The sequence below is a fragment of the Cellulomonas sp. plas2 genome (genome assembly GCF_057221735.1).
Window position 1 is genome coordinate 2,509,808 of record NZ_CM170155.1, and the last position, 57,671, is coordinate 2,567,478.

Annotated in this window: 46 protein-coding genes and 2 pseudogenes (1 of these 48 cut by a window edge); 17 read left to right on the forward strand and 31 right to left on the reverse strand. The window is 74.8% G+C overall.

The annotated features are described in order from the left end of the window. Positions 1-66 precede the first annotated feature (66 nt). The 3 genes and pseudogenes from AC2TDM_RS11250 to AC2TDM_RS11260 all read right to left on the reverse strand — a co-directional run. Positions 67-2,418, reverse strand: a complete 2,352-nt coding sequence (locus AC2TDM_RS11250; RefSeq protein ID WP_484634657.1) for a carbohydrate-binding module family 20 domain-containing protein — start codon at positions 2,416-2,418, stop codon at positions 67-69. A gap of 106 nt (positions 2,419-2,524) precedes the next feature. Continuing rightward, the gene (locus tag AC2TDM_RS11255) at positions 2,525-3,487 is read right to left on the reverse strand and encodes an alpha-amylase family glycosyl hydrolase (protein ID WP_484634658.1); all 963 of its coding nucleotides are present in this window, start codon (positions 3,485-3,487) and stop codon (positions 2,525-2,527) included. Between the two features lie 93 nt (positions 3,488-3,580). Continuing rightward, positions 3,581-3,898 (reverse strand): annotated as a pseudogene (locus tag AC2TDM_RS11260) (integrase core domain-containing protein); the annotation flags it as partial. A gap of 46 nt (positions 3,899-3,944) precedes the next feature. Between AC2TDM_RS11260 and AC2TDM_RS11265 the strand changes: the two are divergent. Beyond that, positions 3,945-4,148 (forward strand): annotated as a pseudogene (locus tag AC2TDM_RS11265) (IS30 family transposase); the annotation flags it as partial. Between the two features lie 68 nt (positions 4,149-4,216). Here the strand turns inward: AC2TDM_RS11265 and AC2TDM_RS11270 are convergent. Then, complete coding sequence (locus tag AC2TDM_RS11270; RefSeq protein WP_484634659.1) at positions 4,217-5,458, reverse strand: IS256 family transposase; 1,242 nt, start codon at positions 5,456-5,458, stop codon at positions 4,217-4,219. 320 nt (positions 5,459-5,778) lie between these two features. On the opposite strand from AC2TDM_RS11270, the gene AC2TDM_RS11275 reads away from it, so the two are divergent. Continuing rightward, a complete protein-coding gene (locus AC2TDM_RS11275) occupies positions 5,779-8,265 on the forward strand; it encodes a hypothetical protein (protein ID WP_484634660.1) in 2,487 nt (828 codons plus the stop codon). Here AC2TDM_RS11275 and AC2TDM_RS11280 read toward each other — a convergent pair. Further along, a complete protein-coding gene (locus AC2TDM_RS11280; protein ID WP_484634661.1) occupies positions 8,249-9,043 on the reverse strand; it encodes a hypothetical protein in 795 nt (264 codons plus the stop codon). The two genes, AC2TDM_RS11275 and AC2TDM_RS11280, sit on opposite strands and share 17 nt — an antisense overlap. Before the next feature lie 462 nt (positions 9,044-9,505). Between AC2TDM_RS11280 and AC2TDM_RS11285 the strand changes: the two genes are divergently transcribed. Both AC2TDM_RS11285 and AC2TDM_RS11290 read left to right on the forward strand, forming a co-directional pair. Beyond that, a complete protein-coding gene (locus AC2TDM_RS11285) occupies positions 9,506-10,213 on the forward strand; it encodes an HAD hydrolase-like protein (RefSeq protein WP_484634662.1) in 708 nt (235 codons plus the stop codon). Then, positions 10,210-10,986, forward strand: coding sequence for an HAD hydrolase-like protein (locus AC2TDM_RS11290; RefSeq protein WP_484634663.1), 777 nt, complete (start codon positions 10,210-10,212; stop codon positions 10,984-10,986). Before AC2TDM_RS11285 ends, AC2TDM_RS11290 begins: the two co-directional genes overlap by 4 nt. Before the next feature lie 24 nt (positions 10,987-11,010). Here AC2TDM_RS11290 and AC2TDM_RS11295 read toward each other — a convergent pair whose 3' ends face one another. Then, positions 11,011-11,538 (reverse strand): phosphoribosyltransferase, encoded by a 528-nt coding sequence (locus tag AC2TDM_RS11295; protein ID WP_484634664.1) that lies wholly within the window; start codon positions 11,536-11,538, stop codon positions 11,011-11,013. A 50-nt stretch (positions 11,539-11,588) separates the two neighbouring features. After that, a complete protein-coding gene (locus AC2TDM_RS11300; protein WP_484634665.1) occupies positions 11,589-11,795 on the reverse strand; it encodes a hypothetical protein in 207 nt (68 codons plus the stop codon). A 177-nt stretch (positions 11,796-11,972) separates the two neighbouring features. Between AC2TDM_RS11300 and mprF the strand changes: the two genes are divergently transcribed. Both mprF and AC2TDM_RS11310 read left to right on the forward strand, forming a co-directional pair. After that, a complete protein-coding gene (gene mprF / locus AC2TDM_RS11305) occupies positions 11,973-14,714 on the forward strand; it encodes a bifunctional lysylphosphatidylglycerol flippase/synthetase MprF (protein ID WP_484634666.1) in 2,742 nt (913 codons plus the stop codon). A 44-nt stretch (positions 14,715-14,758) separates the two neighbouring features. Continuing rightward, a complete protein-coding gene (locus AC2TDM_RS11310) occupies positions 14,759-15,652 on the forward strand; it encodes a CE1 family esterase (RefSeq protein ID WP_484634667.1) in 894 nt (297 codons plus the stop codon). A gap of 45 nt (positions 15,653-15,697) precedes the next feature. Here the strand turns inward: AC2TDM_RS11310 and AC2TDM_RS11315 are convergent, their stop codons facing one another. The 11 genes from AC2TDM_RS11315 to AC2TDM_RS11365 all read right to left on the reverse strand — a co-directional run bounded on the left by AC2TDM_RS11315 (position 15,698) and on the right by AC2TDM_RS11365 (position 29,145). Beyond that, on the reverse strand, positions 15,698-17,542 hold the full coding sequence (locus AC2TDM_RS11315; RefSeq protein WP_484634668.1) for an ABC transporter ATP-binding protein: 1,845 nt from the start codon (positions 17,540-17,542) through the stop codon (positions 15,698-15,700). After that, positions 17,539-19,347 (reverse strand): ABC transporter ATP-binding protein, encoded by a 1,809-nt coding sequence (locus AC2TDM_RS11320; protein WP_090030459.1) that lies wholly within the window; start codon positions 19,345-19,347, stop codon positions 17,539-17,541. The genes AC2TDM_RS11315 and AC2TDM_RS11320 overlap by 4 nt, the downstream gene beginning before the upstream one ends. Positions 19,348-19,592: 245 nt before the next feature. Beyond that, on the reverse strand, positions 19,593-20,354 hold the full coding sequence (locus tag AC2TDM_RS11325; protein ID WP_484634669.1) for an SDR family oxidoreductase: 762 nt from the start codon (positions 20,352-20,354) through the stop codon (positions 19,593-19,595). Then, positions 20,351-21,790, reverse strand: coding sequence for an aminotransferase class III-fold pyridoxal phosphate-dependent enzyme (locus tag AC2TDM_RS11330; RefSeq protein ID WP_484634670.1), 1,440 nt, complete (start codon positions 21,788-21,790; stop codon positions 20,351-20,353). Before AC2TDM_RS11330 ends, AC2TDM_RS11325 begins: the two co-directional genes overlap by 4 nt. A gap of 111 nt (positions 21,791-21,901) precedes the next feature. After that, the gene (locus AC2TDM_RS11335) at positions 21,902-23,062 is read right to left on the reverse strand and encodes an ABC transporter substrate-binding protein (protein WP_484634671.1); all 1,161 of its coding nucleotides are present in this window, start codon (positions 23,060-23,062) and stop codon (positions 21,902-21,904) included. A gap of 84 nt (positions 23,063-23,146) precedes the next feature. Further along, positions 23,147-23,980, reverse strand: coding sequence for an ABC transporter permease (locus AC2TDM_RS11340; protein WP_484634672.1), 834 nt, complete (start codon positions 23,978-23,980; stop codon positions 23,147-23,149). Then, positions 23,977-24,858, reverse strand: a complete 882-nt coding sequence (locus AC2TDM_RS11345; protein WP_484636448.1) for an ABC transporter ATP-binding protein — start codon at positions 24,856-24,858, stop codon at positions 23,977-23,979. Before AC2TDM_RS11345 ends, AC2TDM_RS11340 begins: the two co-directional genes overlap by 4 nt. A 74-nt stretch (positions 24,859-24,932) precedes the next feature. After that, a complete protein-coding gene (locus tag AC2TDM_RS11350) occupies positions 24,933-25,811 on the reverse strand; it encodes an ABC transporter permease (RefSeq protein ID WP_090030067.1) in 879 nt (292 codons plus the stop codon). After that, entirely contained in the window at positions 25,808-26,839 is a 1,032-nt protein-coding gene (locus AC2TDM_RS11355; protein WP_090030065.1) for a TIGR03842 family LLM class F420-dependent oxidoreductase, read from the reverse strand. The genes AC2TDM_RS11350 and AC2TDM_RS11355 overlap by 4 nt, the downstream gene beginning before the upstream one ends. A 45-nt stretch (positions 26,840-26,884) precedes the next feature. Next, complete coding sequence (hydA, locus tag AC2TDM_RS11360; RefSeq protein ID WP_484634673.1) at positions 26,885-28,300, reverse strand: dihydropyrimidinase; 1,416 nt, start codon at positions 28,298-28,300, stop codon at positions 26,885-26,887. Continuing rightward, positions 28,297-29,145 carry a nitrilase-related carbon-nitrogen hydrolase gene (locus tag AC2TDM_RS11365; protein WP_484634674.1) on the reverse strand — a complete coding sequence of 283 codons (849 nt, stop codon included), beginning with the start codon at positions 29,143-29,145 and terminating at the stop codon, positions 28,297-28,299. The genes hydA and AC2TDM_RS11365 overlap by 4 nt, the downstream gene beginning before the upstream one ends. 188 nt (positions 29,146-29,333) lie before the next feature. On the opposite strand from AC2TDM_RS11365, the gene AC2TDM_RS11370 reads away from it, so the two are divergent. Beyond that, positions 29,334-30,797, forward strand: coding sequence for an aminotransferase class I/II-fold pyridoxal phosphate-dependent enzyme (locus AC2TDM_RS11370; protein WP_484634675.1), 1,464 nt, complete (start codon positions 29,334-29,336; stop codon positions 30,795-30,797). Between the two features lie 16 nt (positions 30,798-30,813). Here the strand turns inward: AC2TDM_RS11370 and AC2TDM_RS11375 are convergent, their stop codons facing one another. Next, positions 30,814-31,290, reverse strand: coding sequence for a ribose-5-phosphate isomerase (locus tag AC2TDM_RS11375; RefSeq protein ID WP_484634676.1), 477 nt, complete (start codon positions 31,288-31,290; stop codon positions 30,814-30,816). Positions 31,291-31,674: 384 nt separating this feature from the next. Between AC2TDM_RS11375 and AC2TDM_RS11380 the strand changes: the two genes are divergently transcribed. Further along, positions 31,675-32,730, forward strand: coding sequence for a LacI family DNA-binding transcriptional regulator (locus AC2TDM_RS11380; protein WP_484634677.1), 1,056 nt, complete (start codon positions 31,675-31,677; stop codon positions 32,728-32,730). 107 nt (positions 32,731-32,837) lie between these two features. Here the strand turns inward: AC2TDM_RS11380 and AC2TDM_RS11385 are convergent, their stop codons facing one another. Then, on the reverse strand, positions 32,838-33,305 hold the full coding sequence (locus tag AC2TDM_RS11385) for a hypothetical protein (RefSeq protein WP_484634678.1): 468 nt from the start codon (positions 33,303-33,305) through the stop codon (positions 32,838-32,840). A 751-nt stretch (positions 33,306-34,056) separates the two neighbouring features. Then, positions 34,057-36,756 carry an alpha/beta hydrolase gene (locus AC2TDM_RS11390; RefSeq protein ID WP_484634679.1) on the reverse strand — a complete coding sequence of 900 codons (2,700 nt, stop codon included), beginning with the start codon at positions 36,754-36,756 and terminating at the stop codon, positions 34,057-34,059. 254 nt (positions 36,757-37,010) lie between these two features. On the opposite strand from AC2TDM_RS11390, the gene AC2TDM_RS11395 reads away from it, so the two are divergent. The 5 genes from AC2TDM_RS11395 to cofD all read left to right on the forward strand — a co-directional run bounded on the left by AC2TDM_RS11395 (position 37,011) and on the right by cofD (position 42,590). Next, a complete protein-coding gene (locus tag AC2TDM_RS11395; RefSeq protein ID WP_484634680.1) occupies positions 37,011-38,021 on the forward strand; it encodes a LacI family DNA-binding transcriptional regulator in 1,011 nt (336 codons plus the stop codon). A gap of 303 nt (positions 38,022-38,324) precedes the next feature. Next, positions 38,325-39,428, forward strand: coding sequence for a putative F420-0 ABC transporter substrate-binding protein (locus AC2TDM_RS11400; protein WP_090030030.1), 1,104 nt, complete (start codon positions 38,325-38,327; stop codon positions 39,426-39,428). Further along, positions 39,425-40,615, forward strand: a complete 1,191-nt coding sequence (locus AC2TDM_RS11405; protein ID WP_484634681.1) for a putative F420-0 ABC transporter permease subunit — start codon at positions 39,425-39,427, stop codon at positions 40,613-40,615. Before AC2TDM_RS11400 ends, AC2TDM_RS11405 begins: the two co-directional genes overlap by 4 nt. Then, positions 40,606-41,502: an ATP-binding cassette domain-containing protein gene (locus AC2TDM_RS11410; RefSeq protein ID WP_484634682.1), complete on the forward strand. Its 897-nt coding sequence runs from the start codon at positions 40,606-40,608 to the stop codon at positions 41,500-41,502. Before AC2TDM_RS11405 ends, AC2TDM_RS11410 begins: the two co-directional genes overlap by 10 nt. Beyond that, on the forward strand, positions 41,499-42,590 hold the full coding sequence (gene cofD / locus AC2TDM_RS11415; RefSeq protein ID WP_484634683.1) for a 2-phospho-L-lactate transferase: 1,092 nt from the start codon (positions 41,499-41,501) through the stop codon (positions 42,588-42,590). Before AC2TDM_RS11410 ends, cofD begins: the two co-directional genes overlap by 4 nt. A 58-nt stretch (positions 42,591-42,648) precedes the next feature. Here the strand turns inward: cofD and AC2TDM_RS11420 are convergent, their stop codons facing one another. Further along, the gene (locus tag AC2TDM_RS11420; protein ID WP_484634684.1) at positions 42,649-43,395 is read right to left on the reverse strand and encodes a CofC family guanylyltransferase; all 747 of its coding nucleotides are present in this window, start codon (positions 43,393-43,395) and stop codon (positions 42,649-42,651) included. Positions 43,396-43,473: 78 nt separating this feature from the next. After that, positions 43,474-45,042 carry an HNH endonuclease signature motif containing protein gene (locus tag AC2TDM_RS11425; RefSeq protein ID WP_484634685.1) on the reverse strand — a complete coding sequence of 523 codons (1,569 nt, stop codon included), beginning with the start codon at positions 45,040-45,042 and terminating at the stop codon, positions 43,474-43,476. A gap of 213 nt (positions 45,043-45,255) precedes the next feature. Between AC2TDM_RS11425 and AC2TDM_RS11430 the strand changes: the two genes are divergently transcribed. Continuing rightward, positions 45,256-45,834, forward strand: coding sequence for an HhH-GPD-type base excision DNA repair protein (locus tag AC2TDM_RS11430; protein WP_484634686.1), 579 nt, complete (start codon positions 45,256-45,258; stop codon positions 45,832-45,834). 9 nt (positions 45,835-45,843) lie between these two features. On the opposite strand, the gene AC2TDM_RS11435 is transcribed toward AC2TDM_RS11430, so the two are convergent. The 4 genes from AC2TDM_RS11435 to AC2TDM_RS11450 all read right to left on the reverse strand — a co-directional run bounded on the left by AC2TDM_RS11435 (position 45,844) and on the right by AC2TDM_RS11450 (position 49,486). Further along, positions 45,844-46,470: a hypothetical protein gene (locus tag AC2TDM_RS11435; RefSeq protein ID WP_484634687.1), complete on the reverse strand. Its 627-nt coding sequence runs from the start codon at positions 46,468-46,470 to the stop codon at positions 45,844-45,846. Positions 46,471-46,606: 136 nt separating this feature from the next. Then, positions 46,607-47,428, reverse strand: coding sequence for a coenzyme F420-0:L-glutamate ligase (locus AC2TDM_RS11440; RefSeq protein ID WP_484634688.1), 822 nt, complete (start codon positions 47,426-47,428; stop codon positions 46,607-46,609). Between the two features lie 29 nt (positions 47,429-47,457). Beyond that, the gene (locus AC2TDM_RS11445; protein WP_484634689.1) at positions 47,458-48,462 is read right to left on the reverse strand and encodes a TIGR03557 family F420-dependent LLM class oxidoreductase; all 1,005 of its coding nucleotides are present in this window, start codon (positions 48,460-48,462) and stop codon (positions 47,458-47,460) included. Between the two features lie 67 nt (positions 48,463-48,529). Beyond that, a complete protein-coding gene (locus AC2TDM_RS11450) occupies positions 48,530-49,486 on the reverse strand; it encodes an EamA family transporter (RefSeq protein WP_484634690.1) in 957 nt (318 codons plus the stop codon). 139 nt (positions 49,487-49,625) lie between these two features. Between AC2TDM_RS11450 and AC2TDM_RS11455 the strand changes: the two genes are divergently transcribed. After that, positions 49,626-50,183, forward strand: coding sequence for a CGNR zinc finger domain-containing protein (locus AC2TDM_RS11455; RefSeq protein WP_484634691.1), 558 nt, complete (start codon positions 49,626-49,628; stop codon positions 50,181-50,183). Between the two features lie 41 nt (positions 50,184-50,224). On the opposite strand, the gene AC2TDM_RS11460 is transcribed toward AC2TDM_RS11455, so the two are convergent. Next, positions 50,225-50,941, reverse strand: coding sequence for an SDR family NAD(P)-dependent oxidoreductase (locus tag AC2TDM_RS11460; RefSeq protein WP_484634692.1), 717 nt, complete (start codon positions 50,939-50,941; stop codon positions 50,225-50,227). Between the two features lie 201 nt (positions 50,942-51,142). Here AC2TDM_RS11460 and valS point away from each other — a divergent pair, with 201 nt between their 5' ends. Together valS and AC2TDM_RS11470 are read left to right on the forward strand one after the other, a co-directional pair. Continuing rightward, a complete protein-coding gene (gene valS / locus AC2TDM_RS11465; protein ID WP_484634693.1) occupies positions 51,143-53,854 on the forward strand; it encodes a valine--tRNA ligase in 2,712 nt (903 codons plus the stop codon). A 10-nt stretch (positions 53,855-53,864) separates the two neighbouring features. Beyond that, the gene (locus tag AC2TDM_RS11470) at positions 53,865-55,694 is read left to right on the forward strand and encodes an AMP-dependent synthetase/ligase (protein WP_484634694.1); all 1,830 of its coding nucleotides are present in this window, start codon (positions 53,865-53,867) and stop codon (positions 55,692-55,694) included. A 16-nt stretch (positions 55,695-55,710) separates the two neighbouring features. On the opposite strand, the gene AC2TDM_RS11475 is transcribed toward AC2TDM_RS11470, so the two are convergent. The 3 genes in view from AC2TDM_RS11475 to clpX are tightly spaced (at most 5 nt apart) and all read right to left on the reverse strand, a layout consistent with a single transcriptional unit that may run on beyond the window. After that, complete coding sequence (locus tag AC2TDM_RS11475; RefSeq protein WP_484634695.1) at positions 55,711-56,334, reverse strand: DUF2243 domain-containing protein; 624 nt, start codon at positions 56,332-56,334, stop codon at positions 55,711-55,713. Then, complete coding sequence (locus tag AC2TDM_RS11480) at positions 56,331-56,663, reverse strand: chorismate mutase (protein WP_090030006.1); 333 nt, start codon at positions 56,661-56,663, stop codon at positions 56,331-56,333. Before AC2TDM_RS11480 ends, AC2TDM_RS11475 begins: the two co-directional genes overlap by 4 nt. A 5-nt stretch (positions 56,664-56,668) precedes the next feature. After that, positions 56,669-57,671 carry the 3' portion of an ATP-dependent Clp protease ATP-binding subunit ClpX gene (gene clpX / locus AC2TDM_RS11485; RefSeq protein WP_090030004.1) on the reverse strand. 281 nt of this gene lie beyond the right edge of the window, so 1,003 of the gene's 1,284 nt are visible here — the last part of the coding sequence; its start codon lies beyond the right edge, outside the window; the stop codon is at positions 56,669-56,671.

Below are 57,671 nucleotides of genomic sequence, written 5' to 3' on the forward strand. Positions count from 1 at the left end.
GCCTCTGCCAGGCGCGGCAGTGGCCCGGCGCGATCCATCCGCGCCGAGCCACCGCTACTGCTTGTCTCAGCGCCAGGTGTCGCTGAGGCTCACCGAGCCCGAGGCGCCCGTGGTGTAGAAGCGGTTGGAGCCGGTCTCCCACGTGAAGGTGCCGTTCGGGTTCTTCTTGACGAACTTGTACTCGAAACGCGTGTTCGCCGGGAGGTTCACCGCCGCGGCCGTCCGCCAGTTCGGGTAGCTCGCCGAGGACAGCGCGACCGCCTTCGCGGGGTCCCAGGACCCCAGCTCTGGGGTGCTGCCGACGAGGTACACGTTCTGTCCGTAGGACGTGGTGGCGTTGACCGCGAAGTTCACCGCCTGCGTGCTGGCGACGGGGGGGTCACCCCGGAACGCGTCGCTCAGGGTGAGGGTGCCCGCCGCTGAGACGGTGGCGATCCGGTTGGCGCCGCTCTCCCAGAGCACCGCACCAGCAGAGTCGACCTTCACGTACTTGTACTCGAAGGTGGTGCCCGGAGCGAGGCCGGTCACCTGCCCCGTCCACCCCGGGTAGGTCGCTGCGGTGGTGGTCAGTGCCCGGCCGCTCGCGGCGTTCCATCCGCCCAGAGCCGGGACGTTGCCCACGATCCTGACGGTCTGCCCGACGACGGTGGTGGCCGTGACGTTGACCGCCACGCCGGCATCGCGATCCCTGACATCGATCACGACGGTGTCGGTAGAGGTTCTGCCATCAGCAGCCGTGACGGTGAGCGTCACGGGGTAGCTGCCGGGCGCGGAGAACGCCCGTGTCGGCCGCGCCCCGGTCAGGCTGAAGCCCTCACCGGTCCAGGCGTAGGAGGAGATTGACCCGGAGGAGGTCGTGCCGTCGAAGGTCACGGTGGAGCCCGTCGACACGGACTGATCCGGGCCGGCGTTCGCGGTCAGCGGGCAGTTCGTCGTGCAGGACGGAGGAAGCTTCGCGCCGACGTGCAGAGCGACGGCCTGGCCCGCGCGGACACTGATCGCGGCCTGGCCGGCCGAGACGGTCACGGCACCGGCGCTGCAGGTGGTGCCGCTGACGCCGCCGCCGTAGACGTTGCAGTAGGTGCCGTCGGGCAAGCCGGTGGCGAATGTCCGCTGCAGGGTGGAGCTGCCGCGGTTGAACGCGGCGAACGCCTTGTCACCACGGCTGAACGCGATCTGATCGCCACCGTTCGTCCACCAATTCTGCAGCGAGGCGCTACCCGCCGAGTTGCGGAAGCCGACCATCCCGGCGATCGTCGGCCGCCGGTGCTCGCAGATCCACTCACCGCTGGAGCAGTCGACGTCCTTGGTGGTGTTTCCCCCGTTGCTGGGCGGGCCTGCCTCCTTGTTGTCGAAGCGGTAGCTCGACATGAGCACAGGGCTGCCGTAGGGGTGGGCGAGCATGAACGCGTTGGCCAGGTCGTAGAGCTCCGGCCCGTTCTTGTAGGTGAGGGAGGCGCTGCCGTCGCGCTGGGTGTCGTGGTTGTCGATCCAGGTCTTCGCCCTGTCGGACGGCATCCAGCTCGAGTCGGCGCCGATGCCCTGCAGCGAGGCGAGGTTGCCGTCCTTCACGGCGTTGCCGACGCGGGGGCCGAAGGCGAACTCCCCGGCGTCGCCGAGGGTGGCGTACTCGCTCGAGGGGATGACGTCGCCAGGCTGGCTGTAGACCTCGTGGTAGACGTAGTAGGGCTTGGTGAGCTTGCTGTAGATCGCCTGGAAGTCGGCGACCGGGACGTGCTTCGCAGCGTCCACCCGGAAGCCGGCGACGCCGATGGCGAGGAGGTCGTTCAGGTAGTCGGCGATCTTGGTGCGGACGTACTCCGAGCTGGTCTCCAGGTCCGCCAGGGCCAGGAGGTTGCAGTTCCGGATCTCCTCGCGGTTGCTCCAGTTGGAGATCGAGCGCTTGCAGTCGTTGAAGTCGCCCGGTCCGAAGGGCACTGCGGGGAAGCTGTAATCGCTGAAGGGGCTCCCAGCGCTGCCGGTGCCGGACTGGCCGATGCCTGCCATGTGATTGATGACGACGTCGGCGTAGATCTTCACGCCAGCGGCGTTGCACCGGTTGACCATGTCGGTGAACTGGGCGCGGTTGCCGCTGCGCCCCTCGATCTTGTAGCTGATGGGCTGGTACTTCTGCCACCACGGGTAGCCCTGCCCGGGCAGGACGATGTGCTCCTGCGGGGGCGAGATCTGGACACCGCCGAAGCCCTGCGGACCGAGGACCGTCTCGCACTCCTTAGCGACGTCGGTCCACTTCCACTCGAAGAGCTGGACGGTGACCGGCTTGCTACCCGGAGGGGTCGCTGCGGCGGTGGGAGGGGCGGCGGCCTGAGCCCCGAGAAGTGCTGCTGTAGCCAGTGCGAGCGCGAGGACCGAGGTCCCGGCCCGACGCGCAGCGGAGCGCGCCGTGGTTGTCGTCATCGTCGACGCCCTTCTGTGGGGGAAAGAGGCACTCAGCGTACCTGGCGTTGCGCAAGATACAAGGTTGTTGCAGGCAGTCTTGCAACAAGTTGCCGCCCGCGGCGTGTCAGTGACCCCGCGGTGCATCCGGGTCTGGGGTCGTGACGAACCAGACCGCGACGCTCTCCGGGACACGCCCAGCCTGATCTAGGGGACCGCTTGAGAGGAGCACGTCCGCGCCGGTCGGCAGCGGCACCGCCTCGACACCGAAGTTGACCAACACGGAGACCGCGGCGCGGCGGCCGCAGTTCGTGAAGACCAGCACCCGATCGTCACCACCGCCGTCCCAGCGGAGCGTCCCCTCGCCCAGTCCGGCCTCGCGTCGGTTCCGGAGGGCGCTCCGGTAGAGCTCGAGGGTCGAGGACACGTGCTTGGACTGCGCGTCCACCGCTAGCCGGCGGTAGGAATCCGGCTGGGGCAGCCACGTCGTGCCCGTCGGGCTGAACCCGTAGCCCGGGGCTGCGGCTTCCCAGGGCATGGGCACACGGCAGCCGTCCCGGCCGGCCTCGGTGCCGCCGTGGCGAAACCACGCGGGGTCCTGGCGGACCTCATCGGGTAGGGCTGTGTGCTCAGGCAGGCCGAGCTCCTCGCCCTGGTAGAGGTAGCTAGAGCCAGGCAGCGCGAGCATGATCATCGAAGCGGCGCGCGCGCGGCGCAGCCCTAGGTCTTGATCGGGTTGCGGATCGGTCGCCCTGATGCCGTTGGGCCACGTGGTGTCCAACGGCAGCGCCAGCCGTGTCGTGTGGCGTAGGACATCGTGGTTGCTCAGGACCCAGGTTGCCGGCGCCCCGACGGCCGCGCCCGCGGCCAGCGAGGAGCGGATGGACTGCCGAAGGTCATCGGCCCTCCACTGAGCGCCGAGGAAGTCGAAGTTGAACGCCTGGTGCATCTCGTCCTGGCGAACGTAGCGGGACAAGCGCTCGGCGGGCGCTACCCACGCTTCGGCCACCATCATCCGCTCGCCCTCGTAGCTGTCGAGCAGACGGCGCCAGGAACGGTAGATCTCGTGGACGCCGTCCTGGTCCCACATCGGGGGCCGCTCGCCGTCCGGGCCGCTCCCATCCAGCAGAGACTGCTCGTGATCCCAATCCGTGAACCGCCCTGGGTCTGATGGAGGCTCGGGCTATGGGATTTCGACCAGGTGCTGGTCGGTCCCGGGTGCAGCGTAGAACGCGGCTTCGTACTCGGTGGGCGGGATGTCGCCGAGGTAGCCGTGCAGGCGCGTGGTGTTGTGCCAGTGCACCCACCCCAGGGTCGCCAGCTCGACGTCCTCGACGGATCGCCAGGGCTCGGTGCGGGCCGGCCCGCGGATCAGCTCGGCCTTGTAGTAGCCGTTGACGGTCTCGGCCAGGGCGTTGTCGTAGCTGTCGCCCACGGTCCCGATTGAGGGCACAGCGCCGATCTCGGCAAGGCGGTCGCCGTAGCGCAAGGACGTGAATTGCCCAGGTTCAACCGGTGGAAGCAACACCCCGATGGTGGAGGTGTTGATGGAAGGTCAGCCTCGGTGGTTGGTGACGCGTACGGGGCGGCCGGCGATGCGGTCGCCGGGACGGCCGCCGATCCGTCGAGACCTTGAGCGCGCGTTCTGGCGGAAGATCGCCGAGGGGGCGAGCAGCGAGGACGCCGGCGTCGCGGTCGGCGTGTCGGGGCCGGTGGGCTCTCGGTGGTTCCGTGAGCGTGGTGGCATGCCGTCGATCAGTCTCGGGGTGTCCTGGTCAAGTCCCTGGACGTGGTGTAGCGCTTCGTGACCTTCTTCTGATCAGGCGGTGAGCGCCAGGGGCTGGTCGACCTCCTCAGGGTCGGTGGTGATCAGGTTGAGGCGGGCGCGGTGCAGGACGTCGAGGGCGAAATAGCGGCGACCTTCGGCCCACTCGTCGTGCTGCTCGGCCAGGACGGCGCCGACCAGGCGGATAACGGAGTCCCGGTCGGGGAAGATCCCCACGACATCGGTGCGGCGGCGGATCTCCTTGTTCAGCCGCTCGTTCGGATTGTTCGACCACAGCTGACGCCAGATCTCTCGCGGGAAGTCGGTGAAAGCGAGCAGGTCCGCGCGGGCGGCGTCGAGGTGCTCGGCGATGGCCGGCAGCGGGCCGGCGACGGAGTCCAGGAGCTTGTCGAACTGGGCGCGGACCGAGGCCGCGTCGGGCTGGTCGTAGACCGAGTGCAGCATCGCCTTGACCGCCGGCCACGAGCTCTTCGGGGTCACGCTCATGAGGTTCGCGGCGTAGTGGGTGCGGCAGCGCTGCCAGGACGCCCCGGGCAGGTTCGCGGCGATCGCCTCGACCAGGCCGGCGTGGGCGTCGGAGGTCACCAGCCGGACTCCGGCCAGGCCGCGGGCGACCAGGTCGGCGAAGAACGCGTTCCACGCCTCTTTTGTCTCGCTGGTGGTGACCTTGCAGCCCAGGACCTCCCGGTGCCCGTCGCCGTTGACGCCGGTGGCGACCAGGACCACGGCGTTGATCACACGTCCGGCCTCGCGGACCTTCATCGTCAACGCGTCGGCGGCGACGAACGTGAACGGCCCGGCCTCGGCCAGGGACCGGGTTCGGAACGCCTCGACCTGGGCGTCCAGGTCGGTAACCATCCGCGAGACCTGCGACTTGCTCAGGCTCGTGATGCCCAGGGACTGCACGAGCTTGTCCATCCGCCGGGTGCTCACCCCGAGCAGGTAGCAGGTCGCCACGACGCTGATCAGCGCGGCCTCGGCTCGCTTGCGCCGCTCGAGCAGCCACTCGGGGAAGTAGGACCCGGTGCGCAGCTTGGGGATCGCCACGTCGATCGTGCCGACCCGGGTGTCCAGGTCCCGGTGCCGGTAGCCGTTGCGCTGACTGACGCGCTCGGGCGAGGGCTGGCCCCACTCGGCGCCGCAGACCGCGTCGGCCTCCGCGGACAGCAGGGAGTTGATCACCGTGGCGAGCAGGTGACGCATCAGGTCCGGCGACGCGTCGGACAGGGCCTGGCCCAGGACAGCGGCAGGGTCGACAATGCGAGGTGCGGTCATCGTGATGACTCCGTTCGAGGGTGCTGTGAGAGGTTCACTCGAAGGATCACGCGGTGACCGCGTCGTCGTCTACGACGACCACCGGCCCCAGCGCTACACCACTATCCGGGACTCAACTACCTCCAGTGCTCCGCACCGGCTTGCCTCGCCGCGTGGCGGTGACAAATAGTCGTTGCACACCACCTGGCCCTCGCGGGAACATGTTCCGGCGGTCCAGGCGCCTCGGACGGGCCGCCGCCACCCGGTTCGTGGTGCTGGCGTCCCACCCGTGGGCTGGAGACGTGATGTCACGTGCACTCGCTCTCACCACCGTCGCGGCCTTGGCGGCAGCCAACGCGCTCATCCCGCGCTTCGGCTCTGAAGACCCGGTCCGCGGCGGGGACTCACCCGAGGACGCGGACCCTGCAACAGCCCAGGGCTGGTACCACCAGCTGATCACCCTCGAAGCCGCCACGGCCGCGGGCTGGGACGACGGCGGCCGAACACCACGCCCGCACACCAGCTCCGCGGCAGCCGGGCTGGCGTGGTACGCCGACTTCCTCGACTCCTACCTGTACAACCCGTTCTGGTGGGCCGCCGGCGGCCCCGACCGGTTCTTCTCCGCCGTCATGGCCAGACCGGCACTGCTGCGGCTGCACTTCGATGACCTGCACGCGACCTGGCGGGTGCGCGAAGTCTTCCAGCGGGTGCTCGCCGGGACGGTCGCTGCTGTCGTGTGGGCCGCCGAGCGCGACCGCGTGGAATCAGCACGCCTGGCCGTCGGCGTCGGACTGCACGCGATCCAGGACTTCTACTCCCACTCCACGTGGATCGACGACCCGGACCGCACCAGCACCCTGGTCAACGCGCAGCCAGGAACGGTCCTGCAGATGGCCAGGGACGGCAAGCCGGCCACCTGGGTCGACCTGCACGCGTTCGTCCTAGGTGCCGAACCCGAGGCCACCCGGTGGGACCTCGGATCCGTCGCCCGCCGCCGGCGCGCGCTGCACCGACGCCTGGCCGCCGCCCCACTGGACCTGTCCACCGGCACCTACGAGTCGCAACCACACCTCGGGCAGAAGGAGCACGGCAGCATCGGCCTGGACTGCCTGGTCTACGACCTGCTCCCCGACTGGTTGTTCGACCTCGTCACAGCCCTGCCCTCACCATGGGCGAACTCCACGATGACACGCCGCTGGGACATCTGCCGTCAGGAGGGCCGCAACCCCAACCTCGCCTGGGACAGTCCCGTGCCGGCCTCCGTGGGGTACTACCTGCCCGGCATCAACCTCGACTCGCAGTGGCAGGCCGCCTACGGGGTCCGTGAACGCGGCATCCACACCCAGATCACCGGCGATGAGGCCTTCGACCTTGCCCGACGGCTGGCCGTCCGGCACTCCCAGCAATGGCTCGAGGAGCTGAACCGGCTCGCGCCGACCTTCGACTCCATCGCCGCCGAGCGCGGACACCGCACCGGCTTCTGGCATCGCGTACGCACCCAACCGCGCGGCGAGCTCATCACGCCCCCACCCTGGACCGGCACCGCCGGTGACGTCGTCGCAGCCCTGGCCGGCGGTGCAGCCGCCGAAGAGCACGAGTACGAGGCCACAGACCTGCAGGTGTTCCGCTTCCTCACCGCCGGACCCGACCCGGCCGGCAGCTACGACCAGCTCGGGACGTGGTACCTGCGCCTGGAGATCACCACCGCCGACGTCGGGCTGGCAGGTACCGACGCCCAGGTCTGGGCCTGGGTCGACGACCGCCAGGAGAACAAGGTGCTGCTGGACCACCGCACCGAACCCGGACAGCCCACCTCAGGGCTGGAGAACATCATCACCGAGTACGACGACTTCTCCTCCGGCGCCCGCACCGCCTACGTCATCGGCCCGTTCGACCAGCGACCAGAACGCCTGACGCTTGCCGTGGAGTCGACAAACGTCCTGGACGTCATCGGCGCCCTCCTGGAAGGCATGGTCGACGCCATCGGTGCCATCGCCAGCGGGGTCGTCGACTTCATCCGCTCGCTGTACGGCGCCGACGCCAACCCCATCGGCCAGGACACCAAGCACTGGACCTGGAAACAGCTGTCAGCCATGGCCCAACCACCCGCACACGACAGGCCCCCGTGGCTGGCGACCTGGACCTTCAACGGGACCCAGTTCCAAGAAGGCCGCTTCGCCATCGACGGCCGCCTCACCGTCACCGCACTCGCCGACGGCGACCTCGAAGTGTCCGTCCACCTGTACCGCCTGCACTGCCGCTCCCTCAGCGCCGAATGGTCAGCCTCCGACGAGCCATTCGTCGTCGGGGTCGTCGACGCACCCGGCGTCCAACCCGCGCCCGGCGGGCCCCAGGACCCCCGCATCAAGTGGCTGTTCGGACCGTTCTCAGTGGCAGAAGACGGCGGCCCCGGCGGCGACGGGTCCTACCCCATCAACGACCGCCAGACCCTGCGCATCCCGCGCGGCTCCGGTCTGATCATCGCGTTGCAGATGTGGGAAAGCGACCAGGAAAGCCACGCCCGCCGCCGCAGGATCAGAGACGAGTTCGCGTCCATCTACGGCGCGGGCACCCAAACGTCCCGCAACGAGATCGCCACCGCCGTCGGCGGATGGCTCGCCTCGGACTGGCGCCCCCAGCGCGTGGAGGTCTTCGCCTTCAACCGCGTGCGACAGCTAGAAGCCGGCACCGTCGCCGACGTTCAAGTCACCCGCTGGGTCGAGGACGACGTCCCCCTGGAGGTCCTCCTCGATCGCCCCCTCGCCCTCGGCCGCGCCGACGGGGGACGGCCAGCAATCAACATCCCCCACATCATGAACTCCTGGTAAGCAGGCGCCGCGCTTCCTCTCCGACTTCAGCGGTGACGGCGCAGCAGCACGAAGCCGCGCAGGATGAGGGCGACACCGATGATGGCGGGGACGGGAGTGTCAGATGAACGGTGGGCGGGGCCCGGCGTTCTCTAGATGCTCGAGGGGTTGATGCGTCCCTCGAAGGTCGGCCGGAGGGGTTGCGCCAGGTGTTGGTGCTGGTGTCGGTCTCGTTGCCGCTGTTGCGGGCCCTGTCCAGATGGGTGGTGGCGTCCAGCAGCCGCGCGGCCAGGAACGCCGGGGCGTCCTTCGGCGCGGTCTTGCGGGCCGCGAACGTGGCCAGCCAGGCCCGGCGCACGGTCTCGGCCGAGCGCCAGTCCTTGTTGTTGGCGATCAGGGTCCGCCGCTCGGCCTTCTGCGCCTCGCTCATCGGGCCGCTGGCCTTCGCCGGGGCGGCCACCGGCTCGGCGTAGCGCGAGACGTGCCCGTGGGCGGCGGGGTCGGTGCAGACCTCGACGGCCTCCGGCTCCTCGCGGTTCCACGCGGTGCCCAGGATGTAGACCGCGCGGCCCGGGCAGGTCGCGTGCGTCTCGGGCGTGAGGACGTTGCGCTCGTCCTCGACGAGGGTGGCGAGGCGGTCCAGCCGCCGTACGGGGCTGGTGGACCCGTACTCGGGCTGGTCGATCACGGCGTACCCGTTCTCGGCCCAGGTGGCGGCCCGGGCGGCGACGGCCTGGGCCTCGGCGCGCTGGTCGCGCAGCCGCTGGGCCAGGTGCTCGAACTTGCCCGGCTCCTGCACGGCGGTCGTCGGCCTTGACGGCCTCGTCGTCGCCGTCGAAGTCGGCGATCACGGCGGCCTGGTCCAGGGTCAGGTCGTACTTGGCGACCACGGCGGACGCGATGGGCGATGCGGCCACGGTCAGGGCGTCGTTGACGCGCTCGCGCCGGGTGCCGGTGCGCTTGGCGATCTGCGCGGCCGAGACGCCCAGCAGGGACGACTGCTGGAACGCGGCCAGGCGGTCCGGTTCGCCCAGGGCGCGGCGGTGGTCGTTCTCCACGACCTGCTCGATGATGCGGCGCGCGGTGTCCCCGTCGCCGTCCACGACGTAGGTCGGGACGCTCTCGCGTCAGGCCTCCACAGCGAGCACGCCCCTCACCAGACCGCCCTACTGCCGTCCCGAGGTCGTATGCCCGTGACCACGGCGCCGTCGGCTCACAGCCCTGGGGATGTGAGCTCGTGCGCACCCGGCGACACTCAGGTGTGCGCGCACCCGGCTCCGACGGTCCTGCCCCGCTCGTCCTGCTCGACCTCGACGGCACGCTGACGGAGTCCGGGCCCGGCATCGTCGGGTCGTACCGGGTCGTGCTGGAGACGCTGGGGCTGCCCGTGGCGTCCGACGAGGAGCTGGCCGACGTCGTCGGGCCGCCGCTGACGGAGAACCTGCTCGCGCACGGCGTGCCGGCGGCGCGCGTCGCGGAGGGCATCGCGCTGTACCGGGCGCACTACGCCGAGGTGGGGCAGTACCGGAACCGGCTCTACCCGGGCGTCGTCGAGGCAATGACGGAGCTGCGGGCGGCCGGGCTGACGCTGGCCGTGGCGACGTCGAAGATCCAGGACCGGGCGGAGGAGATCTGCGCGCGCTTCGGGGTCGACGCGCTCGTCGACGCGGTGTTCGGCGACCTCGACCAGGACCACCCGACGGACAAGGCGACCGTCGTCGGGCGCGCGCTGGCGACGCTGGGGCCGCGTCGCGTGCCGGGGCCCGCCCGGACGCGGATGGTCGGTGACCGACGGCACGACGTGGTGGGCGCGGCGGCGCACGGCATCGCCACGCTGGGGGCGGGGTGGGGATACGCGCCGCCCGGTGAGCTCGCGGCGGCCGGCGCCGAGCGCGTGCTGGCCTCGGTCGACGAGCTGGCGCCCGCCGTGCTCGCCGCCGTCGGCGCGTTGGGGAGGATCGTCGCGTGACGTCCTCCCCTAGCGCCCTGTACCCCGACGACCCGCGCATCACGCCGGCGACGATGGCCGCGGACCTCGTGACCGCGCCCGCGCCGGAGGGCCTGTCCCCGGGGCCCGTCGCGCTGCTCGACCTGGACGGCACGCTCATGGACTCGGTGGAGGGCATCGTCGCGTCGGTGCGGGCGGCGTACGCGGCCCTCGGCCTGCCGGTGCCGGACGACGCGGCGCTGCGCGGGTTCGTCGGGCCGCCCATCACCACCTCGATGCCCGCGCACGGCGTGCCCGCCGAGCTGCTCGAGGCGGCGGTGACGCACTACCAGGAGGAGTTCGCACGGACGGGGCTGTGGCGCACCCAGGTGTACGACGGGGTCGTCGAGGCGCTCATGCGGCTGCGGATGGAGGGGGTCGTGCTCGTCGTCGCGACGTCCAAGCCGCAGGTGCTGGCGCGGCCGGTGTGCCGGGAGTTCGGGCTCGACCGGCTCGTGGACGCCGTCTTCGGGGCGCCCCTGGACGAGAGCGGGAGCAAGGCGTCGGTCATCGCGGAGGCCTTGGCCTGGCTGGGCCCGGAGCGCACGGCGGACCCGCGGGACGTGGTCATGGTGGGCGACCGCGAGCACGACGTCGCGGGTGCGGCGGCGCACGGGATCGCGACGCTCGGGGTCCTGTACGGGTACGGCTCAGCCGACGAGCTGCTCGACGCGGGGGCGGTCGGGCTCGTGCGGGGGCCGCGCGACCTGGCGGCGGCCGTGCTGCGGCAGCTCGGGCTGGGCGACGAGCTGTAGGCGACGGGCCGGGACGCCGGTGCGTCAGGGGGTGCTGCTCGGCGCGGATCGCTCGACAGGCGGCAGGGCGGACCACGGGAACGTGATCCACAGGTCGGTCCGCCTCCAGACGTAGTCCGGGTCGATGACCGACCGCGACTTGGCGTAGAGCACCGCCGTGCGCACCTCGTCGCAGTGCTGCGCCATGAGCTCGCGCACGAGGGCGAGGGTCTCCCCCGTGTCGGCCACGTCGTCGACGACGAGCGCGCGGTGGCCCTTCAGCGCGGCCGTGTCGAGCAGCGGCGGGAGCAGCACCGGATCGGGCAGGCGCTGGTCGACGCCGGTGTAGAACTCGACGTTCAAGGTGCCCACGGCCTTGGTGCCGAGCGCGTAGGCGACGGCGCCACCCGCGGGGAGCCCGCCGCGCGCCACGGCGACGACGATGTCGGGGTCGTAGCCGGAGTCGACGACGGCCTGCGCGATGGCGCGCGCCGCCTCGCCGAAGACCTCGTAGGTCATGACCTCGCGGTCGTCCGGCAGGGCCTGGCCCGGGCCGGCCTCGGTCGTCGCCATGGCGGCCAGCCTAGGGGGCTGCGCGGCGGCGGACCGCGCCGACCTCGTCGTCAGGCCCTGACGTCGAGGTGCCGCCCGACGGCGTCGTCGAGACGCGGCGCATCCGTGGGGGTGGCCGCAGGTGCCGGCGCGGGGGACGGTGACAGCGGTGCCGGGGCGTCCGGCAGACCGGGCGTCGGCAGCTCGCCGGTGGCGGCGTAGGCGACGTGCACGAGCTGGAGCGCGAGGGCGCTCGAGGAGAGGGCGGGGACGGACATGCGAGGCCTCCTGTGACGACGTCGTCCGGTCGCCCCATGGTCGCGCACGACGTGCGGAGGCGGGGCCGGCGGGGCCGACGACCACTCGTCCGCCGGCCCCGGCGAGGCCCGCGGCGGGTGATCCGCAGCGCGCGTTCGTTCACGACGTCGACCGTCCGGCCGATCGGTCACCGTGCCATGGAGACGACCACCGCACCCCTGACGCCCCCCGGCCACGGGCCCTCCAGCCACCGGCCGCGGACGGGCCTGCGCCGACTGCGCCGAGCGCTCGCCCCGGTCCTCGTGGCCGGCGTGCTCGGCGTGGCCATCCTCCAGCTGCACCGCACCCTCGACGGGTACCGGTGGTCGCAGCTGCCCCACGACGTCGCCGCCCTCGGTGCGCCGGCGCTCGTCCTGGCGGTCGTCGCGACCGCGGTGTCCTACCTCGCCATGACGGGGTACGACGCGCTGGCGCTGCGGTACGTGGAGCACCGGCTCCCCTACCGCCGCTACGCCGCCGCCTCGTTCGTCGCGACCGCCTTCGGCAACTCCACGGGCGCCTCCGCCGTGGTGGGGGCCGTGCTGCGGGCCCGCGTGTACTCGGCGTGGCAGGTGCCGGCGTTCGCCATCACGCGGATCGTCGGCTTCAACCTCGTGACGCTGGGGCTGGGCTTCGCCGTGCTGTCGGCGCTGGGCATGCTCACCGCGCCGGCCCGCACCGGCGAGGCGCTCCGCGTCGCGCCGGTGGTGGCCGCGGCGCTCGGGGTGGGGCTGCTGCTGCCCGTCGCCGGCTATTTGGGCTGGGCGCGTCGCGGTGGGCGGGCCGTGCGGTGGCGCGACTGGCGCATCGACAGGCCGTCCCGGCCGCTGGCCGTCTCGCAGGTGCTGCTCTCGACGCTCGAGGTGGCGACGATGGCGGCGGCGCTGTGGTTCCTGCTGCCCGTCGGCCTGGACGTCGCGTTCGTGCCGTTCGCCGCCGCCTTCGCGATCGCGACGCTCCTCGGCCTGCTCAGCAACGTCCCCGGCGGCATCGGGGTGTTCGAGGCGACCCTCCTGGTGCTCCTGGCCGGCACGGTGGACCCGCTCGTGCTGGCACCCGCGCTGGTCGCCTTCCGGATCGTCTACTACGTGCTGCCGCTGCTCGTCGCCGCGGTCGTGCTCGTCACCCTGGAGGCCCGCCGCGGGCGCGACGAGACGACGGGCTCGTCGCGCTCCGAGCTCGTGCAGCGCACCGGCCTGCTGACGCCCTGGGTGCTCGCCGTGGTCGTGGCCGGCGCCGGCGCGCTGCTCGTCGTCACCGGCGAGATCCCGGGCCTCGTGGACCGGCTGCCTGCGCACTCCGGACCGACGCTGAGCCTGCTCGGCGTGGGGCTGGTGCTGCTCGCCCTCGGGCTCCGTCGTCGGCTGCACGAGGCATGGCTCGGGACCGTGGTCGTGCTCGTGGCGCTCACCGCCGTGTGCCTTCTCGTCGGCGCGCGCGTGACCGGGCTGGTGTCGCTCGGCCTGCTCGCCCTCCTGGTCCCCGCGGCGCCGGTGTTCAGCCGCCGCAGCCACGTGTTCCACCACTCCCGCGGCTGGACCTGGTCGGCGGTGGCCGGCGGGACCGCCACCACCGCGGTCGCGTGGCTCGCCCTGCACCCCGCGGACGACGACCACGGATCGTGGTGGGGGCTCGTCGTCGGCGGTTCCCAGCCGGTGTCGGCGCGCCTCGTCGCGCTCGTCGCGCTCGTCGGGCTGCTGCTGGCCGGCGCCCGGCTGCTGGCACCCGTGGTGCCCGGACCCGCCACCGGCGGTGAGGAGGACCTCGCGCGGGCCGCGGACGTCATCCGGCGGTTCGGGCGCGCCAGCGCCCACCTCGCCTTCACCGGGGACAAGCGCCTGCTGTTCAGCGCGGGTGGCGACGCGTTCCTCATGTACCAGGTCGAGGGGCGCAGCTGGGTCAGCATGGGCGACCCCGTCGGCGACCCGGCGCAGTTCCGGGAGCTGCTGACGACCTTCGTCGAGCGGGCCGAGCGGCACGACGGGCGGCCGGTGCTGTACGGCGTCGGCGACGCCCTGGCGCCCACGTACCGCGAGCTCGGCCTCGGCCTGAGCAAGCTGGGCGAGGAGGCGCTCATCGACCTGGGGTCCTTCGGCCTCGAAGGCCGGGACCGGGCGAAGATGCGGCGCTGGCGCAGCATCAACGAGCGCGCCGGCTGCACCGTCGAGGTCGTCCCGGCCGAGGCCGTCCCCGCCCTGCTGCCCGAGCTGCGGGCCGTCTCCGAGGAGTGGCTGGCCGGTCGGCGGGCGTCCGAGAAGCGGTTCTCGCTCGGGCCCTTCGACGAGGACTACGTCGTGCGGTTCCCCGTCGCCGTGGTGCGGCTCGAGGGCCGGGTCGTCGCGTTCGCCACCCTGTGGGTCGGCGACGGGGAGGGCGAGGTCGCGATCGACCTCATGCGCCAGGTGCGCACCGAGGTGCCCAACGTCATGAACTACCTGTTCCTCGAGGTCATGCTGTGGGCGAAGGAGCGCGGCTACCCGACCTTCAGCCTGGGCATGGCACCGCTGTCGGGCCTGCGCACCGACGCCACGGCGCCGTTCTGGGACCGCATCGGGCGCCTGGTGTTCACGCACGGCGACGCCTTCTACAACTTCAAGGGGGTGCGGCACTTCAAGGAGTGCTTCCACCCCCGCTGGGAGGAGCGGTACGTCGCCGCACCGCCCGGGCCGGCGTTCCCGACGACGATGCTCAACGTCGCGACGCTCATCGGCGGGGGCGTGCGCGGGATGTCCGCAGGGCTGCGGACCGTCGACGCCTCGGTGGTGCGCCGGCTCTGGCTGGCGGCCCGCAGCCGGGCACGGACGCGGGCCTGGGCGCGCCGGGCGCGCTCGTCGGAGCCGGTCGTGCCCGCGCAGCGGTCGGAGGCGGCCGTCGAGGTCCCGGCCGACAGCGCCGCGTGACGCCGACCCCCGGTCGGGCTGCCGAGGGCGTGGTGCCTGAGGGCGTGAGGCCCGAGCGCGTGACCGTGCGGGTCGGGGGGCTCGAGCGGACGGCGCTCGTCGTGGGGGCGCCGGACGGGCCGGCCGGGCGCGACCTCGTGCTCGTGCTGCACGGGTCGCGCCAGGACGGCGCGGGGCTGCGCCGGGCGACCGGCGGCGCGCTCGACGGGCTCGCGGTGCGCGACGGAGCCGTCGTCGCCTACCTCGACGGCTACCGCGGCAACTGGAACGACGCCCGGCGCGACTGCTGGTTCCCGGCCCGGCGGGACGGGATCGACGACGTGGCGTTCGTGCGCGCGGTCGTCGGCCGGCTCGCGGGCAGCCACGGGACGGACCAGCGGCGGGTCGTGGCCGTCGGGTTCTCCAACGGCGGGCTCATGGCGCTGCGGCTGCTGCACGAGCGCGACCAGCCGCTGGCGGGCGCCGCCGTGGTGGCGATGACGATGCCGGTGCCGGAGGACTTCCTGCTGCCCGTCGGTCCGGCGGAGCGGCCCGTGCCGGTGCTGCTCGTGCACGGCACGGCCGACCGCGTCGTCCCCTACCGCGGCGGGCGGGTGCCGTGGTGGGCGCGGCGGGTGTTCCACGTCGACGGCACGTCGCTGTCGGCGCCGGCAACGGCCGCGTACCTGGCGGACCGCAACGGTCTGGCCGGACCGCCGGTGGCGGAGACGCTGCCCGGCACGGGCACCGGCAGCGGTCGTCGCCGCGAGACGACCGCCGAGCTGCTGACCTGGGCACAGGAGGGGCACCCGCCCGTGGTGCTCTGCACCGTGCACGGCGGCGGGCACACCGTGCCGGGTCCGGCCCGTGCGCCGGCACGGCTCGGTCGGACGGGCACCGTCCCGACCGCGGAGCTCGTCGCGCGCGTCCTCGGGGTCGGGGGCCCACCGGGACGGTGACGGCGTGAGCGGGCCCTGCCCGGGCCGGCCGCGCCCGACGAGCGGTCAGCGCAGGGAGGCCTGCCAGTCGGCGTGCAGCCCGGCGAACCGGCCGCCCTGCCCGACGAGGGCCGCCGGCGACCCGTCCTCGACGACCCGGCCGTCCTCGACGACGAGCACCCGGTCGGCGTTCATGACCGTGGACAGGCGGTGGGCGATGATGACCGCGGTGCGGCCGCGCAGCAGGCGCTCGAGGCCCTCCTGCACGACCTGCTCCCCCGGGACGTCCAGCGAGCTCGTCGCCTCGTCGAGCACGAGCACCGCCGGGTCGGCGAGGAACGCGCGGGCGAACGAGACGAGCTGGCGCTGCCCCGCGGACAGCCGCACGCCGCGGCTGTCGACGTCCGTGTCGTAGCCCCGCGGGAGGCCGACGACGAGGTCGTGCACGCCGACGGCCCGCGCGGCCGCCTCGATGTCGGCGCGCGAGGCCCCCGGCCGGCCGATGGCGACGTTGTCGGCCACCGACCCGGAGAACAGGTACGCCTCCTGCGTCACCATGACCACGCCGTGCCGCAGGTCGTGGGGCGAGACGTCGCGCAGGTCGACCCCGTCCAGCCGGACGGCGCCGGTGCGCACGTCGTAGAACCGGGCCAGGAGCTTGGCCACCGTCGACTTCCCGGCGCCCGTCGGGCCGACGAGGGCCAGGGTCTGACCCGCGGGGATCTGCACGTCGACGTCGTGCAGGACGGTGGGCCCGTCGCCGTAGCCGAAGGACACGTGGTCGAAGCGGATCTCGCCGCGCACGTGCTCCAGGCGCTGCGGCCGAGCCGGGTCGGGGACGGTCGGCACCTCGGCCAGCAGGGACGCGAGCTTCTCCAGCGCGGCCACCGCGGACTGGAACGAGTTGTAGAACATGCCGACGTCACGCAGCGGCGCGAAGAACCGGCGCGCGTACAGCACGGCGGCGACGAGCACACCCACGGCCAGGTCCCCGTCGAGCACCCGCAGGCCGCCGACCAGCAGCACCGCCGCCACGGTGACGTTGCCGATGAGCGTGAGGCCCATGTCGAACGTGCCGTTGGTGCGCAAGGAGTCGGCGGTGGCCTGCCGGTAGTCCTCGGTGAGGGCGCCGTAGGTCCGCGCGGAGGCGGCCTCCCGCCGGAACGCCTGCACCGCGCGCATCCCGGTCATCGTCTCGACGAAGGACACGATCACCCTCGCGGACGCGGTCCGCGTGCGGCGGTACTGGGCCTGCGAGCGGCGCTGGAACCAGCGGGTGAGGACGATCCCCGGGGCGACCGCGACGAGCAGGACGAGGCCGCTGGGCAGGTCCAGGACCACGAGCGAGACGCCCGTGAGCAGCATCTGCACCGCGCCGGTGGCCAGCGTGGTGACGCCGCCGTCGAGCAGCTCGCGGACCGCGTCGAGGTCGGAGGTCTGCCGGGAGATGATCCGGCCCGAGGTGTAGCGCTCGTGGAACTCCAGGTCGAGGCGCTGGGTGTGCCGGAAGACGCGGGCGCGCATGTCGAGCAGGACCGCCTGGCTCACGCGGGCCGAGGCGCGCACGACGGCCGCGCTCAGCACGCCCGCCGCGACCGCCGCGAGGACGTAGCCGCCGCCGACGAGCGCGAGCGGCACCGGGTCGCCGTCCCGCAACGCCGGCAGCCCGCGGTCGATGCCGGCGGCCACGAGCAGGGGGCCGGCGACGACGGCGACCTGGCTGAGGACGACGAGCGCGGCGGTCGCGAGCGCGCGCCCCCGCACCGGCCGCAGGACGGAGGCGAGCAGCCGCAGCGACGGCCGGCTCCCCTCGGCGAGGCCCGGGCCCTCGGCGTCGGGCTCGTCGCCCCCGCGCCCGGCCGGGCCGCCCGGCCCGCTGCCGGACGGGGGTCGCTGCGCGGTGGCGGTCACGGGCGCACCTCCCCGTGCGCGCCGGGCCCGCCGTGCTCGTCGGGCCCGCCGTGCTCGTCGTGCTCGTCGGGCTCGTCCCCCTCGTCGGGCAGCACCGGCTCGTCGCGCATGGCGGTGAGGACGAAGCGGTAGTGCGGGTGCGTGGCGAGGAGCTCGCGGTGGGTGCCGACGCCCGTGATGCAGCCGTCCTCGAGGACCGCGACGCGGTCGGCCAGCGCGACCGTCGACGTGCGGTGCGCGACGACGAGCGTCGTCGTCCCCCGCAGGACCTCACGCAGCCGGGCGGTCACCGCCGCCTCCGTCGTCACGTCGAGCGCCGACAGCGGGTCGTCGAGCACGAGGACGCGCGGCCGGGCCGCGACGGCGCGGGCGAGCGCGAGCCGCTGCCGCTGGCCGCCGGACAGGCTGAGGCCCTCCTCCCCCACGCGCGTCTGGACGCCCTCGGGCAGCCGGGCGACGAACCCCGCCGACGCGACGTCGAGCGCCTGCGCCAGGATCCGCTCGCGCTCCGCCGCGTCCGGGCCGGCGGGCTCGTCGGGCAGGCCGAGGAGCACGTTCTCCCGCACGGACGCCGAGAAGAGGACCGGGTCCTCGAAGGCGACGGACACGGCCGCGCGCACGTCGGCCCGCGTCAGGTCGCGGACGTCGACGCCGTCGAGCAGCACCTGGCCGCCGCTGACGTCGGCCAGCCGCGGCACGAGCTGCAGGAGGGTGGTCTTGCCGCTGCCCGTCAGCCCGACGAGGGCCGTCGTCGTGCCGGGCTCGAGGACGAGGTCGACGCCGTCGAGCACCGGCGCCTGCGGGCTGCCCGGGTGCCAGAAGCGGACGCCGCGCAGCTCGACGCGGCTGCCCCGCGGACCGGGCGCGGGCAGCGGGACGGGGTGCGGCGGGTCGACGACGGTCGACGGCGTGTCCATGACCTCGACGAACCGGTCGGTCGCGGCCTTGGCGTCCAGGGTCATGGCCAGCAGCGCGCCGATGCGCTCGACCGGCCCGTTGACGACCGCCGCGGTGGCGAAGAAGGCGACGAGCGCGCCGACCGACACCTGCCCCTGCGACGCGAGCCACACGCCGAGGACGAGGGACACCGCCAGGGCCAGCTCGGGGATGGCCCCCAGCGCCAGCGACACCCGTGACAGGGTGCGGGCCTTCTCGATCTCGGTGCCGCGCAGCTCGTCGGCCTGCCGGACGAAGTCCTCCAGCGCGTCCTCGCCGCGGCCGAACGCCTTGAGCACGCGGATGCCGTGCACGGACTCCTCGACCCGACCGGCCAGGTCGCCCTGCTGGTCACGGGCGCGCCGCGCGACGACCTTGTACCGCTCGCGGAAGGAGAACCCGAGGACGAGCACCGGCACGGCCCCGACGAGGTACACGAGCGCGAGCTGCCACGCGGTCCAGAACATGAGGCCGAGGCCGACGACGACGGTGGTCACCGAGACCACCAGCATGACCAGCGCGAAGATGAGCCAGCGCCGCACGACGTTGAGGTCCGACATGGACCGGGACAGCAGCTGCCCGCCCGACCATCGGTCGTGGAACGCCAACGGCTGGTCGAGCAGGTGGCCGAACAGCGCGCGGCGCATGTCGTTCTCCGCGCCCGTGCCCGGCATGGCGACGAGCGCCCGCCGGCACCAGACGAGGAACGCCTCGAGCACGCCGAGGAGGAGGACCACGGCCGCCGCCCCGACGACCGCCGCCCGGGACCCCGCACCCAGCAGCGGACCGTTGACCAGCGCGCGGAGCACCTGCGGGACGAGCAGCGCCAGCACGCTGGCGCCCAGCGACGTCAGCGTGCCCAGGATCATCCGCGGGACGACGGGACGGGCCCAGCGCAGCAGGCGCAGCAGCGAGCGCGTGGTGGACAACGAGCCGACGGGCGTCGTCGTCGTCGCCGGGACGTGGTGCACGTCGGCCGGTCCCCGGTGCCCGCCCTCCGGACGGACCGCGGTGGAGGTCTGGTGCACGCGACCACCCTAGGCACGCCGGTCCGGAAACGCTTCCCGGTGCCGGCGTGCCCGGAGGGGGCCCCGCGGTCGTGCCCCGCGGACCGTCAGGTCGTGGCGCGCGCCGTGACGGTGTTCGTCGCCTGGGCGAGCGGCCGGATGACGAGGCTGTCGACGTTCACGTGCGCCGGCCGCGACAGCGTCCAGGCGATCGCGTCGGCCACGTCGTCGGCGGACAACGGCCTGTACCCCTCGTAGACCTTCGCCGCGCGCTCCTCGTCGCCGGCGAAGCGGACGAGCGAGAACTCCGTCTCGACCGCGCCCGGCGCCACCTGGATGACGCGGACCGGCTCCCCCACGAGCTCCCAGCGCAGGGTCTCGGCCAGCATCCGGGCGGCGTGCTTGACGCCCGTGTAGCCGGCGCCGCCCGGGTAGGGCGCCAACGCGGCCGTGGAGGTGATGACGACGACGTCCCCGCCGCCCTCGCGCAGCAGCGGCAGCACGGCCTGCGTCACCCGCAGGGTGCCGAGGACGTTGAGCTCGTACATCGCCCGCCACTGCTCGACGTCCGTCTCCGCGACGGGCTCGAGACCGAGGGCGCCGCCGGCGTTGTTGACGACGGCGTCGAGGCCGCCCGTCGCGCGCAGGTGCTCGACGAGCGCCGCCACGTCGCCGTCGTCGGTGACGTCCACGCGCAGGGTCTGCGCCCCGGTCTCCGCGGCCAGCGCCTCGAGCCGGTCCGTCCGGCGGGCGGTCGCCAGGACGTCCCAGCCGTCGGCGCGCAGCTGGCGGACGGTGGCGGCGCCGATCCCGGCCGACGCGCCCGTGACCAGCGCGCGGCGGGAGCGCGCCCCCGTCGCCGCGCTCACGCGCGCGCCCCGGTCGTCGTGGCGCCCGTCGGACCGGGCGTCGCGCCCGTCGCGCCGCCCGTCACCGCCGCGTCCGCCACCTCGCCGAGCACCTCGTCGAGTGCGGCGAGACCCGTGCGGACCTCGTCGGGCGTGACGACGCACGGCGGCACCACGTGCACGCGGTTGTCCTGCACGAAGGGCAGCACGTCGCGGGCGAGCATGCCGGCCTTCACCTGCGCCATGACGGCCGGTGGCAGCGGCGTGCGCGCGACCGGGTCGGCGACGAGCTCCACGGCCCAGAACACGCCCGTCCCGCGCACCTCCCCCACGGACGGGTGGCGGGCGGCGAGGTCCGCGAGCCCGGGCCCGAGCACGTCGGTGCCGATCGCGGCGGCGTGCTCGACGACGCCCTCGGCCTCCATGGCGTCGATCGCGGCGACGATGCTCGCCATCGCCAGCGGGTGCCCGGAGTAGGTCAGCCCGCCGGGGAACACGCGGTCGTCGAAGGTGCGCGCGATCGGTGCGGAGATCGCCACGCCGCCGGCCGGGACGTAGCCGGAGTTCACGCCCTTGGCGAAGGTGATGAGGTCGGGGACGACGTCGTGGGCCTCGTGCGCGAACCAGCGCCCCGTGCGGCCGAAGCCCGCCATGACCTCGTCGAGCACGAGCACGATGCCGTACCGGTCGGCGATCGCCCGCACGCCCGCGAGGTAGCCCGGCGGCGGGACGAGGACGCCCGCGGTGCCGGGCACGGACTCCAGCAGGATCGCGGCGATGCTGTCGGGCCCCTCGGACTGGACCACGCGCTCGAGGTGGTGCAGGGCGCGCTCGCACTCCTGCTCGGGGGTCGTCGCCCAGAACTCCGAGCGGTACAGGTAGGGACCGAAGACGTGCACGTGGCCGCGCGCGTACTCGTTGGGCACGCGGCGCCAGTCCCCCGTCGCGACGACCGCCGCGCCGGTGTTGCCGTGGTAGCTGCGGTAGTGCGAGACGACCTTGTCCCGCCCGGTGTGCAGGCGCGCCATGCGGATGGCGTTCTCGTTGGCGTCGGCGCCGCCGTTGGTGAAGAAGACCTTGGTGAAGCCCTCGGGCGCGTGGGCCAGGACCCGCTCGGCGGCCAACCCGCGCGTGAGGTTGGCGGTCGCCGGGGCGATGGTCGCCAGGCGCGCCGCCTGCTCCTGGATGGCGGCGACGACCGCCGGGTGCCCGTGGCCGATGTTGGTGTTGACGAGCTGGGAGGACAGGTCGAGGTAGGTGCGGCCCGCGTGGTCCCACACGTGGCTGCCCGACCCCCCGGCGACGACCAGCGGCGACAGCTGCGCCTGCGCCGACCAGGAGTGGAACACGTGCGCGCGGTCGAGGGCCAGGGCGCGGGCGTCGTCGTCCGCGCCGGCGCCGACGGGCCCCCGGGGCACCGCCCCCGTCGTCGCGGGCGGGTCGGACAGCTGGGTCATGACGTCTCCTCGTCGTGCGGGTGGAGCGGGTGGTGCCGGTGGTGCGGCGGGACGGGCCCATCATGGGGCCGGACGGGTCACGCCGTCCGGCCCCACGACGTGGACGGGCCGTCAGGCGCCGCCGGCCTCGAGCGTGACGGTGAGGGGCTGGAACCCCTCGCCCGTGACGTCGACGCCCTCCGCCTCGAGCTCGGCGAGCGCCTGCTCCACGTACTCGTTGGTGTAGGCCTCGGCGTCGGGCTCGGCGGTGATGACGGTCGCGCCCTGGTCGTTCTTCGCCGTCAGCGCGACCTCGACGGTCTGGTCCCACAGGTCCTCGTCGATCGTCCCGATGCCGTCCGGCGAGGGCCAGATGAGCTTGTTGACCTCGTTGACCTGCCACAGCTGGTGGCTGTTGCCGAGCTGGGAGCCCGCGGCGACGACGAGGTCGCGCGCCGCCTCCGCCTCGTCCCGGGCGAAGACCCAGCCCTGGATGCTCGCCTTGATGAAGGCGACGGTCGTCTCCTGGTACTCCTCGTCGGACGCCAGCCGCTCGGAGTTGGCCCAGATGGCGTCCTGGAGCATCGCCGTCCCCTCCTCGTTCCAGTCGACGACGGAGAAGTCCTCGGGCCGGTAGAGCTCGCCCGTCTCCGGGTTCTCGGCCTCCAGCACCTGTGCGTACTCGTTGTAGGTCATCGCCTGGGCGGCGTCGATCTCCCCGCTGAGCAGCGCGTTCATGTCGAACTGCTGCTGCACCAGCGTCACGTCGGTCGCGGGGTCCAGCCCGGCGGCGGTCATGCCGGCGAAGAGCTCGAACTCGTTGCCGAAGCCCCAGTTGCCGACCTTCTTGCCCGCCAGGTCGGCCGCGCTGTCGATGCCCGCGTCGGCGAAGGACACCTGCAGGGTCCCGGAGCGCTGGAAGATCTGGGCGACGTCGGTGATGCCGGCGCCCTGCTCCCGTGAGGCGAGCGCCTTGGGCACCCAGGCGATGGCGTAGTCGACGGCGCCGTTGGCGAGCTCCGTCTGCGGGACGATGTCCACCCCGCCCTCGACGATCTCGACGTCGAGGCCGGCGTCCTCGTAGAAGCCCTGCTCGAGCGCCGCGTAGTAGCCGGCGAACTGCGCCTGCGTGAACCACTGGAGCTGGAGCTTCACGGGCGTCAGCCCGCCCTCGCCGCCGGAGCCGCTCGCGGCGGGCTCGGCGTCGCCGCCGCCGCTGCAGGCGGTCAGGGCGAGGGCCAGGCCCAGCCCGGCGGCGGTCAGGCGCAGGGCGGCGCGGGGGGTGCGCGTCATCGTCGTCCTCTTCTCGGTGGGCGGGGCCGGCAGGGGCCCCGCGGGGGCGGGCGTGCGGAGGGTGAGCCGGGGGTGAGCGGCGGGTCAGGCGCCCCGGCGGCGGGCGACGAGCCGTTCCGCCGCGAGGGTGACCAGGTAGAACGCGAGGCCGAGCAGGACGGCCCCGAGCACGAAGGCCCACGCGCGGGCGTAGGCGCTGTTCGCGGCGGCGGAGGTGATGCGGGTGCCGAGCCCGTTCTGCAGGCCGCCGAAGTACTCGGCGACGAGGCCCGCGATGACCCCCGTCGACGAGGCGATGCGCAGGCCCGTGAAGAGGAACGGCACGGCGCCGGGCACGGTCACGACACGCGCGAGCTGACCCGACGACGCCGCATACGCGCGCAGGAGGTCGCGGTGCACCGGCTGCACCTGCCGCAGCCCGCGCAGCGTGTTGACGAACACCGGCGCGAACACGACCACCGCCACGACCACCCTCCGCGGGGTCGTCGACGTGGTGCCGAACATCGTGTTGAGCGCGGGCGCCAGCGCGACGACCGGCATGACGGCCAGGGCCGCCGCCGTGGGCGAGACCACCGCGTCGACGAGCCGGCTGCGCGCCGCCACGACCGCCGCCACCACCGCGAGCGCCGCTCCGACCAGCATCCCGACGAGCACGTTCGTCCCGGTCGCGACCGACGCCTGCAGCACGAGCGGCGCGACCTCGACGAGCTCCGCGCCGATCGCCGTGGGGCTGGGCAGCAGGTACGGCTCGATCCCGGCGCCGACGACGAGCGCCTGCCACGCGGCGAGGAACGCCGCCCCGAGGAGCACCGGCGCGAGCCGGCGCCCCAGCACCCTGCCCGTCGCGGCACCCGTCGACGTGCGCGTCGCCGTGCCTGTCACCGTGCCCGTCACCGTGCCCGTCACCGTGCCCGTCACCGCAGGTCCACCCCGCGGGCGGACCCGGGCCCCGCGCCACGCGACCCCGCGTGCAGGGCCTCCCGCACCGCGGTCACCGCGTCGAAGAAGGCGCGGTCCTCGCGCAGGTCCTCCGTCCGGCTGTCCGTGGCGGCGAGCGCGACGGGCACCACCGCGCTGATGCGCCCGGGCCGCGGCGACATCACCACGACGCGGTCCGACAGGAACACCGCCTCGGGGATGGAGTGCGTGACGAACACGACCGCGGCACCGCTCTCCGCGCACAGGCGCACGAGCTCGGTCTGCATGCGCTCGCGCGTCATCTCGTCGAGCGCGCCGAACGGCTCGTCCATGAGCAGGAGGCTCGGCCGCTCCGCCAGGGCCCGTGCGATCGCCACCCGCTGCTGCATGCCCCCGGAGAGCTGGTGCGGGAAGTGCGCGGCGAAGTCCGTCAGCCCGACGAGTGCCAGCAGCTCCGCCGCCCGCGCCGCACGCTCCCGGCGCCCGACCCCGTGCAGCTCGAGCGGCAGCGCCACGTTCGCCGCGACGGTCCGCCACGGCAGCAGACCCGCCTGCTGGAAGGCGATGCCGTAGTCCTGCGCCTCCCGCGCCACCCGCGGGCTCTTCCCGAACACCGTCAGCTCGCCGGAGCTGGGGGTGTCCAGGTCGGCGACGAGCCGCAGCAGCGTCGACTTGCCGCAGCCGGACGGCCCGATGAGCGAGACGAACTCCCCCGCCGCCACGGTGAGGTGCACGTCCTGCAGCGCCGTCACGGTGCCGGCGCGGGTGGTGAACACCTTGCCGACGCCGACGGCGTGCACCGCCGCGGCGGGCGGCGTGTCCGCGTGCGAGCCGCCGGTCGCGGTGCTCGTCGCGGTGCTCGTCGCCGGGCCGGTCACCGAGCTCGTCGCCGGGCTCGTCGTGGGGCCCGTCGTGGAAACCGTCGTGGGGCCCGTCGTGGGGACGGGGACGCTCATGACACCTCCGCGTGGCGGTAGCGGCGCAGGCCGGCGCCCAGCAGCCCGACGACGCCGGCGGCCAGCAGGCCCAGCGCGGCGGCGCCGACGATCGCGGCCCAGGGCTTGGCGGGGTCGCCGGAGGCGGCCTGCGCGTAGCTGATGATCAGGCGGCCGATGCCGCCGCGGGTCCCGGTGGACACCTCGGCGACGATCGCGCCGACGACGGCCGTGGCCGCGGCCAGGCGCAGGGCCGGGAGCAGGTGGGGCACGGCCGCCGGCAGCCGCAGGGACAGCAGGGTCCGCCCCCAGCCGGCCGCCGAGGCCCGGAACAGCTCGACCTGCGCGTCGGTCGGGGACTTCAGCCCGCGCAGCGCCCCGACCGCGACGGGGAAGAACGCCAGGTAGGAGGCGATGAGGGCCACCGACATCCACCGCTCCCAGGCGAAGGCGCCGAGCTGCAGCCGCCCGCCCCACCCGACGACGAGCGGCGCCAGCGCCACGAGCGGCACGGTCTGCGACAGCACCACCCACGGCAGGACCGCGCTCTCGGCGAGCGACCAGCGCTGCATGAGCACCGCGAGCACCATCCCGCCGACGACGCCCAGCGCCCAGCCGACGAGGGAGACGCCGAGCGTGAACCAGGCGGCGTGCAACGTCGCGACCAGCACCGACGGGGCGCCGCTCGCCCCCGTCTCGGGCTCGAGCATCCGCGCGGCGACGTCCCACACGTGGGGCATGGCCACGTCGTCCGTGCGTGGGAGCACGCTGGCCTCGCCCAGGTGCAGGCCCGTGTCCGGGACGACGACCTTGACGAGCTCCCACAGCACCCCGGCCAGGAGCAGCGCGGCGAGGCCGACGAGCACCGGCCGCACCGCACGCGCGGCACGGCTCATCGCGTCGCCACCACGGCCTCGCGCATCGCGGGGATGACCCGCTCGCCGTACTGCCGCAGCGTCTCCTCCTTGTTGTCGTGCTGGAGGTACACCGCGAACTGGTCGACGCCGAGGTCCCGCAGCGCCTCGAGCCTCTCCACGTGCTCGCGCGGGCTGCCGAGCAGGCAGAACCGCTCGACGATCTCGTCGGGCACGAAGGAGGCGTGCGTGTTGCCGGCGCGGCCGTGCTGGTTGTAGTCGTACCCCTGCCGCGCGGCGACGTAGTCGGTCAGCGCCTGCGGCACGGGTGACGTGGTGCCGTAGCGCGACACGATCTCCGCGACGTGGTTGCCGACCATGCCGCCGAACCACCGGCACTGCTCGCGCATGTGCGCCCGCGCCGCCGGGGAGTCGCCGGCGCCGACGTACGCCGGCGCCGCGACGCAGAACTTCACGGCCATCGGGTCGCGGCCGGCCGCCTCGGCGGCGCCGCGCACCGCCGCGATCATCCACGCGGCGATGTCGGGGTCGGCGAGCTGGAGGATGAAGCCGTCCCCGACCTCGCCCGTCAGCTGCAGCGCCTTGGGCCCGTACGCCGCGACCCAGACGTCGAGGGCCGACCCCTCGCTCCACGGGAACCGCACGACGCGGCCGTTGTGCTCGACCTCGCGGCCGTTGGCGAGCTCGCGGATGACGTGCACGGAGTCGCGCAGCGCCTCGAGGTTCGACGGCTTCCCGGCCAGCGTCCGCACCGCGGAGTCGCCCCGGCCGATCCCGCAGATCGTGCGGTTGCCGTACATCTCGTTCAGCGTGGCGAACAGCGAGGCCAGGACCGTCCAGTCCCGCGTCGCCGGGTTGGTCACCATGGGCCCGACGACGACCTTCCGGGTCGCCGCGAGGATCGCGGAGTAGATGACGAACGGCTCCTGCCACAGCAGGTGGGAGTCGAACGTCCACACGTGGCTGAACCCGTGCGTCTCGGCCAGGCGCGCGAGCTCGACCGTGCGCGAGGCCGGGGGGTTGGTCTGCAGGACGGCGCCGAACTGCACGGCGGGCCTCCTCTCGTCGGGGGGAGCGGTCAGGGGCTGGACGCGTCAGACCAGGTACTGCGACAGCTCGCGCTTGACGTACCGCCCGTGCCCGGCGCGCCCGCGGAACTGCCCGTCCTCGACGAGCACCTCGCCGCGGGACATGACGAGGTCCACGTGGCCGTCGACCTCGAAGCCCTCCCAGGCCGAGTAGTCCATCTGCATGTGGTGGGTCTTCCCCAGGCCGATCGACGTGTGGCCCGCGGGGTCGTACACGACGACGTCCGCGTCGGCGCCCGGCGCGAGGACACCCTTGCGCCCGTACATGCCGAACATGCGCGCCGGCGTCGTCGAGCAGATCTCCACCCAGCGCTCGAGCGTGATCCGCCCGGTGACGACGCCCTGGTAGAGCAGGTCGAGGCGGTGCTCGACGGACCCGATGCCGTTGGGGATCTTCGAGAAGTCCCCGCGCCCCATCTCCTTCTGCGTCATGCAAAACGGGCAGTGGTCGGTGGACACGAGCTGGAGGTCGTTCGTCCGCAGGCTGCGCCACATGTGGTGCTGGTGGCCCTCGGCCCGGCTGCGCAGCGGCGTCGAGCAGACCCACTTGGAGCCCTCGAAGCCCGGCGCGCCGAGCTGCTCCTCCAGCGACAGGTAGAGGTACTGCGGGCACGTCTCGCCGAAGACGTTCTGGCCGCGGTCGCGGGCGATGGCGATCTGCTCGGCCGCCTGCTTGGCCGAGACGTGCACGACGTACAGCGGCGCGCCGGTGAGGTCGGCCAGCATGATCGCGCGGTGGGTGGCCTCGGCCTCGGCCTGCCAGGGCCGCGTGAGCCCGTGGAAGACGGGGTCCGTGTCGCCGCGGGCGACCGCCTGCTGCACCAGCAGGTCGATGACCGACCCGTTCTCCGCGTGCATCATGATCATCGAGCCGTTGTCCGCGGCCTTCTGCATGGCCTTGACGATCTGGCCGTCGTCGGACAGGAAGACGCCCTTGTAGGCCATGAACAGCTTGAAGCTGGTCACGCCCTCGGCGACGAGCTCGTCCATCGCCTGCAGGGACGAGTCCTGCACGTCGGACAGGATCTGGTGGAACCCGTAGTCGACGGCGCAGTGCCCGGCCGCCTTCTCGTGCCACGCCGCGTACTGCTCCAGCGGCTGCTCGCCGGCGTACTGCACGACGAAGTCGACGATCGTCGTCGTGCCGCCCCACGCCGCCGCCGTCGTGCCGGTCTCGAAGGTGTCGGAGGCGAAGGTGCCGCCGAACGGCATCTCCATGTGCGTGTGCGCGTCGATCCCGCCGGGGATGACGTACTTGCCCGTGGCGTCGACGACCCGGTCCACGCTCGCGGCCAGGTCGACGCCGAGCAGCGTCGAGCCCGGCGTGAGCAGCGCGACGATCGTCTCGCCGTCGACGAGGACGTCCGCGGCGCCGCGACCGGTGGCGTTGACCACCGTGCCGCCGGTGATGAGCGTCCTCACGGCGCCACGATCGGGCCGTAGGCGTCGGGCCGGCGGTCGCGGAAGAACTGCCACCGCTCGCGGACCGTGCGCACCTGCTCGAGGTCGAGGTCCCGGATGAGCAGCTCGCTCTCCGTCGACGACCCGATCTCGCCCACGTAGTTCCCGTCGGGGCCCACGGCGTAGGAGGAGCCGTAGAAGTTCACGGCTTCCGTGCCGTACTCGTTGTCCTCCAGCCCGACGCGGTTGTTGGCGACGATGAACACGCCGTTGGCGACGGCCGCCGCGGGCTGCTCGATCTCCCACAGGCGGTTGGAGACGCCGGGGGCCGTGGCGTTGGGGTTGAAGATGATCTCCGCGCCGTTGAGCGCGAGCACGCGCCAGCCCTCCGGGAAGTGCCGGTCGTAGCAGATGTTGACGCCGATCTTGCCCACGGCCGTGTCGAACACGGGGTACCCGAGGTTGCCGGGCCGGAAGTAGAACTTCTCCCAGAACTTGGGCAGGTGCGGGATGTGGTGCTTGCGGTACTTCCCCAGCACCGTGCCGTCCGCGTCGATGACGACCGCCGTGTTGTACAGGACGCCGGGCTGGTCCTCCTCGTAGATGGGCAGCACGACGACGAGGCCGAGCTCGGCCGCGAGCGCGGCGAACCGCTGCGTCGTCGGCCCCGGGACCGTCTCGGCGTAGTCGTAGTAGGCCGTGTCCTGCGTGATGCCGAAGTACGGCCCGTAGAACAGCTCCTGGAACGCGATGACCTGGGCACCCGCGGAGGCGGCCTCGCGGGCCCACCCCTCGTGCAGCGCGATCATCGACTCCTTGTCGCCGGTCCAGGTGGCCTGGGTGAACGCGACCCTCACAGTGCTCATGCGGCGCTCGTCCGTCCTTCTCGTCGGTGGCGGCGACCGGGCGTGCCCGGGGCTGAGGAATGTGACCCTGGGCCCTGAACATTTCTGCGGCGTTTCTCCCGGTTTCCGCCGTGCATCGGCCGGCGGTCCGCGTGTAAACACTTCGCGCACGTCCCCCTCCCGGGTGGCGCACGGGCACGATGGGCGCCGTGAGCACCACCGCGAGCCCGCCCGCGCCGTCGGGCGTGACCACCGTCATCCGGGGCGACGTCGGGAGTGACGTCGGGGGTGACGTCGGGGGCGGCGGCGTCGTCGACCTCGTCCGGCACGTGGAGGACCGCAGCCCCCGCGGCATCGCGGCGGCCGTCGCGCGCTGCGTCCGCGCGGGCGACCTGGCCGTCGGCGACCGCCTGCCCACGGTGCGCGAGCTGGCGCGGGCCCTGGGCGTCTCCCCCGCGACGGTGTCCGGCGCGTTCCGGGCGCTGTCCGCCGTCGGGCTCGTCGCCTCCCGCGGCCGCGCGGGCACCTTCGTGCTCGCCGAGCCCGCCGGGTGGCTGCCGCCGCGCTACCGGCGGATGGCCGCGGGCGCCCCCGCCCGGCTGGACCTGTCCCGCGGCACGCCCGACCCCGCCCTCCTCCCGGCGCTCGGCCCGGCCGTCGCGCGGGCGGCCGCGGCGGCACGGCCCGACGAGGCCGGCTCCTACCTCGACGCACCTCTCGTCCCGCGGCTGGAGGCGCTGCTGCGGGCGTCGTGGCCGTTCGCCCCGGACCGGCTGACCGTCGTCGACGGCGCCATGGACGCCATCGGGCGCACGCTCGAGGTCGTCGCCCGGTACGGCGCCCGGGTCGCGGTGGAGGAGCCGGGCTTCCCCCCGCTGTTCGACCTCCTGGACCAGCTCGGCCTCGAGCGGGTGCCGATGACGCTCGACCGCGCCGGGGTGCGGCCCGACGCGCTCGCCGCGGCCCTGGCCGCCGGCGCGGCCGCGGTGGTCCTGCAGCCCCGCGCGCACAACCCGACCGGGGTGAGCCTGACGACGACGCGGGCGCGCGAGCTCGCGGCGGTCGTCCGGCTCCACGCGGCGCGGGCGGCCTCCGACGAGGGTGCCCGCCAGCGGCGGGTGGTCGTCGTCGAGGACGACCACTCGGGCCAGATCGCCTCGTCGCGCGACGTCAGCCTGGGGGCGCACCTGCCCGCGCAGGTGGTGCACGTGCGGTCCTACTCCAAGTCGCACGGGCCCGACCTGCGGCTGGCGGCCGTCGGCGGGCCGGCGGCCGTCCTGGACGCGCTCGTCGGGCGCCGCATGCTGGGCCCGGGGTGGACGAGTCGGCTCCTGCAGCACACGCTCGTCGACCTGCTCACGGACGCCGACGCGCTCGACGCCGTGGCGGACGCCCGCCGCGTCTACTTCGCCCGGCAGCGGGCCCTGGTCGACGCGCTGGCCGCGCACGGGCTCGTCGTCACGCCCGGGGACGGCATCAACCTCTGGGTGCCGGTCCGCGACGAGGCCGCCGCGCTCGTCCACCTCGAGGCCGCCGGCGTCCGCGTGTCACCGGGGGCCCCGTACCGCGCGGGGCCGGGAGCCGGGGAGCCCCACGTGCGCGTGACCGTGGGCGCGCTGCGCGAGGGCACCGCCGAGGTGGCGGCCGCGCTGGCCCTCGCCGCCCGGGCGTGACCGCCCGGGGCGCCCCTCAGCAGCCGGCGGGGGCGTCCGGCTCGTAGCCGCGGATGGCGTCCACCTTGGCGGCGGACCCCGAGGTCGGGTCGAACCGGTAGCCCAGCCACTCGCGCACGAGACGCAGCGCGAGCTCCTGGCCGATGACGCGCTGCCCGAGGCACAGCACCTGCGCGTCGTTCGACAGGACCGCCCGCTCGACGGAGTAGCTGTCGTGGGCGGTCACGGCGCGCACGCCGGGGACCTTGTTCGCGGCGATCGCCACGCCCAGGCCCGTGCCGCACACGAGGACGGCACGGTCGGCCTGGCCGCCGGCGATGCGGCGCGCCGCCTCGGCGGCCACGTGCGGGTAGGCGGTGTGCTCGTCGGCCCCGACGCCGACGTCGGTCACGGCCGCCACCCGGTCGTCGCGCTCGAGCGCGTCCCGGATGAGGTCCTTGTAGGTCAGGCCGGCGTCGTCGCTGCCGACGACGACCCGCAGCGGCTGCGTCATGCGTCCTCCACGGTGCGGGGCGCCGTGTGCCGGGCGCACACGGCGGTGGCGACGAGCGCGAAGGAGACCGCGCCCGGGGTGCTGGTGGCCGCTCCGCCGGCGGGCGGCGGGTCCGCGTGCCGGGGGCCGTCCGCACGACGCCCCCGCGGGCGCAGGTGAGGAGGTGCCTGGCGACGGAGGCGCCGTCCGCGACGCCACGCGCGAGTGCGGACCACCGGGTGCTGAGCGTCACGCCTGGTGGCGGGGGCCTGCGCGGTAGGGTCCGGGGAGCACCGGCCGACCCGGCGCCGGGCGGGCCCGGACGGCGGACCGCAGGACCGGGACCACCCCACGCCCCGGCCGTGCCCCGCGCACGACCGGGCACGAGAGCGCGGAGCGGCCACCTTGAGCGTGACCATGCGTGACGTCGCGCTCCTCGCGCGCGTCTCCAACAAGACCGTGTCGAACGTGGTCAACGACCACCCCCACGTGCACCCGGAGACCCGGGCGCGCGTGCAGCGCGCGATCGCCGAGCTCGGCTACCGCCCGAACCTGTCGGCGCGCGGCCTGCGGTCGGGCCGGACCGGGGTCATCGGGCTGGCTGTCCCGGACCTGCGGCAGACGTACTTCGCCGAGCTGGCCGACGCCGTCCTCGCCGCCGCGGAGCGCCGCAACCTCGGCGTCATCGTCGGGCAGGTCGGCGTCGACCGGGAGCACGAGATCGCCGTGCTGGCCAACGGCCTGCGGCAGACGGACGGGCTCCTCTTCAGCCCCGAGAAGCTCGGCACGGAGGACCGCGGTCTGCTCGACGGCGTGGAGTACCCGCTCGTGCTGCTCGGCGAGCGCATCTTCGGCGGCCCGACGGACCACGTGACGATGCACAACGTGGAGGCCGCGCGGGCGGCGGTCGAGCACCTCGTCGGGCTGGGGCGCCGCCGCATCGCCGTCCTGGGCGCCCACCCGGACCACCGCTCCGGCCAGCTGCGCCCCTCCGACCTGCGCGTGCGCGGCTACCGCGAGGCGCTGGCCGCGGCCGGGCTGCCCGAGGACCCGCGGCTGGAGCGGGAGGTCGCCCCGTGGCTGCCCGAGGACGGCGCGGCCGCGACGCGCCGGCTGCTCGCCGAGGGCATCGAGGTCGACGCGATCTTCACGCTCAACGACACGCTCGCGGTGGGGGCGCTGAGGGCCCTCGGCGAGGCGGGGCGGCGCGTGCCCGAGGACGTGGCCGTCATCGGCTTCGACGACATCACGCTCGGCCGCTTCACCCTGCCGTCGCTGTCGAGCATCGACCCCGGGCGCGACGAGATCGCCGAGACGGCGGTCGCCATGCTCGTCGAGCGCATCGCCTGGGGCGCCGGCTCGGGTCACGCCCCCCGCCTGCACAAGGCGGCCTTCCGCGTCGTCGCGCGGGAGTCGACGGTCGGTCCCGGCGCGTCGGCCCACCCCGCCGGCACCGTCTGACCCGGACCCCTCCACCCCGTCGCGGCCGCGAGCCCGGCCGGGGACGATCCTGCGGGGTCGGCCCGGGAGGGCGCCGGGCAGGGGCCGCGCGCGGCGGGTCAGCCCCCCTATGGGGCCGGGGTCGGCGCGGACGCCCCGCGGCTCGCCGTCGCGGCCGCGACCGCGGCGTCGATGCGCTCCTGGACCCGGCGCTCGGACGTGCGGCGCCACCGCACGCGCACCACCACGACCAGCGCGACCAGGACGACGAGCAGCGCCTGCGTCCACGGCACCGCCCAGACGACCGCCTGCGCCCGGGCCGTCGGCGCGGACGACACCTGCTCGTCGTCCCCCACCGGGGTGGCCGCGACGGAGACGGTCGCGCGCGCCCGCAGCAGGCCCCACAGCGGCACGCGCACCTCCGCCTGCCGCACCTGCCCCGGCAGCAGCTCGCGCTCCGCGCCCCGCGCCTGCGACGGCAGGGCTCCCAGCGGGCCGGCGGCCGACACGCGTGCGTCGGCGCCGGCCCGGACGTTGCCCGTGTTGTGCAGCGTGTAGCCGACGACGACGGTCCCGGCGGCGAGGGGGGTTTCCACGACGGCTGCCACGTCGCGTGCACGTCCCGCGCCTCGACCCGGGCGAGGAGCTCGCCGGGGACGCGCAGGTGCAGCCGGACGCCGACGCGGGAGGCGACCTCGACCGCCTGGGGGGTCGACAGGACGACCTGCGCCACGACCCCCGCCGGGTGGTCGCCCGGCGTGGCGTCGGCGGGGACGGCGACGGTCACCGGGACGAGGAGGGTCGCGCCGGGTGCCAGCTCGACGGTGAGGGAGCCGTCGTCCTCGCGGGTCGCGCCAGGGACGTCGCCGAGGGCGACCCAGGCCCCGCCGTCGGTGGGCGCCTGCCCGCCGGGCAGGATGTCGAAGGCGCCGTCCGGGCCTGTGACCCCGTCGCTGGCGTACAGGCGGAAGACGGCCGCGTCGGGGCCGAAGCTCGTGACCGCCACCTGGTCCGCCACGGACTGCCCGGGCTCGACGGCGTGCCGGAGGGACGTGCGGCCGTCGGGGCCGTCGGCGCCGGCCGGGCGGACGGTCCAGGTGGTGCGCCGGCCCTCGTCGGGGGCGGTCGCGGCCTGCTCCTCCACACCCTCCGTGGCAGCGCCCGCCGTGGCGGTGGCCGCACCGGCCGTCAGCAGCTGGAGCGCGACGAGCCCCGCGACCACGAGGGTGCGCGGGCCGGTGCGGTTGCGGGTGCGCGTACGGGTCATCGTCGCCCCTCCCGTCCGACGGCTCTCGCGTCGGACGTTCCGTGGATCGTCGGGTCGGTCGTCGGCTCGATCGGCCGACCTCAGTCGACGGGGAACAGGGACACCGTCACCGCACCGGTGTAGGTGCCCGGGGCGGTGTCGACGGGGACCTCCAGCCGCAGCTCCGCCGTGGCGGTGACGGAGCCGGCACGGCCCTCCCCGTCGGCCTCGGCGAGGCGCTGCGGCGTCGCGAGGCCGGCACCGCCGCTGAGCAGCGTGGCGACGGGACGCCCGGCGGTGACGCCGTCACGGCCGTCCTGCAGCGCGGGCGTCCACCCCAGGTGCTCCGCGGTGATGGGCTCCCCCGCCCCGACGAGGGCCGAGGCCTGGCCGGACAGCGCCCAGCCGGAGCCGGCCGCCTGCTCGTCGGTGCGCGAGTCCGTCACGGTGATGCCGGGCAGCGCCCCGGCGGTCACCAGGCGGTCGCCGGCGTTGCGGACCTCCCCCAGCGTGACCCGCTCGCCGTACTCGGCCACGGTGAGCGACAGGAACCCGTCGGCCACTTGGGGCACCGTGGCGTCGATCGCGACGCCTCCGCCGTCCTCGGCCGTGGCCTCGCGGAAGAGGCGCGGCGCGAAGTCGGCCAGGGCGTGCTGCCAGGTGTCCCAGCCGTGCGGGCCCTCGAACCACCCGTCGAACTCGTGCCGCACGCCCAGCCGTTCGAAGACCTCGAAGGTGTTGACCACGGAGCCGTACGTGGAATCCGTGACGTTGCCGTTGTACAGCCGCAGCAGCGTCGTGCCCGCGTTGATGGCGTCGACGTCGAGGTCCGCGCCGTCGCCGGAGATGCCGGCCGAGAACGCCCCCACGTACCCGAACTCCCCGGGCCGCTGCGCCAGGACCCGCATCGTCTGGCCGCCACCCATCGACAGGCCTGCGAGCGCCCGGCGCGCCGGGTCGTCGCTGACGTGGAGCGCCGCCTCGGCCGCCGGCACGAGGTTCTCGAACAGCTCGGCGGTGAAGTCCGGGACGTTGCCGTTGCCCATCACCACGACCATCGGCTCGAGGTTCCCGTCCAGCGCGTGGTGGTCGAGGATGTTCTTCGCCTGGCCCATCTCCAGCCAGTCGGTGTACGACTGGCCGCCGCCGTGCTGCAGGAAGAACACGGGGTAGGGCTCGGCGCGCTCGGCGTCGTAGCCCGGAGGTGTCCACACGAGGGCCGTGCGCTCCTGGCCGGCGACCGCGCTGTCGTACGTCAGCTCCTGCACGGTGCCGCCCTGCCCCTCGGGCACGGGGGCGACGAGGCGGGCCGCGTCACCGGGCACGAAGAACTGGCTCCAGGCGGGCTCGCTCGTGACGCTCGTCGGGTTGCTCGTGTCCTTCGTCGGCACCATGTCGACGATGAGCCGGTAGTGGTACCAGCCGGCGTCCAGCGGGCCGACGGTGCCGCGCCAGCGATCCCCGGCCTTGCCGAGCTCGACCCGGGTCCACAGGTGGCTCGGCCCCCAGTTCGCCCAGACCGTGACGTGCTCCGCGTCGGCGAACTCGGTCGTCGTCTCGAAGGTGACGTACCCGTCCTCGCTGACGAACGGCGTCGGCGTGGTGCCCGGGGCCGGCGTCTCGAAGGGGCCGTCGATCGGCAGGTGCCCGGGGCTCATGCCGGCGGGCGGGACGTCGTCCCGGAACAGCCGCTGGGCGAAGTCGGCGAGGTTCTCCTGCCACGCGTCCCAGTTGTGCCCGGCGTCCGGGTTGGCACCGTCGAACTGGTGCTCCACGCCCAGCGCCCCGAGCCGCCCGAGCGCGTCCTCGACGTCGTTGTACGCGACGTCCGTGGGGTTCCCGACGTAGAGCCGCAGCAGGTCCGTGCCCGCATTGATCTCGCCGACGGGGAGGCTCTCGAGGTCCCCGAACCGGCCGGCGCCGAACGTCCCGACCGCGGCGAAGGCACCCGGGTCGGACCGCAGCACCTCGAACGCCTGGCCCCCGCCCATGGACAGCCCCGCGAGCGCACGGCGCGCCGGGTCGTCGCTGATGTTCAGTGCGGACTCCGCCGCCCGGGTGAGGTTGCGCAGCAGCTCGTCGGGGAAGCTGGGCACGTTGCCGTTGCCCATGACGACGACCATGGGCGCGATGCGGCCGTCGGCGGACAGGTTGTCGAGGATCTGGGCGGCGCGGCCCACCTCGACCCAGTCGCGGTAGCTCTGCCCGCCGCCGTGCTGGAGGTACAGCACGGGGTAGGGCTCGGCCCGGTCGGGGTCGTACCCCGGCGGCGTCCAGGCGAGGGCCCGGCGCTCCTCGCGGGCGACCGAGCTGTCGTAGCTCAGCTCGACGACCTCGCCCCGGGCGCCCTCCGGCGCGTCGGCCAGGAGCTCGGCCCCCTCGCCGGCGACGAGGAACGTGCTCCACTCCGGCTCGGACGCCACGGACGTCGGGTTCGTCGGGTCCTTGACGGTCAGGTGGTCGTCGGCCGTGATCTGGTAGTAGTACGCGCCCGGCTCGAGGGGTCCGAGGACGCCCGTGGCGGTGTCGCCGCGGAGGGTGAGCCCGAACTCGGCCCAGTTGGCGGAGGGCCCGAAGTTGCCCTTCGCGACGATCTGGCTGACGTCCTCGCCGACCGCCTCGCGCACCTCGTCCACCGGGATGGTGAAGCGTGCGAAGCCGTCCGCGTCGACGGTCAGCCACGGCGTGTCGGCGTGGGCCACGCCGGCGACGCCGACGACCCCCCCGAGGGCGATGGCGCACCCCGTCGCGGCGGCGACCGCCCGGCGGTGGCCCGCCGGACGGAGGCGTCTGCTGTGCATGACTGCTCCCACTCGATGACTCCTCTGCTCTGAGGTGCCCGCCGCCGGCCGCCACGCTCGGTGCGCAACCAGGTGCCGCGCCAGGCCGGCACCGCAAGCGGAGGTTGCACAGACGTACTACGTCGTACGGTGCTGACGTCCAGTTTTACGACGTCGTATGCTGCTCCTGCATCCTCTGCACGCCCGGTGGGGGTGTCAAGGGCGCGCAGCGGCGCGGGCCCTGCAGTGGGCAGCGCGGGTGGGAGGATCAGCCCATGGTGCGGATGGCCGACGTGGCGCGCGCCGCCGCGGTGTCGACCATGACGGTCTCGAACGTCGTCAACGGCCGTCCGGGGGTGGGCGACGAGACCCGCCTGCGGGTGCTGGCCGCCATCGACGAGCTGGGCTACGTCGTCGACGCCACCGCGCGGAGCCTGCGGACCGGGCGGACCGGCGCGATCGGCTTCGTGCTGCCCGAGCTGGACAGCCCCTACTACGCCCACCTGGCGGACCGCCTGTCGGACGGCGCCCGGCGCCGCGGCCGCCACCTGCTCCTCGAGCGGACGGGCGGCACGCGGGAACACGAGCTCGAGGCGCTGTCCTTCGGGCACCTGCGCCGGTACGACGGGGCCGTCGTCCACCTCGTGCGGCTGAAGGCCGCCGACCTCGCCCGGCTGCACCTGCAGACGCCGGTGGTCTTCCTCGGGGAGAGCCCCGTACCGGGCCGTTTCGAGCACGTGATGATGGACAACGTGAGCGGCAGCCGTGACGCCACCACCCACCTGCTGCGCACGGGCTCCCACCGGGTGGCGATGGTCGGGGGCCGGCACGAGGACACGCACGACATGGCCTCGCTGCGCACCCGCGGGTACCGGCAGGCGCACGACGACGTGGGGCGCGAGGTGGACCCCGCGCTCGTCGTCGAGGTAGCGCCCTACACCTGGGAGCAGGGCCACCGCGCCGTGCTGGCCCTGCACGAGCGCGGCGTCGCCTTCGACGCGGTCTTCTGCGTGACCGACGCCCTCGCCATGGGGGCGCTGCGGGCGCTGGCCGACCTGGGCCTGCGCGTGCCGGCCGACGTGCAGGTCGTCGGGTTCGACAACGGCCCCGAGACCGACTTCATGGTCCCGCGGCTCTCCTCGGTGGAGCCGGGCAACGCGGAGATGGCCGAGCTGGTCCTCGACCTGCTCGAGGCGCGCATCCAGGCCGGGGGGCCGGCGGGTCGGCTCCACCACCCGACGACCGCCGCCACCGCGCGGCTCGTCCTGCGCGAGAGCACGCGCTGACGGCCGACCGGTCCCCGGTCCCCGTCGTCGCAGGCGGCGGACGTGCGTCCACGGACCGCCGACGGCCGGCCGGGTCGGCGTCGGGGCGTGTGCGCCGACCTCCCCGGCGTGCCTAGGCTGTGCCCCGGAGCCCGGCCCCCTCTCTGGCCGGGTCGTGCCGGTCCTGCTTGGCCGGCCGCCACGGTGCGACGTGCACCGGCCCCGCCCGTCCGCGCACCCGCGGACGGACGCCCCGAGCGACGACGCCCGCCGCGCCCACGCGCGCCCGGCGGGTGCCGCTGCACGTCCCGGAGGACCTCCCCCATGCTCCCTGGTCGCCCCCGCGCGCACCGCACCGCGACGCCCCGGCGCCGCTCCCGCACCCTCGTGCCGGCCCTCGTCCCGGCCGCGGTGCCTGCCGTCGTGGCCGTGCTCGCCCTGGCCGGGTGCGCCTCGGGCGCCGCCGGCACCGGGCCCGGCGCGGCCCCGACGGCCGCCACGAGCACCGGGGCCACGGACGCCGGTACGCCGTCCGCCGCCGCGTTCCCCGTCACGGTGGACAACTGCGGCACGGAGGTCACCCTCGACGCCGCGCCGGAGCGGCTCGTCACCATCAAGTCCTCGACGACGGAGCTCGTCGTCGCGCTGGGGCTGGCCGACCGGGTCGTCGGGGCCGCGTTCCTCGACGGGCCCTACCCCCAGGACCTCGCCGACGAGGCGGCCGCCGTGCCCGTCGTGTCCGACGGAGTCCCCGGGCAGGAGGCCGTCCTGGCGCTCGAGCCCGACCTCGTCCTCGGGGGCTGGGAGTCGAACTTCTCCGCGGACGGCGCCGGCGAGCGCGACGCCCTGGCCGACCTCGGCATCGCCAGCTACGTCGCCGCCTCCGCCTGCAAGGGGCCGGCGTACCAGCCCGACCCGTTGACGTTCGGGACGGTGTTCGATGAGATCCGCCAGGTCGGCGCCGTCCTCGGCGTCCCGGACCGGGCCGAGGCGCTCGTGGAGGAGCAGGAGGCGGCGCTGGCGGAGGTGCCCGCGCTCGAGCCCGGGACCAGCGCCCTGTGGTACTCGTCCGGGTCCGACACCCCGTACGTCGGCGCGGGCATCGGGGCGCCGCAGATGATCATGGACGCCGTCGGCCTCGAGAACGTCTTCGCCGACGTGCACGACACCTGGACCAGCGCCGGCTGGGAGCAGGTCGTCGCCGCCGACCCGGACGTCGTCGTTCTCGTCGACGCGGCCTGGAACACCGCGGAGAGCAAGATCGCCGCGCTCGAGGCGAACCCCGCCACGGCCGCCCTCACCGCCGTGCGCGAGCGCCGGTACGTCACCGTGCCCTTCGCGGCGACGGAGGGCGGCGTGCGCAACGTCGAGGCGGCGGCGTCCATCGCGCAGCAGCTCGCCGACCTGGGGGTGGCGTCCGGCTCATGACGACGACGCAGCCCGCGCGCACGGACGGCCCCACCGGCGGTCGGTCCCGGGGCATCCCCGTCCCCGCCCGGCTGGACGCGTCCGGCGCGGGCCAGTACGACGACCGGCACGACGACCGGCACGACGGCCGGCACGACGGCCGGCACGACGACGGTCGGGGCACGACCGCGCGGCGCCGTGCACCGCTGACGCTGCTCGTCGGCGCGGGTGCGCTCGTCCTGCTGGCGAGCGTCCTCGTCGCCGTGACGCTCGGCGCGTCGGGGCTCGGCGTCGCCGAGGTGGTCCGGTCCGTCGGGACGCACGCCGGGCTCGACGTCGTGCCGCTCGACCGGCTGCAGGACGCGATCGTCTGGCAGATCCGCCTCCCCCGCGTGCTCACGGCGGCGGCCGTCGGGGCGGGGCTCGCGCTCGCCGGCGCGGTCATGCAGAGCCTGACCCGCAACCCGCTCGCCGACCCGTACCTGCTGGGGCTGTCGTCAGGGGCCTCCGTCGGCGCCGTCGCCGTGCTGCTGTTGGGGCTGGGCGTGCTGCTGCCGGTGGCGGCGTTCGTCGGGGCGCTGGCCGCGCTCCTGGCCTCGCTCGCGCTGGCGCGCACGGGGGCCGCGCTCAGCCCCGGCCGCGCCGTGCTCGCGGGGCTGGCGGTGTCGCAGCTGTGCGCGGCGCTGACCTCGTTCGTCATCTTCTGGACCGCGCAGGGCGACTCCTACCGGGAGATCCTCACCTGGCTCATGGGCTCGCTCGCCGGCGCGCACTGGTCGTCGGTCGGCATCGCCGGCCTGGCCGTGCTCGTCGTGGGCACGGTGCTCGTCGCCGCCGCCGGACGGCTCGACGCCTTCGCGTTCGGCGACACGGCCGCGGCGGCCCTCGGCGTCGCGGTCGACCGCACCCGCTGGACCCTGCTCGTCCTCGTCGCCGTCCTGACGGGCTGCCTCGTGGCGGTCAGCGGGTCCATCGGCTTCGTCGGCCTCGTCGTGCCGCACGCGGTCGCGACGCTCACCGGCCCGTCGCACCGGCGCCTGCTGCCCGTGGCCGCCCTGGCGGGCGCGGTCGTCCTCGTCTGGGCCGACACCCTCGCGCGCACGGTCTTCGAGCCGCGCGAGCTGCCCGTCGGCATCGTCACCGCCCTCATCGGCGTGCCCGTCTTCGCGGTGCTGATGCGCCGGGGACGGGGGCCGGCATGGGCCTGACCGATGGGCCCGCCCTCCGCGTCGAGGGCCTGCACCTCGCCGGCGTCGGCGCCCGGCTCGGCGGCCGCTGGGTGCTCGACGGGGTCGACGCCACGCCACCCCCCGGACGGCTCACCGGCCTGCTCGGCCCGAACGGCGCCGGCAAGAGCACCCTGCTGCGGCTGCTCGCCGGGCTGCGGGCGCCGGACGCGGGCGCGGTCCTCGTCGACGTGCTCGACGAGCGCACCGCCGACGGCCCCAGCGCCGAGCGCCACGACGTCGCCCGGCTGCCCCGCCGCCGCCGCGCCCGCGCCGTGGCCCTGCTGGAGCAGGAGTCGACCTCGGCCGTCCCCTTCACCGTCACCGAGGTCGTCGCGCTCGGCCGGATCCCCCACCGCGGCGCGAGCGACGCGACCCGGGATGCGGCGGTCGTCGCCGCGTCGCTTGCCGCCGTCGACGCCGGCCACCTGGCCGACCGGCCCTGGTCGGCGCTGTCGGGCGGGGAGCGTCAGCGCGTGCACATCGCCCGGGCGCTGGCGCAGGAGCCCACGCTGCTCCTGCTCGACGAGCCCACCAACCACCTGGACGTGAGCGCGCAGCTCACGACGCTCGCGCTCGTGCGGGACCGCGGTACCACCGCGGTGGCGGCGCTGCACGACCTCAACCTCGCCGCTGCGTGGTGCGACCACGTGCTCGTCCTGTCGGAGGGTCGGCTCGTCGCGGCCGGACCGCCCGCGCAGGTGCTCACGCCGGAGCTGGTCGAAGCGGTGTGGGGCGTGCGCTGCGAGGTGCTCGTCCACCCGCGCACGGGCCGACCGGTGATCGCCTTCGACGGCCCCGCAGCAGGGACCGGCGGTCCGTCGTCGGCACCCGCGTCACGGCAGCAGCCGGCGGAGGTGCTGCGGTGAGGGTCACCGTGCTGTCGGGGGGCGTCGGCGGCGCCCGGTTCACCCGCGGCCTGCTGGCGCACCTGCGCGAGGTGGCCCCGGACGGCGCCGGCGGGACCACCGCCGAGGTCACCGTCGTGGCGAACACCGGCGACGACATGTGGCTGCACGGCGTCCGCGTCTGCCCCGACCTCGACACGCTCATGTACACCCTCGGCGGTGCCGTGCACGAGGGGCAGGGCTGGGGCCGCCGCGACGAGTCCTCGCGGGTCTCCGCCGACCTCGCGGCCTACGACGTCGGCTGGGAGTGGTTCACCCTCGGCGACCTCGACCTCGCCACGCACCTGGCCCGCACCCAGTGGCTGCGGGAGGGCCAGACGCTCTCGCAGGCGACCGAGCGGCTCTGCCGGCGGTGGTCCCCCGGCGCGCGCCTCCTGCCCATGGCGGACACGCCGGTCGAGACGCACGTGGAGCTCGAGGACGGCCGGCTCGTGCACTTCGAGGAGTGGTGGGTGCGGCACCGGGCCGCCCTGCCGGCGCGGCGCTTCGTCCAGGTCGGCCTGGAGGACGCCGTCGCGGCCCCGGGCGTCCTCGACGCGCTGACGACGGCCGACGTCGTCCTCCTGCCGCCGTCCAACCCGGTGGTCAGCATCGGGACGATCCTCGCGGTCCCCGGGATCCGCGACGCGCTCGCGACGACCGCGGCACCGGTCGTCGGCATCGCCCCGGTCGTCGGCGGCGCCCCGGTTCGCGGCATGGCCGACGCGTGCCTGCGGGCGACCGGCGTCGCGACCACGGCCGACGCCATCGCCCGCCACTACGGACGACGAGCAGCCCGGCGCGGTGACGACGCCCACGACCTCACTGACCGGGACGTCACCGACCGGTATCGCACGGACCGTGGCGTCACCGACCGAGGCGCTCGCCCCGCCGGCGTCCTCGACGGCTGGCTGGTCGACGAGCAGGACCGGGCCGCCGCCGAGTCGCTCGTCGACGAGGGCTGGCCGGTGACCGTCACCGGCACCCTCATGCGCGACGTGCCGACGACCGCGACCATCGCCGCACACGCGCTCGCCCTGGCCGACGAGGTCCGCCGCCGCACGCCCTGACGAGGGCCCGGCGCAGAAGTGCTCGAACACGCAGCCGCCCTGCCGGAGCAGCCCTCCGTCAGCGCCCGAGCCGCACGAGCACCTCCCGCGTGCGCGGCCCCAGCCCGTCGCGCTCCGCGAGCACCAGGTCCGCGTGCACGTCCACGTCGTGCCGCAGGCTCGACGTGACCGGGACGTCGTCCAGCACGACGTAGCCGAGCGCGGCGTGCGCCTGCGCCGAACCGCGCCCGAAACGGGTGGGCAGCGGGACGTCGGGCTCGGTCGACCACGCAGTGAGCAGGGTCGTCCCGGTCCCGGCCGCGTCGGGCACGAGCGCCCTGTCGTGCCCCGCCGCGAGCGCGAGCGCGTCCTCGAGGTCGGCAGGCCGCAGCCCCGGCAGGTCCCCGAGCAGCACCGCCACGGCCTCGGCCGGCGGAGCCAGCACGTCCGACCCGCGCGCCGCCGCAACCCCTGCCGCGACGGCAGCGTCCAACCTCGGCTCGGGACCAGCACCGGTGCCCGGACCTCCGTCGTGCAGAGGTTCCGGCACCACGGTCACCGGCACCGGCAGGTCGAGCCCGTCCAGCTCCGCGGCGACCGAGGCGTCCGGCGTGACCACGAGGACGGCCGCCACCCGGGGCGTCGTCGCGGCTGCCACGATCGTGTCGACCGCCATCGCGCGCACGAGGGCCGCGCGGTCCGCCTCGTCCCCGTCGACTGCGACCTCGAGCTCGCCGACGGGCCGCACGAGCCGCGACTTCCCCAGCGCAGCCGCCTTCACGGGGACCACCACGGCCCACCGCATCCCGTTCCCGGACGTCGTCACGCCGCTACCTCATCACGCCGTCGTCCACCTCGCCGTCGCGACCACGTCGGTCACCTGCTGCCTAGGAGCTCACCGTGCTCACCCTCTTCCTCCCCCTCCCCGGTCCGAGCCCGGCGACGAGCGACCCGTCGTCACGAGGCGTCCGTCCCGCGCGCGGAACTCGTACCGCGGCACCGGGCGAGCGCCACCACCGCCACCGCCGTGCCGCGCACGGGGCTCGGGCCGCAGCCGGGTGATGGTCACGTCGTGCGTGTGCACCTGGTGGTGATGGGGGGCGCAGAGCAGCACCCCGTTCTCGGCACTCGTCGGACCACCTCGGCTCCACCACCGGATGTGGTGCACCTCGCACCAGCGGGCGGGGGTGCTGCAGCCGGGCCAGGTGCACCGCTGGTCCCGCACGACCACCGCGCGGCGCAGCCCTCCGCAGTAGGCGCGCTGGTTGCGCCCGACGTCGAGCGGCGTGGAACCGGCACCGAGCACGAGACGCGACACCTCGGCGTCGCACAGCACGCGCGTCAGGTGCGACATCGGCACCGGCACCCCGTCCTCGTCGAGCACGGGCGGCAGGCCGCGGACGGCCGTGGCGACCGCCTCGGCCCGCGTGACGCACCCGGACCCCGTGACGGGGTCGTCTGAGGCAGGGCCGACGTGGTCCGACTCCGCTGCACGCCCGCGCTCCGCACTCCCGCTGCTCTCCGCCGCCATGGCCGTGCTCGCCGCGGCCCACGTGGACGCGTCCATCACGATCGTGACGTGGGGACGCACCTGGGCGGTCGATCCGCCGGCGGTCGGCGCGGCGAGGGCGGCGAGGGCGAGGCTCTCCAGCGCGTCGGCGCGCACCTGCTCGGACGACCGCTCCTCGTCCGGCACGCCGCCCACCAGCTCGAGCGCCCGCCGCAGGGCGTCGCCCGCGCGCGCGTCGAGCCGGCCCTTGACCACGGTGCCGCGATCGGTGTCGCTCAGGTGCAGGTAGCGGTCGCGGTGCTGAGCCTCGTACCGGTCCTGCACCACGACGGGGTCGAGCCGCGCGACGGCAGCAGCGAGGTGGCGCGCGAACGTGCGCGGATCGTGCTGCTCCGCCAGATCAGCCAGCGCCTCCTGGCCCTGCGGCGAGGTCAGCTCCGCCACGACCGCCGGAGCAGCGCCCGGGAGGACCTTGGCGACCTCGTCGAGATGGGGCGTGGGCACCCGGCCGGCCTCCACAGCGGCCGCGAACACCGGCACCAGCTCCACGGTCTCCGCCTGGGCGACGGCCTTCCGTCCGTTGGCCGTGCCGGTGCCCGACAGGCGCGACCACATCTCCCCGCCCGAACGGTCGGAGGGGCGCCGGGACGTGCCGGCCGCGGTCTCGGCCGCGAGCCACGCCGCGCGGGACACCTGGACCGCGCCCTCCAGCCCCTGCACGGCGAGCAGCACCGCCTTCCGTGCCTGCCCCTCCCAGCCTCGGCCGGCCGCCGCGGCGGCGCGCACCTGTGCCAGCAGGTCGCGCACCGTCGCGACCTGACCCAGCACCTCCTCGACCGCCGCCGAGCCGAGACCGGCGAGGGCGGGGGCGGTCGGACCGTCGGCGGGCGACCTGCGGGAAGCTGCAGCCCACCTGCCGGTCGTGCCCGTGGTGGGCGCGAGGACGACCCCCGACACATCCACCTCAGCACCTCCGGCCGGCCCTCTGGCCCGAGCCCTGCGCTCGAACACGTGTCGCAAAACTAGCCCGGCCGGCGCTCGATCGACAGCGCTCGATCGTGTGATCCTCCAGGTCAGGGCCCCGCGAGCCGTCCCCAGCCCCGGTTCTCGGCCACTCCCCTCCACAGAGCTGCGGCGTCGGACGACGGCGACAGCCGAGTGCGCCATCATGAGCCCATGACGTTGTGGCTGACCGGCGACGCCGACGCGGACCGCCTCCTCGAGGAGGACCCCTTCGCGCTCCTCGTCGGGATGCTGCTCGACCAGCAGGTGACGATGGAGTCCGCCTTCGCCGGGCCGGCGCGCATCGCCGCGCGCATGGGCGGGCTCGACGTCGGGCGCATCGCCGCGGCGGACCCCGAGAGGTTCGCGGCGCTGTGCGCGACGCCGCCGGCCGTGCACCGCTACCCCGGCTCCATGGCCGGGCGGATCCAGGCGGTGGCGGCCGCGGTGCGGGACGAGTACGACGGCGACGTGCGGCGGCTGTGGACGGACGGCGACCCCGACGGCCCGACGGTCCTGCGGCGGCTCAAGGCTCTCCCCGGCTTCGGCGACCAGAAGGCCCGCATCTTCCTGGCCCTGCTGGGCAAGCAGCGCGGCGTGCAGCCGACCGGCTGGCGCGAGGCCGCCGGCGCGTACGGCGAGGAGGGGTCGCGGCGCTCGATCGCCGACGTCACCGACGAGCGCAGCCTCGCCGAGGTGCGGGAGACGAAGCGGGCGGCGAAGGCGGCGGCCAAGGCGGCCCGCACCGCCTGAGTCCCGGCGTCAGGGCTGGAGCGCCTCCACCAGACCCGGCAGGTCCGCCACCGGCACGGCCAGGTCGAGGACGCCGTCGAAGGTGTGGACCTCGAGGACGCCGAGCCCCGGCGGCACCCCCCGGGTCGGCGACCCGCTCGTCGTCCGGCCCGTCGGCCGCACGGCGACGACGTCCGTCGTCACGGGGTGCCCGTGCCCCCGCAGCGCAGCGCCGCGCACCGGCAGCACGCGCAGGTAGCCCGGCGAGGGGTCGACGCGGCCCCGCCGCCACCGGCCGTCGAGCCCAGGCACGGTGCCGGCCGTCACGCGAAGCGCCGCCACGGGCCCGCGCTCGCGGGTCGGCCGAGCCGGACCGCCCGCCGATCGCGGCCCGCCGTCCCGCGACGCGCCCGCAGGCCGGGTCACCCCGCCTCCGTCGCCCGACGAGAGCCGCCGCCCCAGGCCCCGCACGACGAGGACCACCGCCGCGGCGACGAGCAGCACGAGCGCCGCGACGACCACGGCGTCGCCGGCGGCGCGGTCGCCACCCGGCGGCTGCGCCACCCGCACCGCCGCCAGCGACCCCGTGACGACCACCGCGAGCGCCGTCAGCAGGGCCACCCCCGCGACGACCACGGACCCCCGACGACGTCGCACCCCGGCATCGTGCCAGCCCGCCGCTGAGAGCGGCAGCCCGCCGAACCGACGCCGTCGACGTGCGTCGGGCTGGTCCTCGAGGCTCCTCGTCAGGCCGTCAGGGCCGGTCGTCAAGGTTGGTCGTCAGGCCCCGTCGTCAGGGCCGGGCGAGCGGCGGCTCGGAGCGGTCCGGCCAGGTGCGCGCGTCGTGCCACCCGGCCGCGTACGCCTCGGCCGACCCGAGCCGGAACATGTCCGTCGGCCCGGTCCGCACGAGCACGCGCGCGCCGGGTCCGTCCTCGTCGGTGACGAACCGCCCCGCTCCCCGCACCACCGCCAGCGGCCGGCCGGACGCCTTGCCCTTCACCAGCTCCGCCGCGGCGGCCAGCTCGTCCGCCACGGCGGCCACCGTCATCGTCAGCGGCCGGCCGTGGCTGTCGGTCTGCCCCCGCAGGTCGTCGAGCACCTGCACGCCGGCCGCGCCGATGGTCAGGTCCGTCACGCCCTCCCGCCAGGGCCGCCCCGCCGTGTCGGAGACGAGCACCCCGACGCGCACGCCGAACGCGGCCCCCACCGCGGTCCGCAGCGCCCGCGCGGACGCGTCCGGGTCCAGCGGCAGCAGCAGCACCGTCCCGCCCGGTGTGTTCGACGCGTCGACACCCGCCGCCGCCATGACCAGCCCCAGCCGGTTCTCGACGATCCGCGTGACGCCGCCCGGGTACGCCCGCGTCGCGACGACCCGCACGGTCTCGTCCGTGATGGCCTGCTCGCGGTCGTCGGCGGCGACGACGCGCCCCTCGGCCTTGGACACCACCTTGCTCGTCAGCACCAGCACGTCCCCGTCGACGAGCGCCCGCGCCGGGTCCCGTCCGGCGTCGGCGGCCAGCGCCGCCACGACGAGCGCCGCCAGGTCGTCGCCGGGCCGCACCTCGGGCAGGCCGGCCGTCGCCCAGACGGTCAGCACGGCGTCCCCGGTCACGCCGCCCACGGGACCAGCACCCACCCCCGTCACCGGACCAGTCCCGGCAGCACGTCGCGCCCGAACGTCTCGAGGAACTCCCGCTGGTTGCGCCCCACGTTGTGCAGGTAGATCCGGTCGAACCCCAGGTCCACGTACCGCTGCAGCTCCGCCCGGTGCCGGTCGGGGTCGGCGGACACCAACAGGCGCCCCTCGAAGTCCTCCGCCCGCACGTGCCGGGCCATCTGCTCGAAGTCGAAGGGCGAGCGCACGTCCGACCGGTTGAACCGCATCCCCCCGTTGGGCCACTCCCGCAGCGCGCCGGCCACGGCCTCCTCCTCGCTCGCCGCCCAGGACAGGTGCACCTGCAGCACCTTCGGCAGCGTCGTCACGTCGCGCCCCGCCTCCCGCGCCCCGTCCGCGAACCGCGCGAGCAGCGACGCCAGCCGTTCCACCGGCGCGTTCACGGTGATGAGCCCGTCGGCCACGCGTCCGGCGCGCCGGGCGGTCACCGGCCCCGCCGTGGCGACGAGGACCTGCGGCGCGTGCTCCGGCATGGTCCACAGCCGTGTCGACTCCAGCCGGTAGTACGTGCCCGCGTGCTTGGCGTCCTTGCCGGCCAGGGACGCGTTGAACAGCTTCTTGATGACGTCCAGCGCCTCGAACATGCGGTTGATGCGCTCGGGCGCCTCCGGCCAGTACCCGCCGACGACGTGCTCGTTGAGCGCCTCGCCGGAGCCGATGCCCAGCCAGTGCCGGTCCGGGTACATGGCCGCGAGCGTCGCGCTGGCCTGCGCGACGACGGCCGGGTGCCAGCGGAACGTCGGCGCGGTGACGCCGGGCCCCACGTCCCCCGTCGTGCGCTCCGCGACCGCGGTGAGCACGTTCCAGACGAAGGACGCCTGCCCCTGCGCGGGCACCCACGGCTGGAAGTGGTCCGTGGCGGTGGTGCCGGAGAAGCCGTGCCGCTCGGCGTGCACCGCCAGCTCGACGGCCTCGCGCGGGTGCAACTGCTCGAGCGCCGCCGTGTAGCCGACGGTCAGGCCCGTGCCCATGCGCCGCCCCTCGTCGTGTCCGTCGTCGCCGTCCGCCCGACGCCGCGTGCGCCGGACCCGGACGAGCCTAGGCGGCGGGGGCGACGAGGGGCGCCTCGACGGTGGCCGGCACGGGCGCGGCCTCCCCGCGCCGCACCAGCGCCACCCCGGCGACGACGAGCCCCGCGCCGACGAGCTGCACCGGCAGCGGAACCTCGTCGAGCAGCACCCAGGCCAGCGCGACGGCGAACAGCACCTCCGACAGCGCGAGGAAGGACGCCGTCCGGTCCCCCAGCAGCCGTACCGACACGGCGCTGACCCCGTACGCGAAGGCGGTGGGCACCGTCCCGACGACGAGCAGCGGCACCCACCACGGCACGACGGCCCCCGGCACGGCCACGTCGACCGCCGGTGCCGCCACCGGCAGCACCCCGACCAGCGCGAGCACGACGAGCCCGGCCCACCCGACGATCATGCCCGCGCCGGCCAGCGTCACCGCGGGCAGCCGCGTCGGCCGGCCGGTGAGCAGGAAGTAGGCGGCGTTGCCGACGGCCGCGCCGAACGCGCAGAGCAGACCCACGGCGTCGAGCGCCAGGCCGCCGGTCAGGTCGAGCACCAGCGCGAGCCCCACGGTGGCCAGCAGCGCCCCCGCCAGCGTCTGCCGTGCCGGCGTGCGCCGCGAGCGCGCCCAGGTCCACGCCAGCAGCAGGAGCGGCCCGGTGTACTCGACCAGCAGCGCCACCGCCACGGGCAGCCGCTCGACGGCCTGGTAGTACAGCGCCGAGGCCGCGGCCACCCCGAGCGCCCCGAAGGCGACGACCAGCCGCCACTCCGCCCGCAGCACGTCCCAGCGCCCGCCGAGCGCGACCACCGCCGGCCCCACCAGGAGCAGGGCACCGATGCCGAGGCGCACGAGGATCGCCGCGCCCGGGCTCCAGCCCGCCTCCAGCAGCGGCTTGACCACCGGCCCGCTCGTCGCGAACGCCAGGGCCGCCACGAGCCCCGCCACCACCCCGCCGCCGCGGGTCCCACCTGTGCCGCCCACGTCGCTCCCCGTCGCCAGCCCGTCGATCACCCGCCGCCGCGGTCGCGACGTGCCGGAGCACCCACCCCGGACACGTGTCAGGAGCGTGGGATTCTGTTGCCCCTGACAGTAGGAGCACCGGCCGACAGGAGTCAACGCCATGTTCGCACCTGACACCCGCATGGCGCTGCAGACGGCGGCGGCACTGGTCAACACCGCACCCGACCGGCGCCGCGACGGCGCCGACGCCCTCGTGTCGGTGGCCGACCTCGACGCCTTCTACGACGCGAACGGCTTCGGCGGGCGCCACGACGGGGACGCGGCCGAGCTCGCGGCCGTCCGCGACGCCCGGGACACCGTGCACCGCTTCTGGGGCGTCGACCGCGACACCGCGGCGGGGCTCGTCAACGCCGTGCTGCACGAGGCGGACGCGCGGCCCTGGCTCGTGCGGCACGACGGCTGGGACTGGCACCTCCACGCCACCCCGTTGGACGCTCCCCTGCCCGTCCGCGTGCTCACCGAGGCCGCCATGGCGTTCGTCGACGTCATCCGCTCCGACGAGTACGACCGCATGCGCACCTGCGAGGCGCCGGACTGCCGCGCCGTCCTCGTCGACCTGTCCCGAAACCGGTCGCGGCGGTTCTGCGACGTCAACAACTGCGGCAACCGCGCGCACGTGCAGGCGTACCGCGAGCGCCAGGCGCACCGCGAGGGCTGACCCCCGGACGGACCGTCCGGCCCGGGTGCACCCGGCAGCCGTCACCCGGCGGTCGGCACCTCGCCGAACGCCGCCGCCGGCAGGTCCCGCTCCCCCTCGACGAGGGCCCGGACCAGCCGGGCGGCCACGCCCGCGGGGTCCTTGCCCGGCTGCAGGTGCGGCGCCTGCCCGGCGATCGGCCGGCCGGCCAGGCCGGTCTCCGTGTGCGGCGGCCGTGCGTCCACCACGCGCACCCGCCGCTTGCGCAGCTCGCGCCCGGCCGCGGAGTCGAAGGCCGTCAGCGCCGCCTTGCTCGCGCTGTAGGCCGCCATACCGGCGATCGGCGCCTCGGCCGTCACCGCCGACACGTGCAGGACGAAGGGGTCCCGACCCGCTTCGGCCGCGGCGAGCAGGTGCGGCGACGCGGCCGCGAGCAGCAGCACCGGCGCCACGGTGTTGACGGCGAGCAGGACGCGCAGGACGTCCTCCTCGACGGCCTCGGCCGCCCCGAAGGCGACCACGCCGGCGGCGACGACGACGCCGTCGAGCCGCCCCCAGCGCTGCACGGCCGCGTCCACCGCCGCCGCGGGTGCGCCCGGCGCCGTCACGTCCAGCGCGACGACGTGCGCGTCGGCGGGCGCGGCGGCCCTCAGCCGACCCTCGTCGCGCGCCACGAGGGTGAGGTCCGCCCCGGCCCCCGCCAGCGCCGCCGCGAGGGGCGCGCCCAGCCCGCCGCTCGCCCCGACCACCAGCACGCTCGCGCCCTGCAGCTGCGTCACGTCGTCCTCCTCGCGCCGTCGGCGGCCCCGGCGGACCTGCCCGCGCACCAGCGTGTCCCGCCGCGTCCCGGCGCGCGCCATGGTCGTGCCGCGCGCTCTCAGCCTCGTCGCCACCCGTCCCCAGCCCCGGCACCCCCCGCACGTCCTGCACCCCACGGGGCCGCGGTCGTCGGTCGGCACCGATCTGGGATGATGACGCCCATGGCCGACCAGCACGCCCTCCCGTCCGACGCCCCGGCGACCCGCCCCGGCCGCCAGGTACCGGACCGGGTCTCCCTCGACGGGATCGAGGAGCGCTGGGACGCCGCCTGGACCGAGGGCCGGACGTACGCGTTCGACCGCTCCGCCACGCGCGAGCAGGTCTACTCCATCGACACCCCGCCGCCCACCGTCTCGGGCTCGCTGCACGTCGGGCACGTCTTCAGCTACACCCACACCGACGTCGTCGCGCGCTTCCGCCGCATGCGCGGCGCCGAGGTCTTCTACCCCATGGGCTGGGACGACAACGGCCTGCCGACCGAGCGTCGCGTGCAGAACTACTACGGCGTGCGCTGCGACCCGTCCCTGCCGTACGACCCGGACTTCCGGCCCCCGCTGCAGGGCGCCGAGGGCAAGAGCGTGCGCGCCGCGGACCAGGTGCCGATCAGCCGCCGCAACTTCGTCGAGCTGTGCGAGCGGCTGACGGTCGAGGACGAGCGGCAGTTCGAGGCGCTGTGGCGCCGGCTGGGGCTGTCCGTCGACTGGGGCATGACCTACCAGACGATCTCCGCCGACGCCCGGGCCGTCGCCCAGCAGGCGTTCCTGCGCAACCTCGCCCGCGGCGAGGCGTACCAGGCCGAGGCCCCGGGCCTGTGGGACGTCACCTTCCAGACCGCCGTGGCGCAGGCCGAGCTCGAGGCGCGCGACTACCCCGGCGCCTTCCACCGCGTGGCCTTCCACCGCACGGACGGCGAGGGCGACGAGGGCGTCGTGCACATCGAGACGACGCGCCCCGAGCTGCTGCCGGCGTGCGTCGCGCTCATCGCGCACCCCGACGACGAGCGCTACCAGCACCTGTTCGGCACCACCGTCCGCACGCCGCTGTTCGAGGTCGAGGTCCCGGTCCTCGCGCACCCCGCCGCCGAGCCGGACAAGGGCGCGGGCATCGCGATGTGCTGCACCTTCGGCGACCTGACGGACGTGCAGTGGTGGCGCGAGCTGTCCCTGCCGACGCGGTCGGTGCTCGGCCGCGACGGCCGCCTCCTGCGGGACACCCCCGACTGGCTGACCACGGACGCCGGCCGGGTCCGATACGAGGCGGTGGCCGGCAAGACGACCTTCTCGGCGCGCGAGGCGGTCGTCGCCGGCCTGCGCGAGACGGGTGACCTGAACGGCGAGCCGCAGGCCACCCAGCGCAAGGCCAACTTCTTCGAGAAGGGCGACAAGCCCCTCGAGATCGTCACGAGCCGGCAGTGGTACATCCGCAACGGCGGCCGCGACGCCGACCTGCGTGAGGCCCTCCTGGCGCGCGGCCGCGAGCTCGGCTTCCACCCCGACTTCATGAAGGTCCGCTACGAGAACTGGGTCGGCGGCCTCAACGGCGACTGGCTCATCTCCCGCCAGCGCTTCTTCGGCGTGCCGTTCCCCGTCTGGTACCCGCTCGACGAGGCGGGCGAGGTGCGCCACGACGCCCCGATCCTGCCGGGCGAGGACCAGCTGCCGGTCGACCCCTCCTCCGACGTGCCGGCCGGCTACACCGCCGACCAGCGCGGCGTGCCGGGCGGCTTCGTCGGGGACCCGGACATCATGGACACCTGGGCGACGAGCTCCCTGACCCCGCAGATCGCGGGCGGCTGGCGCAGCGACCCGGACCTGTTCGCCCGGGTGTTCCCCATGGACCTGCGTCCTCAGGGCCAGGACATCATCCGTACCTGGCTGTTCTCCACCGTCGTGCGCTCGCACCTCGAGCACGGCGGGCTGCCCTGGTCCGACGCCGCCATCAGCGGCTGGATCCTCGACCCCGACCGCAAGAAGATGAGCAAGTCCAAGGGCAACGTGGTCACGCCCATGGGCCTGCTCGAGGAGCACGGCTCCGACGCGGTCCGGTACTGGGCCGCCTCCGCACGGCTGGGCACGGACGCGGCCTTCGAGGTCGGCCAGATGAAGATCGGCCGCCGCCTGGCGATCAAGGTCCTCAACGCCAGCAAGTTCGCGCTGTCCTTCGGTTCGCCCGACGAGCCGGTCGTCCTCGACCCGGCCCTCGTCGTCGACCCGCTGGACCGAGCGATGCTGGCCGGCCTGGCCGACGTGGTGGACGCCGCGACCGCGGCGCTCGAGGCGTACGACCACACGCGCGCGCTGGAGCTGACGGAGACGTTCTTCTGGACGTTCTGCGACGACTACCTCGAGCTGGTCAAGGACCGCGCGTACGGCGCCGGTGCGTCGGCCGACGAGCTGACGGCCGCGACCCGGTCGGCGCGCGCCGCGCTGGGCCTGGCGCTGGACGCCCTCCTGCGGCTGTTCGCACCGGTGCTGCCGTTCGCGACCGAGGAGGTGTGGTCGTGGTGGCGCGAGGGCTCGGTGCACCGGGCCCCGTGGCCGACGGCGGCGCCGCTGCGGACGGCCGCCGGGGACGCCGACCCGGCCGTCGTGGCGGCCGCCGGCTCCGCGCTGGCGGCGCTGCGCAAGGTGAAGTCCGAGGCCAAGGTGTCGATGCGCACGGAGATCGAGCACGCGGTGCTGGCCGTGCCGGCCGCGCTGCGCGCCGGGGTCGAGCACGCGCTCGACGACGTGCGCGCCGCCGGACGCGTCACCGGGACCCTCGAGCTCGTGGACGGCGACGGGGAAGGCGTCCTCGCGCGCGACGCGCGGCTCGTCCCGCCGGCGGCTGCCCCGGCGCCCGCCGCCGACCCCGCCCCCGCCGGCACCCGCTAGGACCGGCCGCGTGCGCGAGACGACGTCGCCCTCCCTGGTCCAGCACGACCCGGCCCTGTCCATCCCGGGCATGCTCGCCCGCCGGCTCGCCGAGGACGCCGACGGCGTCTTCGCCGAGCGCCGGGACGCGGGCGGCGCGTGGCAGGCGGTGACAGTGGCGCAGTTCGTCGCCGAGGTGCGGTCCGTCGCCAAGGGCCTCGTCGCCTCCGGCGTGGCGCCCGGGGACCGGGTCGGCATCATGTCGCGCACGCGCTACGAGTGGACGCTCGTGGACTTCGCGTGCTGGGCCGCGGGGGCGGTCGGCGTACCGGTGTACGAGAGCTCGTCGCCGGAGCAGGTGCGCTGGATCTGCGCCGACGCCGGGGTGCGGCTCGTCGTGGTCGAGACGGCGGCGCACGCGGCGGCCGTCGCGCAGGTCCGCGACGACCTGCCCGGCCTGGTCGAGGTGCTCGTGCTCGACGACGACGCCGTCGGCACCCTCGTCGCCCGCGGCCGGGGCGCCGCGGTCACGGACGAGGAGGTCGACCGGCGCAGCGCCGCCGCCGGGGGCGACGACCTCGCCACCGTCATCTACACGTCCGGCACGACGGGCCGGCCGAAGGGCGTGGAGCTCACGCACGGCAACTTCGTCGCGCTCGCCCTGGAGGGCACCGCCGGGCTGGGCGAGGTCTGCGCGGCACCGGGCTCCCGGACGCTGCTGTTCATGCCGCTCGCGCACGTGTTCGCGCGGTTCATCCAGGTCCTGTGCGTGCCCTCGCGTGCCGTGCTCGGGCACGCGCCCGACGCCAAGCACCTCCTGGCCGACCTCGGCACCTTCCGGCCGACCTTCCTGCTGGCCGTGCCGCGCGTGTTCGAGAAGGTCTACAACTCCTCCGAGCAGCGCGCCGGCACGGGCGCCCGACGTCGGCTGTTCCGCTGGTCGGCCAAGGTCGCCGCGGACTTCTCCCGTGCGCAGGAGAACGGCGGCCCGTCCGCCCGTCTGCGCGCCGAGCACGCCGTCGCGGACCGGCTCGTGCTGGCGCGCATCCGGACCGCGCTCGGCGGGCAGTGCGAGTGGGCCGTGTCCGGCGGCGCGCCCCTGGGCGAGCGCCTCGGCCACTTCTACCGCGGCGCCGGGCTCAAGGTCCTCGAGGGCTACGGGCTGACGGAGACCACCGCGCCGACGGCGGTCAACCGCCCCGCGCTGACGAAGATCGGTACGGTCGGCCCGGCCTTCCCCGGCACGTCGCTGCGCGTCGACGACGAGGGCGAGATCTTCGTGCGCGGCCCGCACGTCTTCCGCGGCTACCGACACAACGCCGAGGCGACGGCCGAGGTCCTCGTCGACGGCTGGTTCCGCACGGGCGACCTCGGGTCGCTCGACGACGACGGCTACCTGCGCATCACCGGCCGCAAGAAGGAGATCATCGTGACGGCGGGCGGCAAGAACGTCGCCCCCGCCGTCCTCGAGGACCGCCTGCGTGGTCATCCGCTCGTCAGCCAGGTCGTCGTCGTCGGCGACGACCGCCCCTTCATCGGCGCGCTCGTCACCCTCGACGAGGAGATGCTGCCGGGCTGGCTCGCCGGGCACGGCCTGCCCGCCATGGACGCGGAGGCCGCGCGGCACGACCCGCAGGTCCTCGCGGCCCTCGACGCCGCCGCGGCGCGCGCCAACGAGGCCGTCTCGCGGGCGGAGTCCATCCGCAAGCTCCGCGTGCTGCCGGGCGACCTCACGGAGGCCAACGGCTACCTGACGCCCTCGCTCAAGGTGAAGCGGGCGCTGGTGCTGAAGGACTTCGCGCCGGAGATCGAGGCCCTGTACGTCGACGAGCGCCCGGAGGGCGAGCGCGGCGGCGACTGACGCCCTCGCGTCCAGGTCAGCGCCGCCGGGCCCCCGCGTCGGCGCGGCCTGCTCGTCGCTGCCACGCCCAGCCACCGGCGAGCAGCAGCGCCCCGAGCACCAGGAAGCCCGCGTCGTACAGCCCCTGGTGCGGGCCGTACCGCACGTGGTGCAGCCCGAGCAGCTGGTGCGCCACCGTCCCCTCGACGAGGTTGAACAGCCCCCACCCGGCGACCACCCAGCCCCAGAAGCGCCCCGAACGCCACGGCCGCGGTGACACGCGCTGGCCCCGCACCCGGCCCACGAGCAGCACCAGGCCGACGACCGCCGCGACCCACGTCACCGCGTGGAACAGCCCGTCGGCGAGCGTGTTGACCTCCAGGCCCCGCACGGTGGTCACGGGGAAGGCGGGCAGCCCGAGGCGGTCGTGCCCGCTGGAGCTCAGCAGGTGGTGCCACTGCAGCACCTGGTGCAGCAGGATCCCGTCGACGAACCCGCCGAGCCCCACGCCCAGCAGCAGCCCCGGGGCGCGCAACGGCACCGCCGCCCCGGCGGTCCTGTCACCCGTTCCGTCGCCCGTCCCGCCGCGACCGTCGACGCCCGTCGCGCCGCTCCCGGTGCCGCCACCACCAGCGCCGCCACCACCAGCGCCGCCGCTCACGGCGCCGCCGCCACCACCGGCCCACCCGCGGAGCTGTCCTGCGCGATGGCCTCGTGGTGGCGGATGACCTCCTCGACGATGAACGCGAGGAACTTCTCCGCGAAGACCGGGTCGAGATCGGCGTCGACGGCCAGCGCCCGCAGCCGCGCGACCTGCCGGCGCTCGCGCTCCGGGTCGGCCGGGGGCAGCCCCCGCTCCGCCTTGAGCCGGCCGACCTGCTGCGTCGCCTTGAAGCGCTCGGCCAGCAGGTGCACGAGCGCGGCGTCGATGTTGTCGATGCTGTGCCGCAGCCGCGCGAGCTCCGGCGGGGCGGCGTCCGGCACCGTCACGCCGGTCAGGCCGACTTCTCGCGCGGGGTGCGCTTCTCCCGCGGGGTGTCGCGCGGGACCAGCGTCGGGTAGACGTTCTCGAGGACGACCTCGCGGTTGACGACCACGCGGGCGACGTCGTCGCGGCTCGGCACCTCGAACATGACCTGCTGGAGGACCTCCTCCATGATGGCCCGCAGACCGCGCGCCCCGGTCCCGCGCAGCAGCGCCTGGTCCGCGATCGCCTCGACCGCGTCCTCCGTGAACTCCAGCTCGACGCCGTCGATCTCGAACATGCGCTGGTACTGCTTGACGAGGGCGTTGCGCGGCTCCGTGAGGATGCGCACGAGCGCGTGCTGGTCCAGCCGGTTCACGGAGGCCACCACCGGCAGGCGCCCGATGAACTCGGGGATGAGACCGAACTTCTGCAGGTCCTCGGGGCGCACCTCACCGAGCAGGTCCCCGTCGCCGTGCGCCTCGACGAGCGGCGCGCCGAAACCGACGACCCGCTTGCGCGCCCGGGCCGCGACGATGTCGTCGAGGCCGGCGAACGCCCCCGCCACGATGAACAGGACGTTCGTCGTGTCGATCTGGATGAACTCCTGGTGGGGGTGCTTGCGCCCGCCCTGCGGCGGCACCGACGCGGTCGTGCCCTCGATGATCTTCAGCAGCGCCTGCTGCACGCCCTCGCCGGAGACGTCGCGCGTGATCGACGGGTTCTCGCTCTTGCGGGCGATCTTGTCGATCTCGTCGATGTAGATGATGCCCTGCTCGGCCTTCTTCACGTCGAAGTCGGCGGCCTGGATGAGCTTGAGGAGGATGTTCTCCACGTCCTCGCCGACGTAGCCCGCCTCCGTGAGGGCCGTGGCGTCTGCGATCGCGAACGGGACGTTGAGCATCTTGGCCAGCGTCTGCGCCAGGTACGTCTTGCCCGTGCCCGTCGGCCCGACGAGCAGGATGTTGGACTTCGCGATCTCGATGCGGTCCTCGCCACCCGGGCTGCGCGGGGTCTCCCCCGCCTGCACGCGC

Coding starts and splice junctions, on each gene's coding strand:
- AC2TDM_RS11250 (WP_484634657.1), bottom strand. CDS start 2,418: ATGACGACAACCACGGCGCGCTCCGCTGCGCGTCGGGCCGGGACCTCG.
- AC2TDM_RS11255 (WP_484634658.1), bottom strand. CDS start 3,487: ATGTGGGACCAGGACGGCGTCCACGAGATCTACCGTTCCTGGCGCCGT.
- AC2TDM_RS11270 (WP_484634659.1), bottom strand. CDS start 5,458: ATGACCGCACCTCGCATTGTCGACCCTGCCGCTGTCCTGGGCCAGGCC.
- AC2TDM_RS11295 (WP_484634664.1), bottom strand. CDS start 11,538: ATGGCGACGACCGAGGCCGGCCCGGGCCAGGCCCTGCCGGACGACCGC.
- AC2TDM_RS11300 (WP_484634665.1), bottom strand. CDS start 11,795: ATGTCCGTCCCCGCCCTCTCCTCGAGCGCCCTCGCGCTCCAGCTCGTG.
- mprF (WP_484634666.1), top strand. CDS start 11,973: ATGGAGACGACCACCGCACCCCTGACGCCCCCCGGCCACGGGCCCTCC.
- AC2TDM_RS11320 (WP_090030459.1), bottom strand. CDS start 19,347: ATGATCCTGGGCACGCTGACGTCGCTGGGCGCCAGCGTGCTGGCGCTG.
- AC2TDM_RS11330 (WP_484634670.1), bottom strand. CDS start 21,790: ATGACCCAGCTGTCCGACCCGCCCGCGACGACGGGGGCGGTGCCCCGG.
- AC2TDM_RS11335 (WP_484634671.1), bottom strand. CDS start 23,062: ATGACGCGCACCCCCCGCGCCGCCCTGCGCCTGACCGCCGCCGGGCTG.
- AC2TDM_RS11350 (WP_090030067.1), bottom strand. CDS start 25,811: ATGAGCCGTGCCGCGCGTGCGGTGCGGCCGGTGCTCGTCGGCCTCGCC.
- AC2TDM_RS11365 (WP_484634674.1), bottom strand. CDS start 29,145: ATGAGCACTGTGAGGGTCGCGTTCACCCAGGCCACCTGGACCGGCGAC.
- AC2TDM_RS11375 (WP_484634676.1), bottom strand. CDS start 31,290: ATGACGCAGCCGCTGCGGGTCGTCGTCGGCAGCGACGACGCCGGCCTG.
- AC2TDM_RS11390 (WP_484634679.1), bottom strand. CDS start 36,756: ATGCACAGCAGACGCCTCCGTCCGGCGGGCCACCGCCGGGCGGTCGCC.
- AC2TDM_RS11395 (WP_484634680.1), top strand. CDS start 37,011: ATGGTGCGGATGGCCGACGTGGCGCGCGCCGCCGCGGTGTCGACCATG.
- AC2TDM_RS11400 (WP_090030030.1), top strand. CDS start 38,325: ATGCTCCCTGGTCGCCCCCGCGCGCACCGCACCGCGACGCCCCGGCGC.
- AC2TDM_RS11405 (WP_484634681.1), top strand. CDS start 39,425: ATGACGACGACGCAGCCCGCGCGCACGGACGGCCCCACCGGCGGTCGG.
- AC2TDM_RS11410 (WP_484634682.1), top strand. CDS start 40,606: ATGGGCCTGACCGATGGGCCCGCCCTCCGCGTCGAGGGCCTGCACCTC.
- AC2TDM_RS11430 (WP_484634686.1), top strand. CDS start 45,256: ATGACGTTGTGGCTGACCGGCGACGCCGACGCGGACCGCCTCCTCGAG.
- AC2TDM_RS11445 (WP_484634689.1), bottom strand. CDS start 48,462: ATGGGCACGGGCCTGACCGTCGGCTACACGGCGGCGCTCGAGCAGTTG.
- AC2TDM_RS11455 (WP_484634691.1), top strand. CDS start 49,626: ATGTTCGCACCTGACACCCGCATGGCGCTGCAGACGGCGGCGGCACTG.
- valS (WP_484634693.1), top strand. CDS start 51,143: ATGGCCGACCAGCACGCCCTCCCGTCCGACGCCCCGGCGACCCGCCCC.